At 48.7% G+C, this 57,671-nt stretch carries 48 protein-coding genes and 1 riboswitch (1 of these 49 running past the window's edge); of the genes, 41 read left to right on the top strand and 7 right to left on the bottom strand.

Annotation, left to right across the window (positions count from 1 at the left end; genetic code table 11):
• Positions 1-120: 120 nt before the first annotated feature.
• From L6H65_RS07340 to L6H65_RS07310, 7 genes are all read left to right on the top strand, one after another.
• Complete coding sequence (locus L6H65_RS07340; RefSeq protein ID WP_236339843.1) at positions 121-810, top strand: MBL fold metallo-hydrolase; 690 nt, start codon at positions 121-123, stop codon at positions 808-810.
• Between the two features lie 387 nt (positions 811-1,197).
• Positions 1,198-1,935 carry an S-layer homology domain-containing protein gene (locus tag L6H65_RS07335; RefSeq protein ID WP_236339842.1) on the top strand — a complete coding sequence of 246 codons (738 nt, stop codon included), beginning with the start codon at positions 1,198-1,200 and terminating at the stop codon, positions 1,933-1,935.
• An 851-nt stretch (positions 1,936-2,786) separates the two neighbouring features.
• Positions 2,787-3,416: a hypothetical protein gene (locus L6H65_RS07330; protein WP_236339841.1), complete on the top strand. Its 630-nt coding sequence runs from the start codon at positions 2,787-2,789 to the stop codon at positions 3,414-3,416.
• Positions 3,417-3,448: 32 nt separating this feature from the next.
• Positions 3,449-3,922, top strand: a complete 474-nt coding sequence (locus L6H65_RS07325) for a hypothetical protein (protein ID WP_307728311.1) — start codon at positions 3,449-3,451, stop codon at positions 3,920-3,922.
• A complete protein-coding gene (locus L6H65_RS07320) occupies positions 3,919-4,164 on the top strand; it encodes a tetratricopeptide repeat protein (protein ID WP_290370327.1) in 246 nt (81 codons plus the stop codon). Before L6H65_RS07325 ends, L6H65_RS07320 begins: the two co-directional genes overlap by 4 nt.
• Positions 4,165-4,384: 220 nt before the next feature.
• Complete coding sequence (locus L6H65_RS07315) at positions 4,385-4,672, top strand: hypothetical protein (RefSeq protein ID WP_236339839.1); 288 nt, start codon at positions 4,385-4,387, stop codon at positions 4,670-4,672.
• 14 nt (positions 4,673-4,686) lie between these two features.
• Positions 4,687-6,267 (top strand): hypothetical protein, encoded by a 1,581-nt coding sequence (locus tag L6H65_RS07310; protein WP_236339838.1) that lies wholly within the window; start codon positions 4,687-4,689, stop codon positions 6,265-6,267.
• A 149-nt stretch (positions 6,268-6,416) separates the two neighbouring features.
• On the opposite strand, the gene L6H65_RS07305 is transcribed toward L6H65_RS07310, so the two are convergent.
• Both L6H65_RS07305 and L6H65_RS07300 read right to left on the bottom strand, forming a co-directional pair.
• Positions 6,417-7,052 (bottom strand): response regulator, encoded by a 636-nt coding sequence (locus tag L6H65_RS07305; protein WP_236339837.1) that lies wholly within the window; start codon positions 7,050-7,052, stop codon positions 6,417-6,419.
• Entirely contained in the window at positions 7,049-8,215 is a 1,167-nt protein-coding gene (locus L6H65_RS07300) for a sensor histidine kinase (RefSeq protein WP_236339836.1), read from the bottom strand. Before L6H65_RS07300 ends, L6H65_RS07305 begins: the two co-directional genes overlap by 4 nt.
• 195 nt (positions 8,216-8,410) lie before the next feature.
• On the opposite strand from L6H65_RS07300, the gene L6H65_RS07295 reads away from it, so the two are divergent.
• The 3 genes from L6H65_RS07295 to L6H65_RS07285 are packed head-to-tail and all read left to right on the top strand — an operon-like array spanning position 8,411 to position 11,704.
• Complete coding sequence (locus L6H65_RS07295) at positions 8,411-9,346, top strand: ABC transporter ATP-binding protein (protein ID WP_236339835.1); 936 nt, start codon at positions 8,411-8,413, stop codon at positions 9,344-9,346.
• Positions 9,347-9,358: 12 nt separating this feature from the next.
• Entirely contained in the window at positions 9,359-10,534 is a 1,176-nt protein-coding gene (locus L6H65_RS07290) for an ABC transporter permease (protein WP_236339834.1), read from the top strand.
• A gap of 6 nt (positions 10,535-10,540) precedes the next feature.
• Positions 10,541-11,704 carry an ABC transporter permease gene (locus L6H65_RS07285; protein WP_236339833.1) on the top strand — a complete coding sequence of 388 codons (1,164 nt, stop codon included), beginning with the start codon at positions 10,541-10,543 and terminating at the stop codon, positions 11,702-11,704.
• Between the two features lie 168 nt (positions 11,705-11,872).
• On the opposite strand, the gene L6H65_RS07280 is transcribed toward L6H65_RS07285, so the two are convergent.
• Positions 11,873-12,520: a transmembrane-type terpene cyclase gene (locus tag L6H65_RS07280; RefSeq protein ID WP_236339832.1), complete on the bottom strand. Its 648-nt coding sequence runs from the start codon at positions 12,518-12,520 to the stop codon at positions 11,873-11,875.
• A gap of 1,081 nt (positions 12,521-13,601) precedes the next feature.
• Between L6H65_RS07280 and L6H65_RS07275 the strand changes: the two genes are divergently transcribed.
• On the top strand, positions 13,602-14,690 hold the full coding sequence (locus L6H65_RS07275) for a hypothetical protein (RefSeq protein ID WP_236339831.1): 1,089 nt from the start codon (positions 13,602-13,604) through the stop codon (positions 14,688-14,690).
• A gap of 491 nt (positions 14,691-15,181) precedes the next feature.
• On the opposite strand, the gene L6H65_RS07270 is transcribed toward L6H65_RS07275, so the two are convergent.
• Positions 15,182-15,493, bottom strand: coding sequence for a putative quinol monooxygenase (locus L6H65_RS07270; RefSeq protein WP_236339830.1), 312 nt, complete (start codon positions 15,491-15,493; stop codon positions 15,182-15,184).
• Positions 15,494-15,697: 204 nt separating this feature from the next.
• Positions 15,698-15,898: riboswitch (cobalamin riboswitch) on the top strand.
• 137 nt (positions 15,899-16,035) lie between these two features.
• Between L6H65_RS07270 and L6H65_RS07265 the strand changes: the two genes are divergently transcribed.
• The 11 genes from L6H65_RS07265 to L6H65_RS07215 all read left to right on the top strand — a co-directional run bounded on the left by L6H65_RS07265 (position 16,036) and on the right by L6H65_RS07215 (position 28,645).
• Positions 16,036-17,706 (top strand): S-layer homology domain-containing protein, encoded by a 1,671-nt coding sequence (locus tag L6H65_RS07265; protein ID WP_236339829.1) that lies wholly within the window; start codon positions 16,036-16,038, stop codon positions 17,704-17,706.
• 73 nt (positions 17,707-17,779) lie between these two features.
• Positions 17,780-19,150 carry a DUF4430 domain-containing protein gene (locus L6H65_RS07260; protein ID WP_236339828.1) on the top strand — a complete coding sequence of 457 codons (1,371 nt, stop codon included), beginning with the start codon at positions 17,780-17,782 and terminating at the stop codon, positions 19,148-19,150.
• Positions 19,151-20,041: an energy-coupling factor transporter transmembrane component T gene (locus L6H65_RS07255; protein WP_236339827.1), complete on the top strand. Its 891-nt coding sequence runs from the start codon at positions 19,151-19,153 to the stop codon at positions 20,039-20,041.
• Positions 20,014-21,741: an ABC transporter ATP-binding protein gene (locus L6H65_RS07250; RefSeq protein WP_236339826.1), complete on the top strand. Its 1,728-nt coding sequence runs from the start codon at positions 20,014-20,016 to the stop codon at positions 21,739-21,741. The genes L6H65_RS07255 and L6H65_RS07250 overlap by 28 nt, the downstream gene beginning before the upstream one ends.
• Positions 21,723-22,457 carry an ECF transporter S component gene (locus tag L6H65_RS07245; protein ID WP_236339825.1) on the top strand — a complete coding sequence of 245 codons (735 nt, stop codon included), beginning with the start codon at positions 21,723-21,725 and terminating at the stop codon, positions 22,455-22,457. Before L6H65_RS07250 ends, L6H65_RS07245 begins: the two co-directional genes overlap by 19 nt.
• 315 nt (positions 22,458-22,772) lie before the next feature.
• Entirely contained in the window at positions 22,773-23,807 is a 1,035-nt protein-coding gene (locus tag L6H65_RS07240) for a phosphotransferase enzyme family protein (protein ID WP_236339824.1), read from the top strand.
• Between the two features lie 108 nt (positions 23,808-23,915).
• Positions 23,916-24,827, top strand: coding sequence for a helix-turn-helix transcriptional regulator (locus tag L6H65_RS07235; RefSeq protein WP_307728310.1), 912 nt, complete (start codon positions 23,916-23,918; stop codon positions 24,825-24,827).
• Positions 24,828-24,829: 2 nt separating this feature from the next.
• A complete protein-coding gene (locus tag L6H65_RS07230; protein ID WP_236339823.1) occupies positions 24,830-25,651 on the top strand; it encodes an SDR family oxidoreductase in 822 nt (273 codons plus the stop codon).
• A 60-nt stretch (positions 25,652-25,711) separates the two neighbouring features.
• Positions 25,712-26,668, top strand: a complete 957-nt coding sequence (locus L6H65_RS07225) for an ATP-binding cassette domain-containing protein (RefSeq protein ID WP_236339822.1) — start codon at positions 25,712-25,714, stop codon at positions 26,666-26,668.
• Complete coding sequence (locus L6H65_RS07220) at positions 26,665-27,492, top strand: ABC transporter permease (RefSeq protein ID WP_236339821.1); 828 nt, start codon at positions 26,665-26,667, stop codon at positions 27,490-27,492. Before L6H65_RS07225 ends, L6H65_RS07220 begins: the two co-directional genes overlap by 4 nt.
• Before the next feature lie 169 nt (positions 27,493-27,661).
• Positions 27,662-28,645: a hypothetical protein gene (locus L6H65_RS07215; protein ID WP_236339820.1), complete on the top strand. Its 984-nt coding sequence runs from the start codon at positions 27,662-27,664 to the stop codon at positions 28,643-28,645.
• 574 nt (positions 28,646-29,219) lie between these two features.
• On the opposite strand, the gene L6H65_RS07210 is transcribed toward L6H65_RS07215, so the two are convergent.
• Both L6H65_RS07210 and L6H65_RS07205 read right to left on the bottom strand, forming a co-directional pair.
• Positions 29,220-29,714: a hypothetical protein gene (locus tag L6H65_RS07210; RefSeq protein ID WP_236339819.1), complete on the bottom strand. Its 495-nt coding sequence runs from the start codon at positions 29,712-29,714 to the stop codon at positions 29,220-29,222.
• A gap of 408 nt (positions 29,715-30,122) precedes the next feature.
• A complete protein-coding gene (locus L6H65_RS07205) occupies positions 30,123-36,344 on the bottom strand; it encodes an S-layer homology domain-containing protein (RefSeq protein WP_236339818.1) in 6,222 nt (2,073 codons plus the stop codon).
• 445 nt (positions 36,345-36,789) lie between these two features.
• Here L6H65_RS07205 and L6H65_RS07200 point away from each other — a divergent pair, with 445 nt between their 5' ends.
• From L6H65_RS07200 to L6H65_RS07160, 9 genes are all read left to right on the top strand, one after another.
• Positions 36,790-37,701, top strand: coding sequence for a dihydrodipicolinate synthase family protein (locus L6H65_RS07200; RefSeq protein ID WP_236339817.1), 912 nt, complete (start codon positions 36,790-36,792; stop codon positions 37,699-37,701).
• Positions 37,702-37,706: 5 nt separating this feature from the next.
• Positions 37,707-38,357: an SGNH/GDSL hydrolase family protein gene (locus tag L6H65_RS07195; protein ID WP_236339816.1), complete on the top strand. Its 651-nt coding sequence runs from the start codon at positions 37,707-37,709 to the stop codon at positions 38,355-38,357.
• A 7-nt stretch (positions 38,358-38,364) separates the two neighbouring features.
• Complete coding sequence (locus L6H65_RS07190; protein ID WP_236339815.1) at positions 38,365-39,774, top strand: ABC transporter substrate-binding protein; 1,410 nt, start codon at positions 38,365-38,367, stop codon at positions 39,772-39,774.
• 72 nt (positions 39,775-39,846) lie between these two features.
• Positions 39,847-40,722, top strand: coding sequence for a carbohydrate ABC transporter permease (locus L6H65_RS07185; protein ID WP_236339814.1), 876 nt, complete (start codon positions 39,847-39,849; stop codon positions 40,720-40,722).
• A gap of 12 nt (positions 40,723-40,734) precedes the next feature.
• Positions 40,735-41,577 (top strand): carbohydrate ABC transporter permease, encoded by an 843-nt coding sequence (locus L6H65_RS07180; RefSeq protein ID WP_236339813.1) that lies wholly within the window; start codon positions 40,735-40,737, stop codon positions 41,575-41,577.
• A gap of 27 nt (positions 41,578-41,604) precedes the next feature.
• Complete coding sequence (locus tag L6H65_RS07175) at positions 41,605-42,294, top strand: N-acetylmannosamine-6-phosphate 2-epimerase (protein ID WP_236339812.1); 690 nt, start codon at positions 41,605-41,607, stop codon at positions 42,292-42,294.
• 3 nt (positions 42,295-42,297) lie between these two features.
• Positions 42,298-43,185 carry an ROK family protein gene (locus tag L6H65_RS07170; protein WP_307728309.1) on the top strand — a complete coding sequence of 296 codons (888 nt, stop codon included), beginning with the start codon at positions 42,298-42,300 and terminating at the stop codon, positions 43,183-43,185.
• Positions 43,186-43,251: 66 nt separating this feature from the next.
• Positions 43,252-44,106: a MurR/RpiR family transcriptional regulator gene (locus L6H65_RS07165; RefSeq protein WP_236339811.1), complete on the top strand. Its 855-nt coding sequence runs from the start codon at positions 43,252-43,254 to the stop codon at positions 44,104-44,106.
• 105 nt (positions 44,107-44,211) lie between these two features.
• Complete coding sequence (locus tag L6H65_RS07160; protein WP_236339810.1) at positions 44,212-44,682, top strand: NanQ anomerase/TabA/YiaL family protein; 471 nt, start codon at positions 44,212-44,214, stop codon at positions 44,680-44,682.
• A gap of 577 nt (positions 44,683-45,259) precedes the next feature.
• On the opposite strand, the gene L6H65_RS07155 is transcribed toward L6H65_RS07160, so the two are convergent.
• The gene (locus L6H65_RS07155; protein ID WP_236339809.1) at positions 45,260-45,595 is read right to left on the bottom strand and encodes a hypothetical protein; all 336 of its coding nucleotides are present in this window, start codon (positions 45,593-45,595) and stop codon (positions 45,260-45,262) included.
• Between the two features lie 365 nt (positions 45,596-45,960).
• On the opposite strand from L6H65_RS07155, the gene L6H65_RS07150 reads away from it, so the two are divergent.
• The 10 genes from L6H65_RS07150 to L6H65_RS07105 form a co-directional block, all read left to right on the top strand.
• Entirely contained in the window at positions 45,961-46,836 is an 876-nt protein-coding gene (locus tag L6H65_RS07150) for a MurR/RpiR family transcriptional regulator (RefSeq protein ID WP_236339808.1), read from the top strand.
• Positions 46,837-46,842: 6 nt separating this feature from the next.
• Complete coding sequence (gene nagB / locus L6H65_RS07145; protein ID WP_236339807.1) at positions 46,843-47,607, top strand: glucosamine-6-phosphate deaminase; 765 nt, start codon at positions 46,843-46,845, stop codon at positions 47,605-47,607.
• Entirely contained in the window at positions 47,604-48,914 is a 1,311-nt protein-coding gene (gene nagA / locus L6H65_RS07140) for an N-acetylglucosamine-6-phosphate deacetylase (RefSeq protein ID WP_236339806.1), read from the top strand. The genes nagB and nagA overlap by 4 nt, the downstream gene beginning before the upstream one ends.
• A gap of 6 nt (positions 48,915-48,920) precedes the next feature.
• Positions 48,921-49,901, top strand: a complete 981-nt coding sequence (locus L6H65_RS07135; RefSeq protein ID WP_236339805.1) for an ROK family protein — start codon at positions 48,921-48,923, stop codon at positions 49,899-49,901.
• A gap of 291 nt (positions 49,902-50,192) precedes the next feature.
• Entirely contained in the window at positions 50,193-52,019 is a 1,827-nt protein-coding gene (locus tag L6H65_RS07130) for a sensor histidine kinase (protein WP_236339804.1), read from the top strand.
• A complete protein-coding gene (locus L6H65_RS07125) occupies positions 52,012-53,547 on the top strand; it encodes a response regulator transcription factor (RefSeq protein ID WP_236339803.1) in 1,536 nt (511 codons plus the stop codon). The genes L6H65_RS07130 and L6H65_RS07125 overlap by 8 nt, the downstream gene beginning before the upstream one ends.
• A 212-nt stretch (positions 53,548-53,759) precedes the next feature.
• Complete coding sequence (locus L6H65_RS07120; RefSeq protein ID WP_236339802.1) at positions 53,760-55,277, top strand: ABC transporter substrate-binding protein; 1,518 nt, start codon at positions 53,760-53,762, stop codon at positions 55,275-55,277.
• Positions 55,278-55,354: 77 nt separating this feature from the next.
• On the top strand, positions 55,355-56,293 hold the full coding sequence (locus tag L6H65_RS07115; RefSeq protein ID WP_236339801.1) for an ABC transporter permease: 939 nt from the start codon (positions 55,355-55,357) through the stop codon (positions 56,291-56,293).
• 19 nt (positions 56,294-56,312) lie between these two features.
• The gene (locus L6H65_RS07110; RefSeq protein WP_236339800.1) at positions 56,313-57,230 is read left to right on the top strand and encodes a carbohydrate ABC transporter permease; all 918 of its coding nucleotides are present in this window, start codon (positions 56,313-56,315) and stop codon (positions 57,228-57,230) included.
• Between the two features lie 30 nt (positions 57,231-57,260).
• Positions 57,261-57,671 carry the start of a glycoside hydrolase family 3 N-terminal domain-containing protein gene (locus tag L6H65_RS07105; protein WP_236339799.1) on the top strand. 1,905 nt of this gene lie beyond the right edge of the window, so the window shows 411 of its 2,316 coding nt (coding positions 1-411); its start codon is at positions 57,261-57,263; the stop codon falls past the right edge of the window.

Below are 57,671 nucleotides of genomic sequence, written 5' to 3'. Positions count from 1 at the left end.
GCAATGAGCTTGAGGCTCTGTTGGAGCAATAGGATACGTTATGGACAAGCAATGGGTCGGACAGTGCGCATAGGCAGCACAGCCGTGACTTAGAACAATAAGATCGGCGGAGGGACTGCTATGCAAGCTGCTGTCAACAATGCTCAATTTCAGGTTTATTCGCTGAGGACCTCTTCCCTCCGTTTTATCAATTACTGCTATCTCATTGTGGAGAAGGCATCCAATTATGCGATTCTTGTGGACCCCGCCTGGGAATGGGAAACGATCACGGGCAAGCTGGAAGAGCTGCAGGTACAGCTGAAGGCTATTCTGCTCACCCACTCCCATCAGGATCACGTTCATCTAGTTCAGCCGCTATTGGATGTCTATGATCCTCAGGTGTACATGTCGCGTTGTGAGATGGACGATTACCGCTACGATTGTAGAAATTTGAACGCACTGCAGGATTCTGACATCCTATCGGTAGGAGGACTTAAGATTGCAGCGCTGCTTACCCCAGGTCATACTTCGGGCAGCATGTGTTACCATATGCAGGGAGTGTTGTTTACAGGGGATACCTTATTTACTGAAGGCTGCGGCAACTGTAACACGAAAGGCGGATCTGCGGAGCAAATGTTTGAGTCCATTCAGAGATTACGGCTGCTACCGACTCATACGAGAATTTTCCCAGGGCATTCGTTTGGCCATCCGCCGGGTCAGACGCTCGGCTATTTGTTGAAAGAAAACATCTATATGCTGATTCACAATAAGGAGCAGTTCGTACATTTTCGCAATAGAAAAAATCAGTCCACCAACGCGCGCTTTCGATGATCCCCAGGCGGTTCACCTGATCGGCCATTGAGAATGAGAGATGGAGCGCTGCTGATGCATGAGAATCGCTGGACTATAGTCACCTACCTAGTACCTTGACCACTTCTGAATAAAGGTTTGGCACCGACAAGCAGGCCCGTGTGACCCATTATATATGAATAATCACATACATTTGGCCTTCAAGAAGTTAAATTCACGATTGTATACGATAAATCACATACAATTCGCAATATAGCAAACGTGGAGCCCGTTCTGTTCGAAAAATCACATAGAATGAATACGGGCGAGCTTGTTCATGGTCGCTCATGATCCGGTTGATTTTACCGCAAGAGGCGTTTACAAGGACAATGTTATTGAAGTGTCCAAATTCAACTTTATGTAGAGCGATTGATTGCAATACCGGACGGAGTGGATGCGGACAAAATCACAACAGGTATTGTCGTGGATCAGGATGGAACCGTACGCCATGTACCGACAAAAGTCATCATCATAGACGGCAAGCATTACGCAATAATCAGCAGTTTGACAAACAGCCTGTATTCCGTTGTGTGGCATCCGCTGGAATTCAGTGATGTAGCCAACCATTGGGCGAACAAAGCAGTCAACAATATGGGATCGCGTATGGTAATAGAGGGTACTGGCAGTGGCGTATTTAGCCCGAATCGTGATATTACCCGCACTGAATTCACTGCAATCGTCGTTCGAGGATTGGGACTTAAGCCGGAAGAGGCGGCAGCGCCTTATTCGGACGTGCATTCAACAGATTGGTACAGCAGCGCAGTTCATACAGCCTATGCCTACGATCTTATTAGCGGCTTCGAGGACGGGACGTTCCATCCTAGAGACAAAATTACACGGGAGCAGGCGATGGTCATTATCGACAGAGCGATGAAGCTCACCGGCTTGAAAGACAAGCTTCCAGAACCAGCGGCGGAGCAACTGCTGCGTCCGTATGCGGATCGTGCGGAAGTGTCTGTCTGGGCTGTAAGCAGCCTTGTCGATAGTGTTACAGCAGGCATCATAACGGGAAGAAGCGGCTCCGAGCTTGCCCCGAAAGCGTATATTACAAGAGCCGAGGTCGCTGCAATTATCGAGCGCTTGCTCCAAAAATCCGAACTGATATAATAACAGTTCAAAACATAAGGGGTTGTTCCGATTTTTTTCGGGGCAGCCCCTTTATACTCTGGATTGAAAACGAGTTTACATTTATTATATTCATATGGCTGTTGCTAATCTTGGTAACATAGTGTTGTTCATTTTGGAAAATGTATTCCGCAGGTGCGAATGTGAAGCTCACATAAAATCCCTGGGAGATTCGCACCTCGCTCCAGGCAAGGCTTTCGGGGTTTTTGTTAACATATATATCCAATTTTAAGTGTTAAAAAATGGGATTCGCACTAAAACGCTTCCAAAGCCTTGCCAGGCAAGGGCTCAAAATGCCCGCTGTCGCTCCCCACGCGGGAGCGTGGATTGAAATGAGAAAAGAGAATGGTCATGTGCGTTTTTATATGTCGCTCCCCACGCGGGAGCGTGGATTGAAATCCATAACACAATGTCCATGTCAAAGTGTGTCGAGTCGCTCCCCACGCGGGAGCGTGGATTGAAATCCATCAAAATTTCAGGGAGGTCTATATAAATGGAGTCGCTCCCCACGCGGGAGTGTGGATTGAAATGAAAAAGGATACAATAGTAATTAAATACAGCGTTAATTTTTGGCTTTTGTTTCTCCTTTCAGCGGCTTCATATGAATGTTGCGAACGTAACAACTCCAGCCATCTGGACTCGGATATATTGCTGGCATTCGAGCCAGCAGTAGCCGTTTGCTTCCTGCTCAGTTGGAGCGGAGTTCAGTGGAATCCGCCCTGCGTTTCCAGATTCTTTTCAAATCTTTGATTACGTATTTGGCTTGGCGATAGCTTACAGCCCACTAGACGGGTTGAACTGCCGAATGATATGATGGATAGTGGGTGAAGCAGATGATGAATAACGAGACAAAAAACGCAGAAGGCAACAGCAATCAAACGATCGATTCCGATGAGAAATATGTTGAATTGATCAAGGCTGTTTACCAAAACGGCCTCACTGCTTTGAAAATGCACTTCGACAATGTCGAAGGTCAGGTAACAAACAAGGAAATTTATGGTCCTGTTTTTGTGTATCAAGTGAAGGATGAATCCAATAATGGATATGTATGCGGTTTCTTTCTTCATGAACTGGTCACGAAGTTCCAGTCAGGCAGTGATCCGTCAGGATGGATGGCTTCTTTCTTCGTCGAGTTGATGAGGACTGAAGGTGGAAAATTGCTTCCTAAAGCTCCAGAAAGTGAAGACGAAGCAAAAGCGTTTATCGATAAGGTGTTGGTTCCGCAATGCATAGCGGCAGTTCGCGAAGAATTCGCCCCGCAGGACGTTCATGCGGATCTTGCTTGGAACGAAGAGCACAAGGGTATGGTCTTTGAAGCTGGATTTCCAGAGATAAAGGATGGCAATAACGTATGCGCTTTTCCACTCCATGCATTGTATACCCATTTCTTTCTGAATCGGGATCCTGCAGATTTGGTTATTTACGGCTTGTACAAAATACGTGAAGAACACGGCATACACTAACCTAGCAAAAAACACACCATCTGGTGTGTTTTTTGCTTTCGAAGATCGGGCTGGAAGCTCAGTTCGACCAAGGTTTCCTTATACTTCTCGCCGCAATTAGCCTGCGGTTGACGGTGGAAAGCGATGATCATTATAATTTATTTATGATCATGCCAATTTTAACCACCAAATTATATATTCCCCCGTCTCGGCCGAAAGCTGTCCTCCGTCCTCGCCTGATGGAGCGGCTGAACGAGGGGCTGCACGGCAAACTAACCCTCATCTCGGCATCAGCCGGATTCGGCAAAACAACACTGGTCAGCGAGTGGCTCGCCGGTTGCGGCCGATCAGCAGCATGGCTGTCTCTGGACGAAGGGGATAACGATTCCGCACGCTTTCTGACCTACCTCTCGGCTGCTTTGCAGACGATTGGGGCAAATATTGGAGAAGGCGTATTTGGCGCGCTCCAATCTCCCCACTCACCGCCAAACGAATCGATTCTGACGGTAAAGACGCCACAGGCTTGAGGTGGCCCCTGTACTGCGTTCGGACTTTCACTATTTGGATGCCAGGATATGCCTACCAGCTTCAGGGAGATTATGCTGCCGCTGCCCGATCCTATACCGAGGCCATCACAATCAGCGAGGCGATTGGGCATTACATCATCACCATAATGGCTGCAATCGGCCTTGGAAACTTGAAGAAAGCAGAAAATCAGCTTCATCTGGCGGACGAGACTTATCGGCGCGTCTTGGATTCTTGCAGGTGATCCTTGACAAAGCACTCTGACCATAATTTTTCATGCGATGAAAGCAGCCTGATAAAGGTTGTTTTTTTATTTGGCGAAATGGCTGGGGATCAACGTTGAATGATAACCATATTATTCGCCATAATGATTGTTGAGAGAAAAAATAAAGTGGATACTAACACTCTGCATGGTAATATATAACTATATTACAATTTAACTATAATAGAAGGTGATGATTAATTTGGCTAACAGCAGGAAGAATAAAATTGCTATTGCACTTATTTGGATCGGAGTTTTGAATATAGTAGTTGGATTCATTCTGGGAATCATGTTAGGAAGAGAGAATGTTGGGACATATACAGACAGGTATGAACAAATATGGCCATTAACATTTATTTATTGGATTTCGGGGTTTGTTTCAGGAATGTTTTTTGTCGGTTTATCGGAAATCATAGAACAATTACATAAGATTAATTTGAAATTGGGAAAAGAATCAGAAAATGACGAGTTGGAATTATTAAATGATTGATCCGGAGGATTAAAATGCTAGTAAATGTCGATTGTCCAGTAGAATGGCTTGATCATGAGCTCTATAAAAGTAAAAAAAACGGTAATGTTCACTGTTCATTAACGTTTAATAATTTGTCTCAACAAACGGTTAAAGGACTTAAAGTCATTATCTTCTGTTATGACCAATTTGGTGATCCTATTGACATGGGCAGGAATGACAATGGATTCGAATATGAAATTGAATTTAAAGAGGGGTTGCCTCCCAACTGTAAACGAGCTACGGACAATAAGATTGTACTGTCTGGATATCAAAACACCAGGAAAATCGAAGTTGATATTCTGAAAGTTTTATTTGATGATCAATCACTATGGGCTAAGGACACCACGGAATCGGAAAAGGTCGAATTAATCAAAATAGAAAATCGAGTTTTACTGAAATTTGTACAAGAGCGTGCTGGAGCGGATGCCGCATACTTTGCTAGGCAAACTCAACATAGGTGGACATGCGTTTGTGGAAGATTGAATCGTGACACGCAGCCCAATTGTAAAAGATGCAGCAGAGGAAAAGAAGATGTTCTAACTAGCTATAACGATGAGGCGACTATAAGTCATCATTTAAAAATTAGAAAACAGAAAATGAAAAAAATGATGAAGTATTCCTCTTACGCAGCAGTTGTACTGCTGGTCGTTGGAGGTGTATTTTACGGTTATAAGACCAAGTTTACATTCTCTACAGTGGAGGATCAGAAGGTAAGAGAGGTTTTAGCTGCGGACGGGATAATAGACACTTCATTTATAGCCTCTGAAGGAAGCGATGGACGAGGAGAATTCGTAATTAAATACAATAAAAACGGTGTTGTTAAAAATAAAGTGATCAGTGATACCACTGAACCCCGCATTATTGATATAGACAGCAATGGCGTGAATGAAATTGTATTTACATATACAGTCGCTCAATCGGATCAGAGCAAAGCTCAAACGTTTGGTTGGGATGATATATATGATTTCGACATCGTCAAAGAGGAACTTACATTTGCCAGCAGTGAGTACCCAGATTATTATCGGAATCATTATATGCCGGTTCTAAAAAAACGAAGCGCTGAAAGTAATGATCCTCTTGAAAAACAAGCGCTATCTGTGCTTTTACAGGCTGCTGAAGGTATCATTCAAGGCAATTTCATTCCTGATGCTAATCAGAAAGAAATTACTCTATTGATGAAAGCGAATGAATCGTCGGCCAATCCACTGAAGATCAGCAAGCAAGATAATACTTTCTATATTCAAGGCGTTACTTTGGGTATGAGTATAAAAGAAGCTATACAAATACTGGGAGAGCCCAACGAGACCTTCGAGATTAACTCAAAAGTGGCAATTTGGTATTTGGAGAATGATTTAAAGCTGACCGCCGAATATGCAGTAGCTGCTATTCATTATATTGATTTGGGCGAATTTGACCAGAAGACGCTTGAACAAAGCAGGAAATCTTTAGGCGAGCCAACAGAAAAGGGCCAGAAAAATTTCTCTTACATTACCACCACTCAGGCACTGAGATTCCATGAGATGGTAGAGCCAGGGGACTTTAGAGTACAGCTCATGGCTCCGGATTCACCTTAGGTGAGTCAAGCAGATATCATCCAAAGAGCGATAGCAGGAGCGAGTTAGAGCAGGGGAAACGTTAACGTATGCATTGCCATTAATTTCAGATCATACATGAAGAGCATCATCCGGTCGGGGGTGTTCTTTGTGGTGCGCAAGCGATGTCCTTATTGTTTCTTCAAATAGTGGATCGCGATTTGGGTCCGGTCTCTGAGATTCAGCTTGCTTAGAATGAAGCTGATGTAATTTTTGATCGTCCCTTCACGCATAAATAATTTCTGCGCGATTTCTTTATTGCTGAGACCTTGGGCGATTTCTTTTATAATGTTTAATTCGATTTCCGTGATTCCGTATTCGTCCCAGGAAATGTCGGGTTCCACCATGGATGGAAGCAGATCGGCTAGTTTCTTGGCAATATTCGGGTGAATTAAAATATCTCCGCGATGAACTGCCTTAATATTCTCGATGATCCGATAGTGGGGAATATTTTTTAGAATATAGCCGTTAGCGCCGTTCTTGATCGCTTCCACAATATAGTTCTCGTCTTCGAATGTGGTTAGAATCAGAATCGTGACCTCAGGGAACATTTTCTTGATTCGCTTCGTCGTTTCAACCCCGTCCCATATCGGCATACGAATATCCAGCAGCAAAATATCCACATTCCCATTGGATTGCACGAAGTTGTAGGCCTCTTCACCGTTCGCACAGGACCCGACAACTGTGATCTCTGGATCCAGCTCCAGGAGAAGCTTCAGGCTTTCGCGAATGAACGGGTCGTCGTCCGTAATAAGCAGTCGGATCACAGCAGTTTTCCCCCAGTTTCTTCTATTGATTGTTGCTCTCTCGGGAGCATCGTCGTGATCGTAAAGCGGTCGCTAGCTTCAATGCGGATTTCTCCTCCGAATAGAGCAACCCGCTCTTCCATTCCAAGTATCCCCATGCCCTTCTTGATATGGCGATTGTCCGGTTTATTCCCGTCATTGCTTACGGAAAGAGTGATGGCATCGGACTCGTAGTGCAGGTGAATCCATACGTTACGGGCATTCGCGTAACGGATAGCATTCGTGATGGCTTCCTGCACATTCCGGTAGAAGACAAATTCCTCGCTTGGATACAGCGGATAGGGAATTCCGGTTACTCGGTACTGAATGTCGATTCCGCTTGATTCGGCGGCTTCTTGAATGAGCTTCTTGAGGGAATACGCTTGGATGACCGATTCATTCGGCTTCAAATTGCGAACGGTTATCCGCAGCTCTTCCATGCCAAGGATGAGCTCATCGCGCACCTGATTGAGCAAGGAGGTGCTCTTAACCGGCTGGGTATGCATCAGCTCGATCCCTGCTTCCATCATCATTTTCACCCGAACCAGCCGATGACCCAGATTATCATGGATCTCCATGGAGATCCGGTTGCGTTCTTCCGTTTGTGCAAAGCCTTCTGCTTTATTGACGTACTCCAAAATGGAGAGGCGTGCGTCCTTCAGCTCGTTGTGCTTCACCCGAAGCTGGTCGTACAACTGCTCGCTCTCCATACGGCTGGAGGCCGAATCGTTCAGCTGATATAGCAACACGCCCATAATAATAAAAACCATGCCGCCGAACAGCCAGAAGGCCGTAGAAGGCATCCAAGGGCCCAAAGCATTAAACAGCACGAACAAGATCACGGTATAGGGGAGACTTCTATCGCTGGCTTGAGGAGACTGGTGAATCAAGAGAAGCAGAGAATAGAACAGAATAAACAAATATCCTTGAAAGGCATAAGTAAGCAGACTTATACAAACAGCTTCAATGATAAATCGATAAATGATACTGCTTCGGCTCGTGTACCGATCGAGAAAGCGCTGCAGTCCAAGCAAGCCAAGGGTGCTCAGCATGTAGATGTCGATATTCGGGATCGGCGTTGTGATCAGTGTACTGACGATAGCGGCAATGACGACACCATAACGAAGCGACAGAATGATAGGCATGGAATGCTCCTCTAAATGGAATGGGCTCAAGATCCAAATGACTAAAGTCATTACAATTCATGACCAGACTACTTGAAGGTTCATGACTTCATACCAGTTATCTAAAGTACAGAATCTACTATAATTACTATAAAGCAAGTTGAGGGCAAAGAAAATCCCTTCATTTATAATAAATGGAATAAGGAGGCGCAACTGATGAGTTTAGTTCACATTGATCAAGCATTGAAGAAGTACGGAAATAAAACGGTGGTCGACCATCTTAATCTTACGGTGGGATCCGGAGAAATCTTCGGCCTGCTGGGCCCCAACGGGGCAGGTAAGACAACGACAATCAAAATGATGTGCGGACTCGTCAGTCCGAATTCTGGAGATATACGAATTGCTGATAAATCTATCATCAAGCAGCCCGATGAGGTGAAGCGGTTGATCGGGGTTGTCCCTCAAGATATTGCCATCTTCTCTAATTTAACCGCAAAGGAGAATGTCACGTTTTTCGGCAAGCTGTATGGTCTTAAAGGGGACTTGCTTCGCAAGCGTGTGGAAGAAGCGTTGGAATTCGTCAGCCTGCATGACCGTCAGAACGATCGGCCGGGTGCCTTCTCGGGCGGGATGAAGCGAAGGCTTAACATCGCATGCGCCATAACGCATCGTCCCTTGCTGATTATTATGGATGAGCCAACGGTAGGGATTGATCCTCATTCCCGCAATCATATTCTGGAGTCGGTGAAGCAGTTGAATCGGGAAGGGGCTTCCATCATTTATACAAGCCACTATATGGAGGAAATATCGGCAATTTGCAGCAAGATCGCGATTATGGATTACGGCCGTCTGGTCGCCATGGGGACGAAGGAGGAGCTGCGTCAAAAAATTGCAGGAACGGAAAAGATCGTGCTGGAGATCAAATCCATGAATTCGGAGGCGACCTTGGAGCTTGCAAAACACCCTCACATCAAGAATGTCGAAGCGAAGGACGATAAACTGGAGATAACGGTCCCTTCCGCCCAATCCTACATTCAGGATATCATCTTTATTTTGACGAAGCATCAAGTGGCCATTAAGGGACTTTCCATTGAGGAGCCTGATTTGGAAAAAATGTTTCTGTCCCTGACCGGACAGGAATTAAGGGATTAGGGAGGAACCGGAATGCAGCTATGGATTGGGATAAAATACGAGTGGATCAAGATGTGGAGGAGCTATACGATGCTGATTTCCACTTTTCTGGCTCCGATTTGTTTAATCGTTATTTTAGGGGTGGCCCTATCAGGAGAATTCGGGGGCAATGATGAAGAGATTAATCCTGCGCAGGTGTCCATCTTCAGCTCAGACCAAGGCTTGGTATACGATAAGCTGCGTCAATATTTGGCCGATGCCGATGTGTCGCGTTATGCAACCACGATATATCCCAAGACGATAAGTGAATTTGAGGAAGGACTGCGAAGCGGTCAAACACATCTCGGCATTGTCATCAGGGAAGGAGCCTTCGCATCTTTATTGGAGGGGAATCCAGGAGCGCCGCTTGAGATCATTCACGGGACGGGTCTGAATAAAAATATGATCTCAGAAGCATTTATTCAAATATTTGAAAACCGGCTGGAGTGGCTCAACGGCAAGCTTGCCTCTGCCGGCAGCGAGTCGGACAAGATAGGGGTCATTTCGAATATGTCCACGGCTTGGGATTCGGAAGGCGACGCTGTGAAAATGACAAAACTGACACCGTTAACATCGGTCGAATACTTTTCCGTCTATGTGCTTATCATGTGCGTTTCCTTGAGCGGGCTGTTCTTTGCCATTAACTATTATTCGGAGAAGCAGCAGCATACGCTGGAACGCATGCTGACCTTGCCTATTTCCCACGGAACCATCATTTTGGCCAAAATGATTGCATATGCGGCACTCGGCATTGTGCAGTCTGTCGTAATACTCTTATTCTCCCGCTTGTTTTTCCAGGTGGGGTGGGGCAGCTCGTTCACAGTGATCGCATCTATTATCCTTCTTACTATAGCGATCTCGATAAGCGTCGTTTTTCTGCTGATGCAGTTCATCGGCCATATCGGCGGAGTTGCGACGGCCTTTAATGCGCTGGTATTCGTCAGTGCTTTCCTGACCGGTGGATTTTATCCAACTCCTGGCGGAACGGTTGAACGAATCATTCCGTTTACCTGGAACCACTGGGCAGCGAGCGGGCTATTCAGTACTATGCTTCAAAGTGATTCTTCAGTCATTCAGGAATATTTGCTTATCCTGCTTGCGTATGCAATTGCAGCGGCTTTGGCCGCGCTGCTTTCGTACCGCTTCATCCTGAGAACAAAGGAGCTGTGATGAAAAGTGACCATATGGACGATAAGCTCCAACCTGCTTCATCGGACAATCGGGACCGTTCGAGGCTTCAGTTCATGGATTCTCCTCCCGACCTTGATCATCTCCCTCTTTATTATATTATTTGGAGGAGACTTCAAGGATACCGTTCATCGCGTGTACTATATGAACATGGATCAGGGGAAGTTGGGACAAGGGCTAATTCAGCAGCTCTCAACACAAGCCAACTACCGTCTGTTTCCCGTTAGCCACCCCGACCACATAAGAGTGAAGACCGCTACACGGAAAGCCAATGAGGCGTTTATCATTCCGGAAGACTTCACAAGCAATATTCTATTGGGCAACCGTGCATATGCGGAGGTGGTGTATTCGAATGTGGAGTCGACGAATTTTGCACTGAAGGTACTTTTGGATAGTATGGTCGAGGAGGTGGTTCTTGCTGCGCAGCCCTTCCGTGCGAACAAGGACAGCTTAATTGACGAAGATGCCGTCGCAGACCGGATTCTGGCTCAGAAGAATGAACAGCTAGTCGTCATGAGTGAAAGCGACAAGAAGCTGTGGAGCACCCCCAATGTCAACAGTATCGCGGAAGTCAACAGAGTCATGCTCATTTTTATAATGGGAATTATCAGCTATGTGATCGTGTTAGTTGTGCATGATCGGAAACAGCATATCCTAAGCAGAATGTTTACGGCACCTGTTAAATCGCATCATATCGTGCTGGCCAACTCCTTGGGTGCGTTTATCGTGGGAACGCTGCAAATCGCGACCATGCTGTTTACAACCAGAGTATTGTTTCAATATGACTATGGCGGCATGCCTGTAATACAACAATTCGTGGTTCTCATTATGTTTCTTCTGGCTTCGCTAGGCATCGCCAGCCTGGTGGGGGCACTGTCCAAAGAATCCAACCAGATCGGTTTGGTCCATCTGCTGGTCGTTCTACCGACGAGCATGCTCGGAGGGTGCTTTTGGTCCATCTCGGATATGCCTCCCTTACTTCAAAAGATTTCAAACCTTGTCCCACAATCGTGGGCATTGAAGGCTCTCAACAAAGTAGAGGACGGAGCGGGATGGATGGATCTTTCAACCAATCTATCGATATTGGCTGCTTTCGCTGTCGTTCTGCTTCTTTTTGGCAGCTATCTCTTTGTGCCGAAAGAGGCTGACTGAGCTATGCTCAAAGACAGTCATAAACAGCACTAACAGCACAAACAGCACAAACAGCACATAAAAAGCGGCAACGCGGGACTTATTTCTAATTCCCAAGTTGCCGCTTTTATTTTGGTACAAGCAGTTCATTCACAAGCTCGGAGACCGGGCATTCGCTAGAATCTTGGATCACATTGATTTTTTATTAATAGCCGACTTGTGAACAATTTTAATTGATTTGCTGTAGATGAGCAGGATGTACAGCATATCCAGTATAAAGATCAGAATGGACATAAGCGTCAATAAAATAGATTGCGGAAAGAACGAATAGCAGAGGATGGAGGCGCACAGTGTGCCTATCATTTTGAAGTAAGCGATAGATAGTGATTGGCCTTGGAGCTCTTTGACCAGCAGCATTCTTATGAAGAGAATGGACATCATCAGATTGATGCCAAAGGCCGAATAAAAGCCCATTTTATCGTGAAATTCAACGCTCACTGCATACTGCAGCAGAAACGCTATAACAAGCAAGGAGAAGACAGAGGCTTGAACGGTGCGTTTTGGAAGAAGACCTTTGGAATAGTAAAGAAATTGGAGCAGAATGATGCAATCTAATAGAAACCAAATCAAGGTTATGATTTGCTGAAGCGGGTGGAATGGTATGATAAATGTAAATAAAAATTCCCAAGTGATATTTGCACATATAGAGGCAAGGGGCATTCCGCAAGACTGATCCTTGAACCCTTTTACAATAACGAGAATGTAGACGATCGTCCAAAATAGGGCTACTCCAAACAGCAGTAAATACACAGCTTTTATCGGTAATAAGTGCTCCATATGGCTGTAATCGCATCCTCTCAAACAAATTATCCATCAAAAATTTGCTTTGCTTTTAAGCTTGTCTATGTATATGAAACAAACATTCTCTATAGACCGCACACGGTTATGCATTTACTGGAAGAGCTCGTGACCCGGACACAGTAAAAGTGGTCTTATGGACATGGGCCAATGGACTTGCTTGTCCTTGAAACTGCCTGGGGCGATATTTTTAAGAACTGTGCAATCTCGTTGTCCCGATAACACAGTGCATAACAAAAGGTGACGATTAACTTTTGTTTTTATTTGGGGAATAATGGAAAAGTTCAGTTCAAGCGATTCGTTTCTCATCGAGGTTTGGAATGTATCAGGATCTGAGGAGTAAATACGATGGGATCTTTTTTCATACTTTGAAGATATAATTCGCCGAGCGTAGAGGCCTCACTATCTTGTGATACTGGGCGATCAAATACGAGGACATTTCGTTCGTTATACTTTTGATACCTTCTCATTTGATCGATGGAGTAAACCTTAATGATAGAAACAATGTATTTAATAAAACGAATTCGGAAGAAATAATTTCTGAACGCTTCCTCCAGCTCAAAATTGCACCCTTGATTATCCTCAAGCGTTAACGCCAGAAGCATTATACGATGTTCGTCATTAAAAAATTCCCTTACCACGGGTTCTGCAAAAACGGAAGAGTTCTGATTGCAGAAATCGCTAACCACTTGCTGTTGACACTCCTTTATCTTGGATACAATCCTACAAATGTTCTAATTTTGTCGAAATTGCACCATATTCTTCTCTCCTTTAGAGAAGAATCAGAAGAATCATATATGGAGTGTATCCTGGCATTACGCCAGGAAATCTGCAGGGTTATCGTAACGGATATCAAATTGTCATCCAAAGGATCGCGATCAACTTCTCCACTTCTTATGAATGGTCATTTTTAACTTTAAATGTAAGATAGTTAAAAAATCTTTTGGCTGGGTTGTTTTTTGCTTTCCACTGTCCACTTTAGATATCAGCAAATCATTCGGACAACGGTGCACAGTTGTATGAATCGATTTGACTAACAATTTAAAGTGAGGTAATTATTATGCCTTGTACTCAAACCGTACTTGTAAAAAACACTGATACTCCAAGTGTCGTACCTTTAATTAAACTTTATGGTAGTGGAACGGGTACACGTCGGATGTTTATCTCGGATAATCCGGAGTCTATCTTCCCAAGTGATTTTACAAATGCCGGCACGTCATACTTGACCCTTTGGCATGATTCCGTATCGCAAACATCGGTGAAGTATCGGTTATTTTTTTGGCACTTGAACAGTACACTTTCACCGATCAAAATAGGCGTGACGCTAGGTAACGCTTCAACTACTGATACCATTAGCGTGTCGAACGTGAAAACCTCTGTTTATAACGGCCCTTATTTCCAAGCCGGTGGTCGATGTGCTGCTCAAGCACTTGTAGGCTCTACACTCGATTCAGGAAGTTCTGTATCGGCTGCTTCTAACTCCATAACTGTAATTAGGGAATGGGTTGTAGCTCCAAAGCAACTCGTAGGTGGAATTATCGAATTCGACCTTTCAAACGCCACTAATGCATCAAGTGCGCTGAAGTATAAGCTTCGTACGATTGCATCCAAAACCTCAACAGGTAACCTGACATTACATCAAGGAGCACCTTGTGCTCCTCACGATCAGCACCCACGCGGAGCATGGGGTTACAGCGACTTGACGGAGTTTAGCGACGCGGCTAAAACCCAGCCGGTGAGCTATGCCGCAGGATCGGGGAATTATAGTGTTGCTTTAGGGAATGGGGTGAACGATCTCGTCTTCCCAGCCGGTTCGAGCTATGATGCTTCCAACGCTTTCGCAAACAAAGCCTTGTATGGCGCAATCTATAGCACTACGTTGAAACTGACAAACAACACCGGGGCGTCGAAAACAATCCGGATTTCTGTAGTTGGACGAGGCGGATCCTTCGCTGGTGCGGCTTCAGTCAACGGCGTTACTGTTGGTATCCCGACAATCCTTGCACAAACCAGCGGTGCAACCACGCAGGATGGTGTAATTATTCACGAAGTGACGGTTAGCCAAGGAGCTATCGTTAACGTTCCATTGAAAATGACTACCGCTGGTGGTGGAAGCACAGTAGTTGCAATTCTATTTCAAACGGTGTAAACCAAGAAACAAAAAAGAAGCGTGAGTACCCGCTAGTAGGGTATTCCGCTTCTTGTTCTTAATTTAGCCACTCTAAGTTAAACGAGAAAATTAAAGGAAATTGATCAGAACCCTTGTGGTTCGAGCTTGGTCAAGCCTGCCCCGTCCTGCTCGGGCTTTCGCCAAAAGCTGTAGAAGAGAGGATATTCCAAGCCATTTCGCAGTACAGCTTGAAGCACGACGACAATGAAAAGCGACTAAGCGTGTACTGAGCCAACTTTCAGGATTTTACAAACATATATTCGATTTTCAACCACGAAAATTGGGGTTCGAACTAAAACGCTTCCAAAACCTTACCGTACAAGGGCTAAAAACTACCGCTGTGCCTCCCTACATGGGAGCGTAGATTGAAAAATGTATAAGTATATACAAGGCGTAGGCAACAGTACTGTCGCTCCCCACACAGGAGCGCGAATTAAAAAAATCGCCGACATACTGCGGCGATCCCTCTTTTAAAACCCTTTCCCGCCAAGTGCCTTCAAACGAATCGGACTTACGCCGGCGATCAGTGGACGTCCGCGCTGCAGCAGCGCCAAGGCGCTCTCATCAGTCAAGGAGGCGGCATGCGCTGCGGCATCCTTCCACAGCTCTGTCGCCCAAACACTATCCGCATCCTCATCCGAAATGCTGACAATGTATAGATAGCAGTCCTCATTGTCTTCTAGCTGCTGGACCGCTTCGAGCAGAATTGCCACAAGCTCGCCCCGTTTACCTGATAATGCGGTTAATTTGCCGTACATCATGAATTTGCTCACGGGTTGCATTCCCTTTTTTTTGTCCAAGCTTATGAACAGTATACAGCCGAATCACTGACAGATACGGTCAGTGAAGCTGCCCTTTTGCGCTTTGCGCCAAGTATATCAAATGTGATGATTCTGTACTCTCCTGCATGACACAAATTCTCTATAACTTCTATTTAACTATAACATGACAAAAAAATTGATATCAGCTATGATGGACAAGATCATTAATTTAATAGTCAAACAGGTGCCAAATATACGGTTCGTTGAACGGAGCCTTGTCATTTGGTTAAAAGGGAAGCGGGTGAGAATCCCGCGCGGTCCCGCCGCTGTAAAGAAGAGTCCATGCAAGTTGCCACTGGGAAACTGGGAAGGCTGCATGGGTGATGAGACTTGAGCCAGAATACCTGCCTGTTTAGCTGCACCATCAACTCTACGAAGGATAGGGAGGTGTTTATTTAGCGTATGCCAAATCTAGCTGCATGCTCTATTAAACCTCGCCGTCATTTGTGATGGGAGGTTTTTTTGTTTTAACATCATCATGTGAATTGAGAGGGAATGATCAAATGAGAAAAAATAAATACATAGCCTGCCTGCTCATAATCACTATCATTTTCTCGATGTTCTCAACCGGCTTGACAAGGGCATATGCAGCAGAGCCGATCGGCTCAGTCATGCCTGCAGCAGAGAAGCCTGATTTGGCGGTTGATTTGAAGGAAGTATACAAGGATGCAGGAGATATCTCTTCATGGGCGTATCAAGCGATTGGCGAGGCAACGCAGCACGGAATTGTGCAGGGCAGCGACGGCAGATTCAATCCGAAGACGACCCTTACCAGAGCGGAATTCACCAAAATACTGGTCGCATTGCTTGGACTCGATATTAACGCAGGCAAGTCGGTCAGCTTTGCGGATATAGCGGGAGATGACTGGTTCTACCCGTATGTGAATGCCGCTTACGGAGCGAAGCTGATAACAGGCTACAATAATCAATTCCGTCCGAACGATAAAATCACCCGTGAACAGATGGCGGCAACTATTGCAAGAGCGCTGGAGCTGAAGCCTACCAGCCCGACGGCAGCCATTAAAGATCTGGATACGGCTGCGACTTGGGCTAGAGCAGATATTGGGACCGTTGTTGAGCTCGAATTGATGCTTGGGGATAATGGCCGCTTCAAGCCGAAGGATGCTGTAACGCGAGAGATGGCAGCGGTTGTCGCCATAAGAGCGTATGGGTTAAAGAACAGCGCCGTGGCTGAGGCTGGCGATGACAGCCAAACGGACAATCAAGATAGTAAGGACAACAAGGATGTTGGGAAGCATATTGCAGCAACAGCGGCTTTTCTGCAGCAATCCGTAACTGATCCTGTCATAGCCAGTGTCGGTGGGGAGTGGACTGTAATAGGGCTGGCGCGCTCGGGGCTCGACGTACCTGAGCAATATTACGACACCTATTATGCCAATGCAGAAAAAACGTTGAAGGAAAAATCCGGCAAGCTGCATCATGTGAAATATACAGAATATGATCGGGTTATTCTGGCCTTGACGGCAATCGGAAAACGTATTGACAATGTGGCTGGCTATGATTTGAGAGAGCCGCTTGCTGATTTCAATACTTTGATTAAGCAGGGCATTAACGGGCCGATCTTTGCGCTCATTGCGCTGGACAGCAGCAATTATGACATTCCTGTTGTGCCAACGGTCAAGACGCAGACGACGAGGGAACTGCTGATTAATTTTATTCTGGACAGAGAAATAAACGGAGGGGGCTGGGCATTAGGCAGCAATGCGGCTGAACCGGACCCAGATATTACTTCCATGGCTATACAAGGGCTGACGCCTTATTATTCAACTGATTCTGAGGTTAAAGCGGCTGTGGACCGCGGTGTGGAATGGCTGTCCAAAGCTCAGAAGGCGGATGGAGGCTATGCGAGCTGGGAGTCGGTCAACTCGGAGAGCATCGCTCAAGTCGTCGTCGCCCTGTCAGGGCTTGGCATCAATCCGCATCAGGATGCAAGATTTATTAAAGGAGGCCAATCGGCAGTCGAGGCCTTATTAAGCTTTGCTGCTTCGAGCGGAGGATTTTATCATGTGAAGCAGGGCGGTACGGATAATGGCGGCGCAAAGCCTGGGGAAGTCGATCTGATGGCGACTGATCAGGCGATGTACGCGCTTGTTGCATACGACAGGTTAGTTCATGGACATGCTCGTCTCTACGACATGACTGATGTTGAATAGCCATTCATAAGGAGAACGAAGCAGGGGAGAGAATGATGCCCTTGCTTTAGTTATTTAAGGTGGGATAGGCATTATGAATAAGAAAAAATGGCTGGCAGCCATATTAATTGCAGGTATATTGGCAATCGCCTTCTTTTGGAACGGAGATTTCGGTAAAAGCAAGGTAACCGTTGATGATAGCAGTGCTCAGTCTCATGCTGGGGACGCGACTGCTTCCTCTGGAATTGCAGAGGAGCAGCCGGAGCAAGCGTACAACGAGGACGGTGACGTTTCGGTCCCGTCTGAATCGGCTGACAATCCTGTTGGGAACACGGATGCCGCCAAACAAGCGGAAGCAGCAGGGCAATCGCTGGACTCGGCAGGAACAACTGGTCCAACAGGCACAGATGGAGCAACGGGCACAGATGTAACGAAGGGAACATCAGCCGGAGTGACGGGTTCGGATGGAGCGCCGGGACCATCAGTCGGTGCGACAGGTGCAGACGGAGCAACGGGAATATCAGCGGGTGCAACGGGCACAGTTGGAGCGACAGGAGCATCATCAGGTGCGTCGAGTTCGGATGGAGCAACGGGAACAACAGCCGGAGCGATAGGCACAGATGAAGCAACGGGAACATCAGCCGGAGCGACAGGCACAGATGTAACGAAGGGAACATCCGTAGGGGCGACAGGCACAGATGGATCAGCAGGATCGTCAGGTTCAAAAGCAGCGGCTGAGCAATCTCAGCCGTCTGGCTTGGATAAGCCGGCCGCTCAGACAGGCAAAGGGCCGGAGAAGGTTGCCTCTTCAGGGAACGGCAAGAGCAGCACTGCGTCACAGCCGCCTGGCAAAGGGGCTCCGTCGAAACCTCCAACTCCAGCTTCGGCTCCGAAACCGGCGGCCTCGGCCCCGAAGCCGGACAAATCGGCTGCACAACAAGCGAAACCGGAAACAAAAAAGGATAAATATTTGACCGATCCAGTGCCAGAGGGCAAGCCGAAGCCTGTCGAGTGGCAGGACACAGAGGTCGACAAGAAAAAGGAGTTCACCGTTACTTTGTCTGTGACAGCGGCCACAATACTGGATAATCTCGATCAATTCAACGAGGATAAGCTGGAAGTGCTGCCTAAGGACGGCATCATATTTAAAGCTCGCACTGTCACCTTCTATGAAGGAGAATCGGTGTTTGATGTGCTGCTGCGGGAAATGAGGAAGCACAAAATCCATATGGAATTCGAAATGACGCCCATCTACAACAGCAATTATATTGAGGGGATCAACAATATTTATGAATTTGACTGCGGAGAGCTGAGCGGCTGGATGTACAAGGTGAACGGCTGGTTTCCCAATTATGGCAGCAGCCGCTATGCCTTGAAGGACGGCGATGTGATCGAATGGGTGTACACCTGCGATCTGGGACGGGACATAGGGGGAGACATGGCCGCTTCGGGAGGCAAGGAATAAATGAAGGATCATTTCTCTACCTTTCATCCGATTGTCAACTTTGGTTATTTTGCCGCTATATTGATTTTCAGCATGGTGTTCATGCATCCTGTGTTCCAGTGTATTGCGCTCGTCAGCGCCGTTGTTTATTCCATTATGCTCAAGGGAAGGGGAGCAGTCAGGTTCAATCTGCTCTATATGGTCCCGCTGCTGCTGCTGACGGCTGCTATGAATCCCGCATTCAATCATGAGGGTGTGACGATTCTGTTCTATCTGAGTAATGGAAACCCGATTACGCTCGAATCCATCCTGTTCGGTGCGGCGGCGGCCTGCATGTTTGTGACGATTATTATTTGGTTCTCCTGCTACAACGCTGTCATGACCTCGGATAAATTTATCTATATTTTCGGTAAAATATGGCCTGCGCTGTCGTTGATTTTCTCAATGGCGCTCCGGTTCGTACCGCGATATCTGACCCAGATCCGAATCATCTCTGGCGCCCAGAAGTGCATTGGAAGAGATGTAACGCAAGGGAATATATGGAGAAGAGCCCGCAACGGCATTGCGATTGTCTCCATTATGACCACCTGGGCGCTGGAAAATGCGATTGAAACGGCTGATTCCATGAAGTCCAGAGGCTATGGATTGCCAAACCGCAGCAGCTTCTCGATCTTCCGGTTCGACAGCCGGGACATGATCGTATCGGCAGCGATGCTGGGATGCATGAGTGTCGTTCTGATCGGCGCGGCGATGGGAGAGAACACGATTCGCTTCTTCCCATCTGTGAAAATGATAGAGCTGACGCCGTTCAGTGTGGTGGTGTACGGCTCTTATCTTATGCTGTGCATGATGCCTGTAATCATTACGATGGTGGAGGAAATCAAATGGAAACGTATCGAATCGAGGAGCTAAATTTCACCTTCCCACTGCAAGAGTCAAAGACTCTTTCTCATATTAATCTGACGATACAGAGCGGTGAATTTGTTGCGATATGCGGGAAGTCAGGCAGTGGCAAGAGCACGTTGCTCAGACAATTAAAGTCCATTCTCGCCCCGCACGGCGAGCCCAGCGGGCGCATCCTCTTTTGCGGTCAGCCTCTGGAGGAGGTTGATCCGCGTACCCAGGCGGCACAGATTGGCTTCGTGCTGCAAAATCCCGACAATCAGATTGTGACGGACAAGGTATGGCATGAGCTGGCATTCGGGCTCGAAAATCTCGGCTTCGATCAGCGCACCATCCGGCTGCGCGTGGCTGAGATGGCCAGCTTTTTTGGCATTCAATCGTGGTTTCATCGCGATGTGTCAGAGCTGTCGGGAGGCCAGAAGCAGCTACTGAATCTGGCATCCATAATGGCGATGCATCCTGCTGTATTGATCCTGGATGAGCCGACCTCTCAGCTCGACCCGATTGCAGCCGCAGAGTTCTTGGCAGCATTGACCAAGATAAACCGCGAGCTCGGCACAACGATTATAATGACGGAGCATCGTCTTGAAGAGGTGCTCCCGATCACGGACCGCCTCATTTTGATGGACGAGGGCGCGGTCCTTGCAGATGCGCCGCCCGCGCAAGCAGGAGAAGCCTTGTTCAGAATGCAGCATCCGATGTCTGCGTCCATGCCTTCCCCTATGCAGATCTATGCGGAGGTGGACGGCGCATCAGCATCGGCGTATCCGGTGACGGTGAAGGAAGGCCGCCAGTGGCTGAATGACTTCCTGAGCAGCCGAACGGCTGCGCCTGACACGATGGCAGGAGATTGTCCACAACTGAGCAGCCGAACGGCTGCGCCTGACACGGCGGCAGGGGAGCCTCCGCAATCATCGAAGCAGGTCGCGATAACGTTCAAGGATGTCTGGTTCAAATACGACAAGCACGGACCGGATGTGCTAAAGGATTTGTCCCTTGAAATAAGAGAAGGGCAGTTTTATTGTGTGGTCGGCGGCAATGGGACGGGGAAGACGACAGCGCTGTCGCTGATTAGCGGCATCCGGCAGCCCTATAGAGGAAAAGTGCTGATCGGCGGCAAGAATCCGGCCAAAATGAAGGCAAACGAGCTTTTCATCAATCATCTGGGCGTGCTTCCGCAAAATCCGCAAACGTTGTTCGTCAAGAAAACAGTCGAGCAGGATCTGCATGATATGCTGGCCGATACCGCTCTGTCCAAGGAAGAGAAGAGCGCGAAGGTTGCGGCTATCGTACAGTTTGCCGAGCTGGAGCATCTGCTCTCGATGCATCCCTATGACTTGAGCGGAGGTGAGCAGCAGCGGGCAGCGCTTGCAAAGGTGCTGCTGCTGGAGCCTCGCATATTGCTGCTCGATGAGCCGACCAAAGGGCTGGACGGATTCTTCAAGGAGAAGCTCGCCGCATTTCTGAAGAAGCTGAATGATAGCGGCGTCACGATTGTAATGATCTCGCATGACATTGAATTTTGCGCCAGACATGGGGAAGTATGCGCCTTGTTCTTCGATGGCGGTATCATCGCCTCCGACTCGGCAGGCCGATTTTTCTCGGGAAACAGCTTTTACACAACAGCGGCCAACCGTATGGTGCGCCATGTATGGAGCGGGGGAATAACGATAGAGGATGTGATTGAACGATGCCAGACAAGCAGCTGACGGAACGCCATTGGAGCAAGCGGATGCTACTAGCTTCCGTATTGATCCTCCTCGTCATCCCGGCTACGATCATGCTCGGAGTATTCGTGTTGAACGATCGGAAATATTATTTTATCAGTCTATTAATTGTTCTCTATACGATGATTCCCTTTGCCTTGGTATTCGAGAAGCGAAAGCCGCAGGCGCGGGAGCTGATTGTTATCGCTGTAATGGCTTCCATCGCGGTCGCAGGGCGGGCTGCCTTTTTTATGCTGCCGCAGTTTAAGCCGGTTGTCGCCATCGTCATTATCGCAGGTGTGAGCTTAGGGGCAGAGGCAGGCTTTCTTGTTGGCGCTGTTGCAGGCTTTGTGTCCAACTTCTTCTTTGGTCAAGGGCCTTGGACGCCCTGGCAAATGTTCTGCTTCGGCATTATTGGTTATTTGGCGGGCATTTTATTCCACAAGGGGGCGCTGGGCAGGAGGAGGCTCACCCTGTGTCTGTTTGGCGGTTTGGCGACCTTTGTTATCTATGGCGGCATTATTAATATCGGCTCGCTGCTCATGTTCACGTCCCATTTTTCTTGGGAGGCGCTGCTCGCCACGTATGCTTCGGGCTTCTGGTTTGATATGGTGCACGCAATCGCCACAGTTGTCTTCCTGTTCTTCCTCTCACGGCCGATGCTGGAGAAGCTGGATCGGATAAAAATAAAGTACGGCCTTATTCGGGCGCAGGACTAGCGTCGTGTCTTTCTATATTTCTAATAGCTGCTCTAATTTCGGAAAATAAAGTATTTTCTTAGCGCTTCGATTAAGGTGGAGCTCCTAATTGGCTTTTTACATATAAAGTTTCCTTATAATAACTTTTTAAGGTAAAATGTGTCCAAAGGAGTGATGGATCAATGTTAAACAAGGTGAATATCATTTAAGTCCACAGAAGGACTTTTCATTGTTGGTTTTTCCTGTCGTAATTTCAGTGCGGGAAGTGTTGCAACAATTTTAACTGGAGGAGATATTATAAATTATAACGAGGTTGTTACTATCAGTGATGCATATTTGCTACCATTAGTATCAGAGTTGTACGAATTAGAAGGCTATGAAATCAAGCCGGTTAAGGCACATGATGGAGGACGTAATGTCGTTTATACATGTGAGAAAGAGGGCGCCGATGCCAAAATACTCAGAATCGCCTTCTTAGATGACAGAAGCCGGGAAGATTTTCTGGGTGAGCTTGAGTATGTCAGGTATTTATTCGAGCATGGCGGAAGTGTTTCGAATGTAGTCAACTCCCTGAAGGGGAATCTGCTGGAAGAGATATCTTATAATCATCATACCTTTTTTATCTGCCTGTTCAATAAGGCCACGGGAAAAATGCTTGTGGAAAATCATTATCAGTACCGTGAAGGTGCTCCAATTACCGAATACTATTATAATTGCGGTAAAGTACTGGGGAAGCTGCACCAAATATCGAAAGGATATACGCCTGTCCATCGCCGGTACAGTTTTTTTGATAAATACAATGCTGCATATATCGAAAAACGGATACCCGGTTCGTTGCCTCTGCTGAAGGAGAAGCTGCTAGATCTTCTTAAAACCTTAGAAGGATTGAACAAGGACCGTGCGTCTTTCGGTATGGTCCATTTTGATTACAATGATGGGAACTATTCGATAGATTTCGATACTGGGCAAATAACCGTATATGATTTCGATAATTCATGTTACGGCTGGTATATGTTTGACCTAGCGAGTCTCTGGACTAACGGAGTGGGCTGGATACAATTTGAACCAGATGCCGGTAAACGAAAAAAGTTCATGGATGATTATTTTGAAGCAGTTCTCGCAGGATACAGATCCGAGACCGATATCGAACATTCGATGTTGGATAAATTGCCCTTATTTATCCAAGCAACACTCATGGAAAGCATTGTAGATGCATTCGAGGTCATGCAAAGCAACGGCGAAGAGCCGGAGTGTGATGAGGAGTTGTCGTATCGCATCAAATGTCTGGAAGACGATATCCCGTATATGGGGTTTTACCATGACATTTACTCCTGTGAAGAACCCTTTGAGTATGTGAAACGAAATATGTAGTCTTTTCATTGAATATTAATTAATAACCCTGACACACATGCTGTCAGGGTTATTGCGTTATGCTAGCTCTAATAGATGGGCGATAAGCATGACGAAGAGGGGAGTGACATGATGAGGCTGGATCGCATGCTCGGCATTACGTTGGAGCTGATGACGAAGAGAAGAGTGACCGCGACTGAATTGGCGGCGAGGTTCGAGGTGTCTGTCCGGACGGTCTATCGCGATATCGAACTGATCAATCAAGCGGGGATACCTGTTGCTTCGTTTACGGGCGCAGAAGGCGGCTTTGAGCTGATGGACGGTTTCTTCTTAACGAAGCAGCACTTCTCTGTGGATGACTTCTCGCTAATCTATAATCTGTTGAAAAGCATGGAAGGAGCGATCGGGAGCAAATTCACCACCTTATTGCATAAGCTTGGCAGCCTGCATCCGGCTCTGCTGAACGGGGAACGCGATGACAAACTCATTATTGATTTAAGCACGGCCGAGAACGAGAAGCCAATTATTCATCCTCTCTTCAATGCAATCCATGAGACTAAAGTGGTTGCTTTCTCCTACACAAGCGCATCCGGCACGTCCTCGGAAAGAAACGTCGAACCGAACCGGCTCTATTGGGAGAAGGGAGCTTGGTATTTGGAAGGGTATTGCTTATTGCGCCGGGCGAAGCGGTTTTTCCGCATTACAAGAATGGCAGCTCTCCAAATTTCGGAGGCAACCTTCCGGCCAAGAGACCAGCCAATAGAAGTGTCCGCAGCTCCGGTGGAAGAGGCGTTTCAAGGGACGGAGGTCCATCTACGGTTTGATCCTGCTGCCCGGCAGCGTGTGCTGGAGCAGTTCCCGAGCGAGTGTATTCATCAAGAAACGCATATTGATGTGAAGACGATTTTTTATGTCAGAGAGTACGCGCTTTCCGTTGTTTTAAGCTATGGCTCGAAGGTGGAGATTATGAAGCCGGATGACTTGAAGCAGGATTTATTGAAGGCGATTGAAGATATTCAACAACTTTATAGGGGGAAATGATGATGACGATTTTAGTAACGGGCGCTACAGGTACGGTAGGACGGCATGTTGTCAATCAGCTTGTTCAAAAAGGAGTGCAGGTCAGAGCAGTGTCGCGCAGCCCGGAAAAAGCGGGTTTGCCGAATGGTGTAGAGGTTGTTCCGGGTGATCTTAATGCGCCGGAGACGCTGCGGGCTGCTTGTCAGGGAATGACTGCGCTCTATCTAATTCTGTCCAGCGACAATGCGGACGCTGCTTTGCAGACCGATCACCGAATAATTGAATTTGCCCGGGAAGCCGGGATACAACGAGTTACGGTGCTGATGGATTATGAAGGGAATCCTGTCGAGCAGGCTGTTCTAGAGAGCGGCATGGAATGGACATTGCTGAAGCCTGTTGAATTTATGGCTAATGCCCTCGCAGATTGGGCGGAATCGATTCGTACAGAGGGCGTTGTCCGCGAGTCGTTCGGTCATGCTCTTAGCGCCAGAGTGCATGAAGGGGATATTGCCGCCGTTGCTGTTGAAGCGCTGATGAATGACGGTCATCACGGTCAAAGCTACTATATTACAGGGCCCGAGGCTATGTCCCGCATTGAGGCGGTTCGGAAAATCAGTGAAGCTGTCGGGAAGGAGATCCGGTTTGAAGAGTTGACGGAAGAGCAGGCGCGGCAGAGATGGATGGAGCAGGGATATGAGGAGGGCGATATCGAGTTTTTCGTCCAAATGGGCAAAAATACGCCCAAAGTCGGATATACGGTGCTGCCGACAATAGAGCAAGTTACGGGGAAGCGGGCAAGAACGTTTGACGAATGGGTCGATGAGCATAAACATCTGTTCCAGTAAAGTTCCAGTAAACCAGCATGAATTCTCATCCGTTATTTCATTACGAAGGGGGCTGTCACAATGTCCTATGCCATTGAAACCAATGATCTCCGCAAATCGTTCCATGGGAACGAGGTCGTTAAAGGCATCCGGCTGCGCGTCAGAAAAGGAGAGCTGTTCGCCCTGCTAGGCCCCAACGGCGCCGGAAAAACAACAACGATTCATATGCTTACCACACTGCTGAAGCCGGACGGGGGTACAGCGGTCGTTGCTGGCTACGATGTGGCTGGCAATGCTGGGGAAGTACGCAAAAAAATCAGTGTGACCGGGCAGTTTGCCGCGCTGGATGAAGGATTGTCGGGGCTGCAAAATTTGCTGCTGATCGCCAGATTGTATGGCTACTCCAAGAAGGAAGCGCGTTCTATCGCGGAGGAGCTTATTCAGTCCTTCGGGCTATCGGAGGGCAAGGATCGCACAGTTGAGAGCTATTCCGGTGGAATGCGAAGGCGGCTCGATATTGCCGCAGGCATCATTACCCGGCCGGAGCTTATTTTTCTGGATGAGCCTACAACTGGTCTGGACCCCCAGAGCCGCAAGCAGGTGTGGGAGGTGGTTCGCATGCTTCTGAAGCTCGGCACTACGGTGCTGTTGACGACGCAATATCTGGAGGAGGCCGATCAATTGGCGGATCGGATCGCCGTGATTGATAAAGGGAGGATCATTGCGGAAGGGACGCCGCATGAGCTGAAAGCTTCCATTGGCGGGAAAACGTTGACGCTCCGATTGAGCGAGGGAGCGGACCGGGAGGGGATTGGCAGGCTTATAATGGAGCGTTGTCAATTGAAGGTCATTCAAGACGAGGCGGACCCGCTCCTGATCCGAATAGCGGTGAAGGAAGCCAAGCAGGCTAGTGGAGCGATTCATACACTGGCGGCTAACGATGTTTCTATTGAACATTTTTCACTTAGCGAACCAACGATGGACGAGGTTTTCTTGGCGCTGACGGGCTCAGTGGAGAGAAGGGAGATTGTTCAATGATTCATAGGACGAACCCTGATATTCCATCCGTACTGCTGAGGAAATCCGTTCCCCGAAATCCCGGCGCATTCGCAGTAATCCGAACGTTCATGTGGCGATCTCTGCAAACGACGAGAAATCATTTGTTCGGCTATGCTATGGAGGCTATTTTGGCTCCTGCCATGATGCTGCTTATTTTCAATTACCTGTTTGGAGGAGCCATTGCCGGTTCAACCGGGGCCTACATTCAATTTCTTCTGCCGGGGATTCTCATCATGACGGTTGTTCCCATGACAGTCTATAGCGGGACTACGATAAGTTTGGATATTGCCAAAGGGGTATATAACCGGTTTCGAACGATGCCGTTCTGGCAGCCTGCCTCTGTGCTGGGGCTGAATATAATGGATGGATTGCGGTATACGGCGGCGATGCTTGCTGCGCTCGGTACAGGAATGCTAATTGGCTTCCGCCCGGAGGGTGGAGCGGCAGGCGCAATAGCGGGTGTGCTGTATATCATTCTGTTTGCTTTTAGCGTAAGCTGGATTTTCTCGATGATCGGCGTGTTGGCCAAACGTCCGGAGACGGTTTCGGGGACGAGTATGGTTTTCGTCTATCCGCTCTTGTTTGCAAGCAATATTCTGGTGGATTCAGCGACGATGCCGCGGTGGATTCAAATTATTGTAGATCTGAATCCGATCAGTATCGCGGCCTCCACTGTGAGGGGGCTTATGTTCGGTACGGCCGGCACAGCCGATATTGCGGCGGGTATCGGCATTTGTCTGTTGTTCATTATTATTTTTGCTCCACTTACGTTTTATTTATATTTGACAAAAAATAATCGTTAATCGACGGTTCAATACGGATAGACAGTGTCCTTGAAGGATGCTGTCTTTTTTCTGTTTTCTTGTTTATTCCATGTTTATTATGTTCTAGTACAATGAATATGTTTTTAAGTTCAATTTTGGAGGAGAAGCAATGATTTTTGCCTACACTACTAATCAGGGGGAATTGGCTATGGGATTCGGTTCACTGGATAACCAGATTCACGTTGCGAATAATTCGGGGGAGAACATATATGTTATTGTAACGCCAAACAAGAATTGGGTATGGGGTGATGTTGGTTTTGCGGTGGCCACTGCACTGTTCAGCGGCGGCGGAACTGCTGTTACCGCTGTAAATTCACTTTCCAAGCTGCAGAAGCTTATTACTATGGTAAAGCTGGTGCTTAACAATCCTATCGTGAAGGGGATTAAATACGGCTCGCTCATCTATAAGGTTGGAAAAAATATCGGGCGGGAAATTGATCATGCCACGGAGGCCAAGGCGCAGGCAGCACGCAAGGAGATTATGGATTTTCTGAAAAGAGAGGGCGTCGTCATTAAACCGGGCGATTTCAAGCAGGTCAATAACGAGAAAAACTATAATCCGTTTCGGATGATTTCGCCCAGTGGCTGGGGCGGGCTATTGGGGGCATCTAACTGTACCTTGTTCATCGCAACTGAGTCATTGTCGCGCACGGCTCTATTCAACACGAACAGCGACTGGTCATGGATCGTGCAGCCTGATATGGTTTCCAGATCCCGGTACGGGCATCTTTGGCAGGAGGATTTGGGTGAAGGGTTTTACCGATTCTCGGCATCCGACAGGCTGGGGACCGGTCAGTTTCTGAAGCCGAATGAATCGATCAGCTCACCGGACCGATGCTACGATTTTGTCTATCAGGAGGATGGGAACGCGGTTGTGTACGAGCGCGACAAGCCGGATGGGGAGAAGCCGATCTGGAGCTCCAATACGTATAAAAGACCGGCATGGAGAACCTGCATCCAGGAGGACGGGAATTTTGTCGTTTATGAGAATGAGGAGAAAGCCTCATGGGCCTCCAATGTGTACGGCAGCGGTCCCAAATACGAGGGCTGCAGTCTTGTTATGCAGGATGACGGACGGCTGGTTGTCTATAACAAAGATAATGAGGAGATATGGGCGAGTAAGAAAAAGTAATCGGCTGTTCAGCGCGGGGAAGACGGCTCTTCTCCGCGCCTGGCCGACAATTTGCGTCAGTGGTGTTCTGTCTGACGATTTGCGTCACGGCGTTCTGACTGGCACTATGCGTCACGGGCGATCTGTCCGGGCAGTATGCTGCCAGATGGGCGCCTTCGTCTCTTAAGTGCTGGGCGGCCTCTGTTCTTTTGAACGCCCCAAGCTCCAAGAAAGCCAAATAGACGTATATGAAGCGGCTGAAAAGTGGAAAAGTTGCTCTAACGTCTCAAGAGGAATGAGCCTAGTGCCTTGAACACTACTTACTAAAGGTTTGGCAGCGACAAGTAGACATGCGTGATGCGTGATCTATTGTATATGAATAATCAAACACATTCTGCTCCCAAGAAGCTAAATTCGCGATTGTATACGAAAAATCATATATAATTCGCAATATAGCAAGCATCAAACCCATTCTATATGAAAAATCATACAGAATGAACATGTGCAAAGCTTGTGCATAATCGCTCGCTCATGATTGGATGTCTGACGGGTGTCGTCTGTACTTCTAAACTATAAATTTGATGTGATAAAAATACTAGCTTGTGAGCATCGTTAATGGCTGGATTATGATCCAGTTGTCAGCACCCATATGCTGCAGAATCTCTGCTTTGGCTTGATCGTCATATTTGTCATAATGGTATTCGCTTGTCATTTCAAACTTTTTAATATAATAGCGACCGTCGTTATCCCACACCATAATATATTGATCTTTCGAAGTGGTCATACCTTCCTTCTCGTAGACCAATTCGAGAACATATATCCTGCTTATTTCATCAATCGCAGGCAGAGCTGCAGGGGCCGTTCCCGCCTCTTCAATCTCGCGAACAGTCGCGCTTAGGAGAGAGTCTTCATATTCCACATCGATTAGTTCAGGTTGCGGTTTAATCGAAGCATCACTGTACATATGAAGATAAATGGATGACAATACTTCTTCCGGTTCATTGCTTTGAGCTGTTTGCTCCAAATTCGAGCACGATACCATAACCAGGCACAATAGAAGCATAAGAATAAAAACTCTGTATACATACATTGTGGCGATCCCCTTTGAATTTTAAGTGAGCAATCCGATTTCTATCAAAATATGATGAACACAACATTCCAGCAAATATACTATATTTTGGGTGATATTGTATATATCCGATTTGAAAAATTGACGGAGGAGCAGGCAACTGCAGAGATGGAGGGAGCAAGGGATTAGTGGATTAGGGGATCAGGGAATTAGTGGATTAGGAAATCAGGAGATCAGGAGGGATGGTCAGTTGAAACGGACCGTCACCGAAAATGTAATGAAGATCGCCGCAAATCCGGCCGTATAGAGCGGATGCGGTGATCTTCATTGATCTTCATTATCGTGTTGCATTGTGAAGCAAGCAGTTTTGTTAACAGTTATGATGAAACAAGGAGGGCTGCCCCCTTGTAGCTCAACTGACTAGTCCGACTATTCTCGGACCTTAATGAGGTAATCCAGCATTCTTACGATTACAGCCGCCGCTTGAGCTCTGGATGCATTGTTCTGAGGCTGGAAGCTTCCGTCCGGATATCCGCCCATGATGCCCGCTTCTGCAAGCGTGGCAATCGCGTCACTAGCCCATCCGGAGATGCTGCCGCCGTCTTTAAACGGACTGTTGCTTGAAACGGCTGCCATATTGGCGACTCGGGCCAGTATGACGGCCATTTCCTCTCTCGTAATGACGGCATCCGGCGCAAACGTATTATCGCTTTTGCCTCTTACGACTCCAAGCGCTCCTGCAATGGACACATATTGCTGCGCCCAATGACCTTCCGTATCGGCAAACACCTTGCTGCCTTCCGTTTGCAGCCCCAGCGAAAGCACGATCATCTTCAGAAACTCCGCTCTTGTTACGGATGCGTTAGGCTTGAAGGTTCCATCCCCGTATCCTGAGATGGCTCCCAGCTCTACCAGGCGTCTAATTTCCTTGCTCGCCCAGTTCGTCTCAGGCACATCCGCAAACTTAGTCACCGGCTGTTCCGGTTGCTCCGGCTCTACCGGCTCTACCGGCTCTTCGGGTGTTTCCGGCTCCGGCACAACAGGCTGCTCGCTCCATTTCGCGGTCAGCGTTCGGCTGGAATAGATGGCTGCTGAAGCGGAGAATGCTGTTCCGTCCGCATTGTACCATCCTTCGAAAACATAGCCATTTCGTTCAGTCCCAGGCAAACTGCCTACTGCCGAACCGGCGATTACCGTCAGGCTCGATACCGGCGTTCCGCCGTTGGTGTCAAAGCTGACGACATAAGTTGTCGGCGGAACAACTACGACCGGTCTGGCAGCAACGTTGATCGAATAGGTTGCTGTGCGGCCTTCATATGCAACAGTCAATGGCTGGCTCGACACCGCATTGCTGCTGTCGAACCCGCTTACCATATCCGGTGTTGCCGCCACTTCCGTCGTAGTATTGTCGCTCCAGCGCACTTCTAGCGTCAAGCCCGTTACATCGAGCGTATCGCCGACCTGATATTGCGTTTTGTGTCCTGTCGATTTGATCGCGATGCTGTCTACTATAACCGGGATAGACACATCCACAATGTTGATCGTATAGGCTGCCGTACGACCTTCATAAGTAACGGTCAATGGCTGGTTCGTCACCGCACTGCTGCTGTCGAACCCGCTCACCATATCCGGCGTTGCCGCCACTTCGGTCGTTGTTTCGTCGCTCCAACGAACTTCAAGCATCAAGCCCGTTACGTCGAGCGTATCGCCGACCTCGTAATGCGTCTTATGATCGGTCGATTTGATCGCGATGCTGTCTACAACCGGGACAGTCGCATCCACAACAGTGATCGCATAGGTTGCTGTTCGTCCTTCGTAAGCAACAGTCAGCTGCTGGCTGTCTGCTGGCGCACTGCTATCGAACCCGCTTACCATATCCGTTGTTACCGCCACTTCAGTAGAAGTATTATTGCTCCAGTTAACATGAATAGCAAGACCCGTGACATCGAGCGTATCGCCGACCTGATATTGCGTTTTGTGTCCTGACGATTTGACCGTGATTCCTTCGATTGTCGGCGCTTCCATAATGGCCACATTATACGTAGTTGTTGCTCCCTGGTAAGCAATCGTCAGCGTCTGGCTCTCAACAGCAGCGCTGCTGTTGAAACCTTCTACCATTTCGGATGTAACCGGCACCGTTGTTTTGGTTCCGTTGCTCCAGCTTACTTCCAGCGTCAAATCTGCAACGCTGAGCTCATCTCCCGCCACATACTGCGTCTTATGCGTCGTCGAGTTGACAGCAATACTCTCGACTTCCGCTTCCGGTTCTGCCAATTCGCCGTAAAGCTTAAGCTCGGCCAAGTTGCCGAACCAATTGCCCGGGTTCGTTACCTTCAAATATCTGTAAGCCGTTTGATCTGTTGCGCTGAACGCTTGCCAAGGCTGTATGCCTTGCGCGCCCGTAATCAGATCCGTCCAGCTCACATTGTCATTGGAGCCTTGTATCACTGTTCCAGCCGCCCGTGCAAGCTGATCCTGTCTCGCAATCAATTTAACTTTGGACAGCTTGATCATCCGGTCCTTGAAATCCATAACGAACCAGCCTGCCCCGTTGTTGCCGGGACCGCGGAAATCCGAATTCGTTCTTATATCTCCATCGAACAGATAACCTACTTGTGCCAGAGTAGCCTCTGCCGCTCGGTTAGGCGTTGAGTCAATGAAGCTGGCGATATCCATTACATGATGAATGTATCCCGGCTCCTCAAGCACCGTTACGGATGAGCCGTCCGTTGTCTGTTCCACGGGCCATCCATTCTTATAATTAATGACAAATTTGATGTCTCCCGGCGTATCAAGCTCGCTGACAACGAATTCCGCCTTCCAGTTCAAACCATCCTGGGATACCGGCACTACAGGTTTGCCATAAAGGACAACATTTACATCTTCAATAACATTGTCCGCCTTAAATGAGAGCGACACCGTATCTCCGACATTTGCAACCGTTGGGTTTTCGTTGCTCGATGCAAGCGATACCTCGCTAATTTCTTCAAGCAAGTTCAGATCTGTAAATGTACCGTACAATTTAAGTTCCGCCAAATTAGCATACCAGCTTCCGTTATTAAACACTCGGATATAACGGAAGGCCGTCGCGGCATCTTTGCTGAAAAACTTCTGCAGGACATCCGTATTCGCGGCGGGGTCCGTTAACTGCGTCCAGTTCGTGCCATTGTTGGACCCTTCAATGCGAACGCCGGAAATTCTGGACCCCCATTGCGCTCTGGCCAATATTTTCGCCCGGTCCAGCGTGAAGGTTGTAGCCGGCCCGAAATCAAACATCGCCCATTGGTTGCTTCCTGCCCATTCCGTAAAAGTGTTGGGCTTGCCGTCAAACCAGATCGACACGATGTTTCGAGCTGTTCCGCCCGTGTTGCCATTGTTAAGTGTAATGTTAAAGCTTTTGCCGAATATATCGGCCTCCTGTATTGGGAGAGCCGTCTCCAGCGCATGCTTCAGACCATAATAGGCCGTCTCCGCATCCTCTCTGGATGGAGAGACCTGGGCCGTAATGGCCTTGGCATTGCTCAGTGCGGAAACAATAATCTGCCAATTCTCCGGCGTATAATCGTCTTCTGCAAGCGCTTCGGCGATCGGATACAAGTTGATCGCATCGGCGATCAGCTTGGCGATATAGTTCTCGCTTTGGAGAACGTTGTATTGCACCATAAATACCGATGTGCTGACGCCATCGCCGCCAGTTGAGGTCAATGTGATGTATCCTTTTCCTTCGGGCTCATCCACTGGCACCTGCCAGATCAAATTGCCGCTTTGCGCATCATAAGCAGCGGATTCGGGCTTGGATGTCGCGACAACGGCAGCCTGATTGCCGTTTACGTCATGGGCCAGCACATGATTGGTATAACTGGCTCCAGGGTACAACAAAATCTCATTGACATTGGAAGCCATCGACAGCGCAGTGTAATCCCGCGTCTCATTGAACAGAAAATCTTTCAATTCCACGGTCCCGGAGCTCTCGCTGGAAGCTGTGACGCGCAAAAAGTTTGATTTGCCGATCTGGGATTCGTACCCGGTGGCCGCGAGATTGAAATTTAGCGTGATCCAGCCATCGGCGCCAAGTCCATCCGTTTTGGGCACATTGAATGTCGCCACTCTGCCGACCGGATCGCCCAGCATGTCGACATGCAGGACGGCGTCTGTATCGCTTTTTACTTTAACCCGCAAAGTTGGACTTCCTGTTAGAAAATCAACATCTGTGTAAGACACGGAAGTTTTTGCTCCCGGTGCTACTGCAAGCTTGACAGATCCTTGTTTTCCTTCCGCTCTTGCTGCCTCTCCTTCAATCTGGAAAGCATAACTTCCGCCGCTGACGGGTTGAAAGGTTGAGGCATTAACAGCCGGCTTGGCAACCATGCTGTCAATTGTAATGCTGCCGGCGCCCTCATACACGAGATAGACATCATTATTGCCGCCGTTGCGGCCGTACAATTGCTCATTGTCGCCATGCTCGAAGGTGAGCGTCCGCATCAATTCGCCTGTGCTTGTCAGCGCGTATTCTTTGAAGGGGGCGCTGCCGGGCGATCCCAATACGAGCTTTAATGTTCCGCCGGTTGTTTTGCCATTGAGATTAAACGTGTGGATTCCTTTATCGAAATCCATGTTTTTAAACCCTATATATCCGCCGTCTGACAATGTAACGGTTTGATCCGGATTTTTGACGGAGGCCGCAGAACTGAATAGATCGGCATCCGCCGCTTTCGTATTCGTGGCCAGCGTTGACTTCGTAAATTTGAACCAAAGCGTATTTCCGTGAAAATTGTAGCCGTTGCCTGAGCCGTAGAAGTAGAAATAAACCGTTTTTTGACCGGTCAGAAGGTCAGGTCTGTTCTTGAGCTTGTGCGAATTGGTCTTGAAAATGTTGTACCAGCTCGTATTCTCAACTTGTATAGTGCCGGCAAGCGTCGAATTGTTGAAATGGTTCACTGTAGGATTCGCTGTATGCTCGCCAATTCGCACATCTATACTGCCGCCAATATTCGAATTCATGCCGAAACTGATCGCCAGCATGTCCGCAATGCTGCTGGGAGTGGAGCCGAATTGGTCAAAGTCCACGCTATAGGCTGTCCAGGCGCCGTTCTTCACATTGCTGGTAGCAAATCGCATGATGCCATCCTCATCCGGGAACGGTTCGGTTATAACGCCGCCTTCCGTACCGCCTGTAGCTGTGTACTGATAGCCTGGTAGCCGGTTATATACCTTATAAGAGTCATCTACCGGATCAGGATCTGCGGGAAGCCCCGCTCCTGTCTGCCCTATGCCCACCGTCCAAGGTGTAGTTACCATCTCTTCGACGCCAAGAGTATCAGCGCTTTCATAAGCGGCATCGACATATTTATACAGACTTCCGTAGGTGCTGTCTCCATACAAATCCAGATAGAAACCGTCCTCGTCGCTTATGTAGGGATCGGTTCTGACATCCTCATCGGCATATCCCTTTTCATGCTTATAATAGTTCAGCAGCGTGCCAAAGGAATTGAAAATCCGTCCTCTGCCATCCGTCGTAATTTTACCGAACGGGGCTTGATCTCCGGTTCCGTTGATGCTGGGCTGCCAGAAGACATCGCCGCCAAGATTATATTTGGAGAAATAGGCGGCATATTTCAATAGCTTTTGTCCGTATAACTCGAACAGATTGACTCCGCCTTCTTCGGCGGTTTTGAACGCTCCCGTCTCATCTACCAATGTGCCTTGAATATAGGTTGTGCGCGCCATCGCAGACATCGGAAACATGCTCTCCTGGGCATGCGGAATATCGCGTCCCATCTCAACCTGCTGGCCGGAGTCCAGAATCATCGAATCAATCGAGAAATTATGCGATATCCCGGATAAGCCAACCCGAGCCTGATTGCGCACAATACGCTCGACGGCATCCTTATACATGTCCAGATCGTCCAGATAGATCGCTATGGCCATATAGGCTTGCGCGCCGAAATTTCCTTGATTGAAGTAGCCGTCCTTCCGGTCGACGCCGGGGAGGAGAAGCCTCAGCATACTTTCGAATTTCTGGAGCTCCTCATCGCTCCCCCAGCCGGAGCTCGGTGTATATCTGAGAATTTCGGCTGCCATCACCAGCATGGGAACGGCTATTCCGCTGCGAATAATATCCCGCTTCGAATCCGTCGCCAGCGTATTGGACCAGACGTTCAGAATATCCTTGGCCTTATCCACATAATCGTCATTGCCTGTAATGTACCACATTAAGGATAAGTAGTAGGCCGCGTTCGCATCGCGAATCAGCGCGTAGGTTTCCCTGTCGCTGGTCAACGTAGTAAATGGTCCGCTGTTGATATAAGTCAAATTGGAGTAGGCGCTTTTTCTAAAAGATTCAAACGATTCTTTCCACGGCGACTTTCCTTGCCAGATCATATCGCGCATGACGTTCAAATCTTCACGACTGATAAAATAACCCGGATGAACAATACCGGCGCTTGATTGTACGATCATGTTGTCATAATCCCTGTTGTAACCGGGATTGATCAGATTGCTGTTCTGTGGCGTAGGGATTGTGGATACATACGGTTCATCAGGCGCAACCGGATTAGCCCAAGCTGTATTGAAACCATCTAATGCCATTGCCTGCATAAGAACAAGCAAAGCTAAAACATAGACTCCTGCTTTTTTTAAATGCTTCCCCATGTTCTACGATCTCCTCTTCGGGTTTGATTGCCTTGCAAGAATTGAGGTCGAATGCGTGGAGCTCGCTGAATGAATTCGTCTACCGTCTCCTCTCATACGCAAAGTGATGAAGTTCAAAACATATAAAGCGCTTTCAATCGCGAGCCTCACATAAAACCATATCATTCTCTTTTCTGCTGCTGAATGAAGTTTTTAAAGCTTGATGTCTACTTTTTTAACATGATTGCGCTGTTTTTCAGAAGATCGTGAACGATCAGATTGATGCTAATGGCAATCATAATGAAGAGGATAATGAACCATACTAAAATGCAGAAGGGCAATTCAACGATCAAATAAATGTAGGAAATAATTTTCATAGCAATAAAATTGGTGAAATTAATTTACAATATCGAAATTTAGTGTTATCTTGTTCTTGTCAGACATTACGGATAGAGGAGGCAGCGCAGTGCAATTTGACAAGTTCCACGGAATCATTCCCGCTTTCTATGCTTGCTATGATGATGAAGGAAATATCTCAGAGGCTCGAACGAAGGACTTAGGCCAGTATTTGTATGAGAAGGGAGTCCAGGGTGTATATGTCGGAGGCAGCTCCGGAGAGTGCATCTACCACAGTCTGGACGAGCGCAAAGCGGCACTGAGCTATGCAGCGAACCATTTGAAGGGTAAAATGACGCTCATTGCCCATGTGGGAGCGCCTTCCACAAGAGACAGTATTGCATTAGCGAAGCATGCGGCAGAATTGGGTTACGATGCTCTATCTGCGATTCCGCCTATTTATTTCAAGCTGCCGGACAGCGCGGTTCTTAAATATTGGAGCGAAATTATCGATGCCACTCCTCTTGATTTCATTATTTATAACATTCCTCAGACGACAGGATATACGCTCACGACTTCGCTGTTCGAGAGGCTGCTGAAGAACGATAAGGTCATCGGCGTCAAAAACTCATCGATGCCAACGATGGATATTGAGCGCTTCAAAAAAACCGGCGGAGACAATGTCATCGTCTTCAACGGTCCGGACGAACAGTTCGTCGCCGGCAGAATCATGGGCGCTGACGCCGGAATAGGCGGAACCTATGGCGCAATGCCGGAGCTGTTCCTGCAGGCGAACCGCTTTGTTCAGGAAGGCAAGTTTCAAGAGGCGAAGCTCCTGCAGAGCGAGATTAACGACATCATCATCGCGCTATGCTCGCTGAACGGGTCCATGTACGCAGGGATCAAAGAGGTTCTGAGAAGAAGAGGCGTCAACATCGGCAGCGTAAGGGGGCCTCTCGAAGGAATTTCCAGCGAGGATGGCGGCCGAATCGACAACATTATCGTCATGATCGATCAGGCCATTCAACGTTACTGCAGGTGATTGGGGTGAAGAGAAAAACGATTGTATGCTTTGGAGACTCCAACACTTGGGGCTATAACGCAGAAACAGGTTCGAGGTTCGATGAGGAGACAAGGTGGACAGGACTGCTGGCTTCCAGCCTCGGCAGCGAATACCGGGTTATAGAAGAAGGTCTCAGCGGCAGAACGAGCGTATGCGAAGATCCCTTGTTCGAAGGGCTGTCGGGGTTATCCTATCTCCAACCGTGTCTGCTGTCGCACTCGCCTTTGAACCTCGTTATCATTATGCTCGGTACGAACGACACGAAGGAACGGTTCGGTCTCACTTCTTATAACATCGCTCAAGGTATCGTCAGACTCGCAAGGAAAGCGCGGGCGTCTGCAGCAGGAATCAGCGGACAGGCTCCGGAGGTTCTCGTCGTTTCTCCGCCTGCTATAGGAGAACAATATGCACAAACCTCAATCGGCAAGGCGATGGGCAGCCAATGCAGCGGCAAATCGTTGGAGCTGGCGGAGCATCTGGGCAGCTTGCTTGCAGGAGAGGATATTCACTTTGCGGATTCGAAATTGCATGTCTCGATGAATGAAATTGACTACATGCATCTGGATGCCGAAGGGCATCGACTAATGACGGAATTTATGCGGGGTCAGGTCGCAAGTATATTAAACGGGAGGTAATGTTTATATGAAAAGGAAGCGGTTACTTGTTGCTGCTGTCGCTCTGATGATGTTGACTTCGATTATTGCTGGCTGCGCAAGCGGCAATAATGAAGCTGGTAATAATAAAGGAACGGATACATCCTCCGGCAAGGAAAAAGTGGAGATCAAGGTATGGCTGACGCCGCAGTGGAAAGGTGTTCTGGACGCTTCGGAGCAAGGGGCCGACTATGACAGCTTCATGAAATACGCAGCCGACAAATTCACGAAGCAATATGAGAAGTATGATGCGAAGGTCAATGTGGAAGTTATCGCAGGGGATCAGCGCGACCAGCTTCTCAATGTTAACCTGAGCGGTGGAACGCCACCGGATGTGTTTTTTGAAAGCGTTTTTGCAATGGGGGACTATGTTCACCGCGGGGCGCTAGTACCGTTGACCGATATCGTGGATGACAGCGCGAAGGGCGATATTGCACAGAACTATTGGGATGCGGTGACCTTCGGAGACGATGTTTATTTCTATCCGTTCCAGCATAATCCGGGCACACTGGTATACAACGCGGACATGTTCAGAGCAGCGGGTCTGGATAAATTCGTAGGCGAAGAAAATGAAATTAAAACATGGACACTTGCGGAATACGAAGAGGTTCTGAAAGGTCTTAAAGACAAGCTGCCGAAGGACAAATATTCCAATGCTTACCCGATGGCACAGTATGCTGTGAACAACCAAGGGGACACATGGAATCTGGCTTACCTGAGAATGTTCGGCAACCCATTTTTTGACGAGCAAGGCAATATCGTTGCGAATGATGAGAAGGGCGTTAAGGCAATGGAGTGGCTGAAGAAAATCAAGGACGCAGGCTACACGAACCCAGGTGCGGAATCGGTATCGTCCAATGATGCCAACGGCATGTTCCAGAACCAGCAGCTCGCGATCAGCTTCACGAACCCGATCCTGTTCAGCAACACGAAAGCGGATATGGAAAGCGGCAAAGCGAAGAAGTTTGATATGCGTCTTGCCAATATCCCATCCGAAAGCGGAGATCCGCTGTCCTTCACCTATGTGGTGGGAGCAAGCGTCTTCCAGACCAATGACGAGAAAAGAATCGAAGTGGCCAAAGATTTCGTGAAATTTTTCTCCACGGATCCTGAATTGGTGAAGTCATCCAAGAACGGCATTCCAGTAAGATCTTCCGTTTCCGAGGAGTTCAAGAGCGAGAAGCCTCTATTTGCCGCTTATGATGCGAATTCCAAATATCTGTTCAACTTCACGGGCAACATTCCGGGCTACAGCCAGCTAAGAGAGGTTCTCTATCCAGAGCTTCAAGCGCTCTATATCGGAGCCAAGACGCCTCAGCAGGCCATTGCGGATTATCAGACGAACGGCAACAAGATCATTGAAACGAACAAAGCAAGCTCCGTCATCTACCAGAAGTAAATGGATAAATAAACGATTAACAGCCTTGGGGTCAAGCGGTCTCAAGGCTGCTAATTAGAAAGGTAAAACGATATGAGACTACGTAATCAATCCATCAAAGAGAATTTTACCGGATATTTGTTTATCTTCCCTCAGATCCTGATTTTCTTGATTTTTCTGGTATATCCGATTATTGAAGGGATAAGGCTCAGCTTCTATCAGATTAATTATCAGAACGAGAAGTTTGTTGGACTGGATAATTACGCGTCTCTGTTTGGCGATCCTGTATTCTTTAAAGCGCTTATCAACACCGTTGTATTCGTTGTTTTTATCGTCATTCTAACAGTAGGCTTCGCGCTGTTCGTAGCATCTGCTGTATTCGACAAGAACGCCAAGTATGTCTCCTTTATTAGAGGAAGCTACTACATCCCTGTGATGGTCTCGATGGTCGTCATGAGTATGGTATGGAGCTTTCTGCTCAACCCTGCCAACGGACTGATTTCTTATTTTTCTCAGGAAATGGGTCTCGGTACGGTTAATTTACTGGGAAAATCACAGACGGTGCTGCCGGTTATTATATTCGTAACTTTCGCGACCAATGTTGGGCAAGCCATTATCCTGTATATCGCGGCGATGATCGGGGTTCCCAAGGATCTGTTTGAAGCAGCGGAGGTGGACGGGGCGAGCAGATGGCAGGTCATTCTTAAGATTCTGATTCCTTCTGTCAAGTCGTCCACAATTTATATTACGATCATCAACATCATTGCCGTCTTGAAAATATTCGTCGTGATCCAGCTCTTGACCGGGGGCGGACCGAACAATGCCTCTGTGACACTGATGTACTATCTATACAATAACGCCTTTAAATACAATCAGCTCGGCATGGCTTCTGCGGTTGGGGTTATTATGTTCCTCATTACGCTGCTGCTGTCGGTGCCTCAGCTAAGAAGCTTGATTAAGGAGAAGTGAGGGGTAATCAGCATGTCGCAGACGAAAAATAAGAAGAAGATGGAGCGGTTTGATGTTATAACAAACGCGATCGTCATCCTCTTCGCGATTGTTAACCTGTTTCCTTTATATTGGCTGTTTACAAGCTCGCTTAAGAACAGCTCGGATGTTGTGAAGATGCCGCCTGACTGGTGGCCGACCACGATCACGTTCTCCAATTATGCGGATGTGTTCCAAAGCCAGCCGGCGCTAAGATGGGCCTTCAACAGCCTGTTCGTATCGGGCGTTGCCACGATTCTTGTCATCATGGTAGGGGCAATGGCAGCTTACGGCTTCTCGAAGCTCAGGTTCAAAGGCAGAAACATTATTTTCATCATTTTTATTTCGAGCTTGATGATTCCTAAAGAAATTATGATTGTGCCGTTATTTCGCATTACGCAGGATTTCGGGATGGTCAACAGCTACGGCGGCATGATATGGCCTAACGTTGCTACCGCATTTGGCGTATTCCTGTTGAAGGGCTTTTTCGATTCGACGCCCGATGCATTAAGAGAAGCATCCCGAATTGATGGGGCAGGCGAGTGGAGAACCTTCTTCCAAATCATGCTGCCAATCATTAAGCCCGGTATTGGTGCTTTGTTCATATTGAACTTCGTGCAAGTGTGGAACGATTACCTGTGGCAGCTAGTCATCGGTCAAGAGAAGACAATGAAAACATTGATGGTAGGAACTGCGACCTTGATGCAGGATCTTAATCCAAATTTCGCCTATAAGATGGCAGGAGCAACCGTTGCTGCAATTCCGATGCTGTTGATCTTCTTATTATTCCAACGGTACTTTACACAAGGCATGACGGCTGGAGCAGTGAAGGAGTAAAACTAACAGGTGTGGAGTTGGAAACTAATGCAAACGCAAAAAACTATACTCGAATTGATAAAACATAAGCTGATCGTTTCTTGCCAGGCATTGCCTGAGGAACCGCTGCACAGTCCATTTATTATGGGCAGAATGGCATACGCGGCTTTCTTGGGCGGGGCATCGGGCATTCGGGCCAACAGCGTGGAGGATATACGGGAAATTAAGAAGCAGGTGAATTTGCCGATCATCGGGATCATCAAGAACGTGTATGAGGGCTCGGACGTATTCATCACGCCTACGATGAAGGAAGTGGATGAGCTTTGCCGCGAAGGGGTAGATATGATTGCGCTGGACGCGACGGATCGGGTAAGACCAGACGGCTCGACGCTAGCGGAGCTGTTCCCGGCAATAAGAGAGAAGTACAAGGACCAGCTCTTCATGGCTGATTGCTCCACGTACGAGGAGGGGGTCTTGGCTGCCGGGCTCGGGTTCGACATTGTGGGAACGACTTTGAGCGGTTATACGGAAGGGACGAGGGACAGGCCCTTGCCTGATTTTGATTTGGTGGAGCGGCTTGTGAATACGGTATCTGTTCCGGTCATAGCAGAAGGGGGCATCTCGACGCCCGAGGAATTGAGAAGATTGTTCGATCTCGGTATTTATTCGGCAGTGGTAGGGTCTGCAATTACGAGACCGATGGAAATTACGAAGAAATTCATGAAGGCTGTCGAATAGCCCATGAACATGAGAATTTTGGCGGCGGATATCGGGGGCACGAATACGAAGATCGGCATTTGCGATGAACAAGGCAATATGGGGCAGTTTAAAGAATACGCCACCGAAAGCCATAAGGGTGGTCGGCATGTAGTGAGCAGATTGCTGGATCAGCTCGCAGAGTACGATTACGATTATGATGCGATCGCGATCAGTACGGCGGGACAAGTGAATGCCGAGGAAGGCAGCATTGTATACGCCAACGAGAACATACCGAATTACACAGGAACGAAGCTTAGGGAGATGATCGAGGGCAGGTTCCATAAGCCGGTCAAGGTGGAGAATGACGTTAATGCTGCTGCGCTTGGTGAAGCAGCCTTTGGCGCGGCCCGATCGTTCGGTGATTTCCTGTGTCTGACTTTTGGCACGGGCATTGGCGGAGCGATTATCATCAATCGCCAGATCTATCGAGGAGCGAATGGAGTAGCGGCGGAATTCGGCCATATCTTTACCCGTCCTTTGGCGGGAATGAGCGGTGGCGCGGGGCGGCCCCATTATGAGTCGCATGCTTCAACGACAGCTTTAATACGAAAGGCGCGGGAGGCGGACCCGGAATGTGTGGACGGAAAGGTATTTTTTGATAAAATAAGTAAAGGGAACGTTGGATTGCAGCACATTTTACATGACTGGACTGCTGAAGTATCTCTTGGCTTGGCCTCCCTGATCCATGTGTTCAACCCTTCGGCAATTATTGTAGGAGGCGGAGTGATGGAGCAGGAGAGCCTCGTTCGTCTCGTGGCGGAAGGGACCAAGGCTATGGTGATGCCAAGCTTCGCTGATGTGTCGATCGTTAAGGCTTCCCTGGGCAATAAAGCCGGTTTATTAGGCGCTGCCTCCCTCTTTCTACGCTGAACGCGCCGCTAGCTGGAGCTGCTGTGATCGAACGGACCCAATCCTGAGCATTCAAGAGGTGATAGATTGCGCACAATTAATATTTTTACAACGATTCATTCCAAGTACAACAATCTGACGAACACGGAGAAGAAGGTAGCGGATCATGTACTGGAGAATGCCAAAAGTGTTGTATATATGTCGATTACGGACCTCGCGGATGCTTGCGGTGTAGGCGAATCCAGTATATTCAGGTTTTGCAGGTCGCTCAGCTATAAGGGATACCAGGATTTCAAAATTGCGCTTGCGCACAGCATTACGGTAGAGAATGAAATTCCGCAGCTCACAGACAAGGTGCTGATGAACGATTCGATCGAGCAGGTCGCATCCAAGGTGCTGTCAACCAATATAAGCGCGTTGAACGAAACGTTTAATCTGATTGACAACTCGAAGATCGATCAAGCGATCGGGCATTTGCTGGGGGCAGAGCGGATCATTTTCTTTGGCGTCGGTTCTTCATTAATGACTGCGATGGAAGCGAAAATTAAATTTATGCGCATCACGAACAAGACAGAATGCTCCATCGATTCGCATCTGCAGATGATGTCGGCAGCTTTAATGACCCCGCGGGATGTCGCGGTTATCATTTCTTATTCCGGCTCAACCAAGGATACGATTGAGGTGGCGAAGAAGGCTAAGGAATGCGGCGCTACCGTCATTTCCATTACCAGATTCGTGAAGTCTCCGCTGACCTCGTATTCTGATCTTACGTTGCTTTGCGGTGCGAATGAGGGGCCTCTGCAGGGCGGTTCGTTGTCCGCTAAGATTTCGCAGCTCTACCTGCTGGATGTCCTGTATGTTGAATATTTTAAAAGAGATTATGAGGAATCGATACGGAATAAAGAGCATACAGCGGCTTCGGTGGCCGTGAAATTGCTTTAAGATATATGGCTGTGCGGACGGGCTGATCGCAAGGATTAACCGCGCGGGCTTGCGCCCTACGAGGGCTGCGCCGTATTCAGAAATCCATTGCTGGGGGAATGAATTATGATTCTAGGTTCTATGACATCATGGCAAGACCACTCTACATTTGAACATAGAGTCATCGTAGAAGCATTGGAGAAGCTGAATGAACTTCTTCTGAATAATCCCGCCGAAGGACGGATCGAGATGGATGGCGACAAGCTGTACGCTTCGATTATGGAGTTCGATGCCAAGCCGATGACGGAGCTGCTAGCCGAGAAGCATGAGCAGTATATCGATGTCCATTATCTGATTGAAGGTGAAGAGACGATAGGCTGGTTTTCCTTGCAGGAAGACAGCGCGGCTGCTAAGTCTTATGACAGCGAGCAGGATTATGCGCTGTACGAGCCTTCGCCTGAGGAGCTGCTGATTCGGCTCAAGCCGGGCATGTTCGCAGTCTTTTTCCCACACGATATTCATAGACCGGGCATGGGAGAGAGCGGAAGAATCAAGAAGGCGGTCATTAAAGTTCATGTGGGGCTGATGAATGACTAGCGCGGATTTATGCGGGATAGGATGGTAAGACAAACCTCAGCTTCTATGCGTTGCTGAGGTTTGTTAGTTTTCCAGCGCAGCCATCCTAATATCATTCCACGGAGGCTGCTGAAAAAGTTAATCTAGAAAAGATGAAGAGTCGTCACAAAATGTCCATCGTGGCTATGGTCGTAATGCGTTTTCATTTGCAAGAAGTCGCTCATAGCTGCAAAAATACATCTCCTACATCAAATAGAGCTGCTCACAGACGGAGTAACTGCAAAAATACATCAAATATCGCCAAAACCCAGCGTATTCAATACTTTTCTGGTTTTTTGATGTATTTTTGCAGGTGAATGGCTTGAAATGGTCCATACGGGGCATGTTACCTGTATTTTTGCTGCAATGGAGGTGAATGCAACGGCTGGATCAGCAATACGGTGGGAAATAACGTATGGACTTTTTCAGTGGCCTCATTCCACGCTGCCAGTACTTTTTTTCGAACTTATTTGCCGGAACGATTGAACAGTCAGCATGAAGCTAATACCAATTAGAAACGTGTAATAATTAATGTAAATTGTATTTGTATACTGGTTGATTACACCGTACTTGAATTAGCAATCAATCCGTTGATATTTGTAGCATAATCGAACTGTAAAATGATAGCTGCAACGAATATAACAAAGAAGCATATGGGAAAGATGATTGTCCTATTAGCAAAATACTTTTCTCTATGAACGAAGTAGAAAATGCCGGCAAGCAGCAATATGTAAGCTGGGATTTCAATGAACCACAATAGTAGTGCTGGATTTCCATTTCCTGAAATCGCTTTGCCAGGAAGCATTTTGATCGTAAATATATCTACTAGGAGAATGAAAGTAAGGTTGAGGATAATCAAAACGATGGTAACTATTATACCGATTTTTGTTTTCACCTAAACAATCCTTCCAGCACAATTTTAGTAGGACCAAGTTAAATGGATAGAAATTGCAGAAGGTCTATTCGAATCAATGTAGCGCTAAAAGGTGTCATAGTCAATACTGCTATACGGTCAGTAAGAGAGAGTGAACGAGGTTTTAACGCCGACGTGTGACTGAGCACCGCGTGCCGCGATGGCACCGCATGCGGGTACGCGGTGTGGAAGAAACAATGGCCCTGTAACGGGTTTGGGTGACAGTATACCAGTGCAAGGAGTTGGTACATTGCTGCTTGCGATGTAACAATATTTCTAATATGATGTATACAATGAGTAATATAGTTACATTGTGATTTGCATTCAATCGCACAGGAGTTGAACCTATGCATACAACAGGATCTTCGCTCACACGTCTCGCGGGCATGCTTTCGGCGTTGCAGCCTGCGGAACAGCGGGTTGCCCAGTTCATCCTTGCGCAGCCAGAGGCGGTATGCCGCATGTCGGTGCAGAAACTGGCAGAGAGCGCGGCGACAAGTGTCGCGACAATTGCCCGCTTGTCGCAAAAGCTGGGAATTGGCGGCTTTCAGCAGCTCAAGCTTGACATCGCCGCACGGCTGGGACAAGAAGAAGCCGCAGAGCACGCACAGCGGAGCATGTACGATGATATTCGCCCGTTTATGGATGCGTCCGAGGTAGTCGCCCAATTGTCCAATTGGGCGCTGAAGTGTATCGAGGATACGGCGGCGGTGCTGTCGCCCGAGCTGCTGCAGCAAGCGGTGAATGCGCTGATCGCCGCGCGCAAAACGCTGTTCTTCGGCGTTGCCAGCTCGTCGTTTGTAGCCTTCGAAGCCGCTCACAAGTGGATGAGGCTGGACAGGTGGAGCCACGGCTACAGCGATCTGCAGCTCATGCTGACCTCAGCGGCGCTGCTGCGTGAGGGAGATGTCTGTGTCGTGCTCTCGTATTCAGGCAAAACTAAAGAGGTGCTGCAGGCGGCCAAGGTCGCGCAGGAAAACGGGGCGACTGTCATTGCGATTACTCAGGTTGGGCATAACCCGCTTCATAAGCTCGCTGATATCGGGCTGTGGGTTACGGCAACGGAAGCGGGGATGAAGCGGGGCAACATCGGTTCCCGCGTCGCGTTGTCGCATGTCATTGATATTTTATACATGTCGATGGTCAGCCATTCATTCGAATCGACGGTCAGCCGGCTGGAAGAGACACACACAAAGGTTCAGCAGAAAAAAGAGGAGGCCTGATTCTGAATGGAAATTCTTGTCGCACAAACAGCTGCAATCGGGCAGTTGGGTGGAGAATTGATCGCACGGCAATTACGGTCGAAGCCGGACAGTATTCTGGGATTGGCTACAGGTTCAACGCCGATTCCGTTCTATAAGGAGTGGATCTCACTGGTTGGGAGGGGCGAGCTGAGCTTTGCGCGCGCACGCTCGTTCAATCTGGACGAGTATGCGGGCTTGCCGCGCGCCCATTCTCAAAGCTATTGGACGTTCATGCAAGAGAACCTGCTTCGACATATTGATCTACGGGTATCCGCAACAGAGATTCCAAATGGAGAAGCAGCTGACCTGCAAGCCGAATGCGTCCGCTACGACCGCACGCTGGAGAGCGCCGGGGGTATCGACTGGCAATTGCTGGGCATCGGGCATAATGGTCATATTGGCTTTAATGAGCCGGGACCTTCGCTGACTGCGGGCACGCATGTCGTTGAGCTGGCTGAGGAGACGCGCCAAGCGAACAGCCGGTTTTTCGACTCGCTGGATGACGTGCCGCGGCAGGCGATCACGGTCGGCATGGGCACGATATTGAAGGCGCGCGAAATCGTACTTGTCGCTCAGGGAGAGGGCAAAGCTGAGATCGTCGCTCAAGCGCTGACCGGACCTGTAATGACGGAGCTGCCGGCATCGTTTCTGCAGCTGCATGCCAAGGTCACGGTCGTATTGGACGAAGCTGCTGCCTCCAAGCTTCCCGCATCGCTGCTAGGTTCGACGAGAGAGGCGGAGCTTCTATGAGCAAAGAAGACAAGCAAGCTGTCGCGGGATTGATCGCAGACGGACTGGGGGGCGAGCCGTATTACGGCATCGTAGTCATCGAGGATGGTGTGATCGAACGAATGATTAAGACGGGTACTTCTCAGCACGATCTGGAGACTATGGCGATAGATATCGAATTAGCGCAGGCAGAACTCGAATCAGCGCAGGCAGAACTCGAATCAGCGCATGCTGAACTCGAATCAGCACTGGCCGATCTTCAGTCGGCAGTGTCTGATAAGGGTGGAGCGCTGCATATTACCCGGGCCGAGAAGGCCATAATCGCACCGGGCTTCGTCGACCTGCATGTGCATGGCGGCGGCGGAGCGGATGTAATGGACGCCGACAAGGAGCAGCTGGCAGTTATGATTGGACATCATCTGCGCCACGGCTCGACCTCGATCGTAGCGACAACGATGACAGCGCCCAAGGCTGATATTGAGAAGGCACTGGCGACAGTTGAGACTTTTCGATGCACGTCGCCGCTTGGCGGGGCCATTATCGGCGTTCATCTGGAAGGGCCGTTCATAAGCCCCGTATATCCTGGTGCGCAGAATCCGTCGCATATAGCGGCTGCCCACGCGGATTGGATTGAAGACTGGAATGCCCGCCATCCGGGGCTGCTCCGCATTCTTACACTTGCTCCCGAGACGGAAGGCGCGGAGAAGACGATACGGACTGCTGTTTCACACGGAATCGTTGCCGCTTGCGGACACAGCAACGCGACATATGATATGATGCAAAGCGCTATTGGGTGGGGTGTCACGCATTCGGTGCATTGCTGCAACGGTATGCGGCCCTTCCATCATCGCGAGCCGGGCGTTGTCGGAGCTATTCTGCTGCATGCGGAGCTGTCGACAGAACTCATAATGGATGGACACCATCTGCATCCGGCTTCATCTGATCTTGTGCGCCGGGTCAAAGGCAATCGCGTCTGTGTCGTAACAGACGCGATGCGCGCCAGCGGCATGCCGGATGGCGAGTATACGCTTGGCGATCTTGATGTCAACGTGCGGGAAGGCATTGCCAGGTTGAAAGAGGACGGAAGCCTGGCTGGAAGCACGCTGACGATGCAATCGGCGCTGGCGGAGCTTATCCGCCAGCATGGACTAGCGCTGCATGAGGCGCTGCCGCATGCAACGTCTATTCCGGCGGGGATTATCGGAGCCGCCGACAAGGGTCGAATTGAAGCCGGAGCAGCAGCGGATCTGCTGCTGCTCGACCCAGCCGCTTACACCGTGCAGGAAGTGATGCTCGGCGGGAGCTGGATCGGCGTCGAAGGGAGCTGATCTGAGATGAGTGTTCGTACATGCATCAGTGTCGACTTAGGCGGCACCAAGCTGCTTGCAGCGGTCATAGACGAGCGCGGCTCGGTGCTGCGCCGTGAGGTGAAGCCGACTCCCGTTGGCGAAGGAGCAGCGGTCGTATTGGAAACAATCGCGGCAAGTGTTCTCAGCTTGACGCGGGAGTCCAAGGAAGGCGAGCTGCCGCCTGAGGGCATCGCCATCGTGGCGGCGGGTACGATCGACATAGCTAGAAGCATCATCCGCTATGCGGCGAACTTGAAGTTCCGCGACGTGGCGATCGGCGATGAATTGAGGCGTCTGACAGGATTGCCCGTGCTGCTTGAGAACGACGCGAACGGCGCAGCATACGGTGAATGGAAGCACGGAGCCGGAGTCGGTTCTGACGACTGTCTATTCATCACCGTATCGACAGGGATCGGCGGCGGCTTCGTCAGCGGGGGGCGACTGGTTCGCGGCGCGACCGGAAGCGCGGGAGAGATCGGCCACATCTCGATTGACCGCAGCGGCCCGCTGTGCCCGTGCGGCAATCGGGGCTGTGTCGAACTGTACGCTTCAGGTACGGCAATTGCCCGTACTGCGGCAAGGGATATGATCTCCGGCGCAAGGCCGGCAGGCCGTGTCGGCGAACTGTCCGGGGGCGAGGCGGCGAATGTGACGAGCAGGCATGTCGCCCAAGCGGCAGCCGAAGGCGACCCGTACGCTTTGGCAGTTGCAGCCGAAGCGGGGAGGGCGCTCGGCTTCGCGTTAATTAGCGGCGTTCATCTGTTGAACCCGCAGGTAGTAGTCATAGGCGGGGGAGCCTCGCATATCGGCGACCCGCTGCTCGGTCCGATGCGAGAGACATTCGTCCGATACGGAATCAGGTCGATGACGGAACCGGTGCGTATCGATCGTGCGAAACTTGGCGGAGATGCAGGCATCATAGGGGCTGCGGCGCTATGGTTCGATTCGGATTCCGCATGCAGATAGGTTAGTGAGAGAGGCCGTTTTTGCAGTTTTTGCAGACGGTCTTTTTTTTATACAAAAATGGTCCGCTCAACAATTACCTTTATTTTCTACATCATTTCTTTGATTTGAACTCTTTTCTATTCAGGTTATCGAGAGTAAGATAAGATAATATCTCGCTATGGAGAAACGTGTGCAGTGGCAAATTTAACTTCAGCTATGATGCCATCCTGTATGATCGACAAAAATGAACGCGCTTCCATTTGAGCTGTGAGGCTCGTCCGTCTGACTGAAACCATACAGAGGGGGATGGCGATGGGGCTCAGAAGAGCGTACCAAAACTATATAAGCAATAACTTTTTCGTCAAATTGATTCTTATCTTCTCCATAATTACAGTACTGACGATTGTGACCCTTTCTTATTTCACCTTCCAAACAATGTCGGAATCAATGATCCAGAATGAGCTGAATAAGCAAAGGGACGCGATGGAAAGTGTCAATCGTTATGTGAACAACAAATATGAATCGGTGCAGCTCATGCTCCAAGATGTATATCGGAACCCCAAACTTTCCGAGAATGTGACCTATCTGTTGAAATATTCCTTTCAGGAGTATGTGATGCATCGATTGGATCAATTCTCAAGCAGCAGCAGTACCCTCACGGGACTGGATTATTTCAAAAATTTGATTGCGGATGATCCGGATATTGCGAACATTATCTTCTACAGCTCGGAGAAGCAGTTTCTGTATGTCAACAGCCAGCAAGGCTTGACGAAGCTGATCTATACGAATGCCTCCCGATCATTCGTCCCGGACGCAATGGCGCTGCAAAACCCGGGAGTGTCGCTTCCGAATTACTGGGTGCGGCAGTCGATAAATCAATGGGAGCCCAAGCTTTATTCCGTTCAGAGCACGATTAACGATATGGGAACCTTGAAGTCTGTCGGGCAGCTGATCGTTTATTTCAACTCCGAAAGGATCAAGAGCGTAATCTCCGGCAATGTTGGCAATTATCACGGCTATATTCTTGTGCTGGCATCGGACGGGAAGGTCGTCTTCGATTCCTCTGATCAATATTATGGCAGTATCTACCCGTATGCCGACAAGCTGAATACGTTAACAGGATCAGGTGTGCTGCAGGAGGATTCTTATATTACGACACTGGCATCCCCTGGCAATTCGGGCTATCTCGTGGTGGGGATTGCACCTAAGTCGGAGGTGGCTAAGACCTACAAAAGCTTGCAAAGGCTGATCATTCTGATCAGCACGGCTTGTATTCTGGTGGCGGTTATTATTCCGTCCTTGTTCGTTATTAATTTCGCCAAGCGCACGAACAAAATCATCCGGTCTATGCGCAAGGTAGAGACGGGCGATATGACGGTACGCATTCAGGACACGAAGGGTGATGAGCTGGGGCAAATCTCTCGGGGCTTTAACGAGATGCTGGGCGAATTAACGCGCTATATTGAACGGGTCTACAAAGCGGAGATCAAGCAGAAGCATACAGAGATGACCGCGATGCAGGCCCGTATCAACCCGCATTTTCTATACAATACGCTGGAGGTTATCCGCATGAGAGCGATCTCGCAGGGGATAACCGACGTGAGTGAAATGATCTACAGTCTGGCCATGCTGTTCAAGAGCTTTGTACAGCAGCAGACCGTTGTCACCCTGCGGGAGGAAATGGAGAATTGCAGCCGCTATCTGGAGCTGTTCCGTATCCGCTACAAGGACAAGTTCAGCTACAGCTTGCACTATGACCGCGAATTGGCCGAACGGAAGATGATCAAAATGTCGCTTCAGCCGCTCGTCGAGAATTATATTGTGCATGGCATGCGGACGGATGGTACGGACAATGAAATTACGGTATGTGCTGTAGGGGAAGCCGATGTCATACGAGTTACGATACAGGACAACGGCATCGGCATTCCTCAGGGGAGGCTGGAGGAGATCAAGCGGTCGCTTGACCTTCCCGAGACCGAGGAAGAAGAGAGCTCGCTTGGGCTGCGCAGTGTGAACGAAAGGTTGAAGCTGATGTACGGCAAAGAATACGGCGTAGAGATCACGAGCCAGCCGGCGATCGGAACGACTGTTACCCTCTGGTTCCCATACTCGGAAGGGAGTGGCGGCGACAATGTATAAAGTATTTCTTGTTGATGATGAACCGTTCATTCTGGAAGGTCTATGTGACGCGGTTGACTGGTCCTCCTACGGACTAGAACTGACCGGACATGCGGGGAACGGAAGGGAGGCGCTGGAGAGACTGAAGGAAGTGCCGGCAGATATTCTGATTACGGATATTACGATGCCTCTTATGAACGGCTTGGAATTGATCCGCAGCGTCCGTGAATTCCGTCCGGACCTCAAGATTATCATTCTGAGCGGCTATAATGAATTCAATTATTTGAAGGAAGGCATGGCGCTGGGCATTGAGAATTATTTGCTCAAGCCTATTAATTTCACAGAGCTGACGGAGACGCTGCAAAATACGGTAGAGCGGCTGAACGCCATTCAGGAGACACGCCGGGGATATACGGAAGATGAGATCAGCATCTTGAAGGATAATATTCTCTATCGCTGGATAACGGGGCGAATCTCTCCAGCGGAACTGGCGGAGAGGATCAGCTTTCTTGATCTGCAGTTGTCGGGAGCCTATATGCTTGCGGTGATTTTGCGGGCGGATGACAACACCGATGAATCTCGGCATAAGGAAATCAAGCGAAGAATAGATGCCATGCCGAACGTTATCAGCTTCACCGATATTGAAGGAGATATCGTTGCTGTAGTTATGGCCGGTAGTCCTTCCCAGTGCAAGGACAGGGCTGCTGAACTGTTGACGCATCTGCGGCAGGAGCTGCCGGAATCCGCCCAGTATCGTATCTCTCTTGGCACAGCCGAGTCAATGGGAGAGGGAGAACGGCTGAGCTATGAGCGGGCGCGGAGAGCACAGGAATATTTTCTGCTGATTGGCCGTTTGGACATTGCTGAATATGAAGCGCTTCTTCCTGAACAGAAGGATGAGCTGCCGCAAATTCAGGTGGACTGGTCCGAATTCGGCAGGCTTATTATTGCGAAGGATACGGAAGGGCTGTTTGCCCGAATTGACCAGGATTTCGATCAGGCGCAGACACAGGAGGGCATTACGCCTGAGCTTCTTCGTGGTCTGGCCATGGAAATGACGATCAGGCTGAAAATGGAGCTTGATGCTATCAAACAACAATCGGAAGCGCCTGCCGAAGGGTTGTTCAAGGCCGTGTTCGGCAAGGTTGCCAACGCCTCTGATCGGGATGCGCTGGTTGCAGCCGTTAAGGAAACTGCCGTCATGATAACCGATTCGCTCATCCGCGATGATAAGAGTCCGGTCATCAAGCAAGTTTTGCACCATATACACGAATGCTACATGGAGGATATGTCGCTGAAATCATTGGGGCTTCAATACAAGATTCATCCAGGCTATCTGGGCAAGCTGTTCCACAAGGAAACGAACGACACCTTCACCGAATATATTAACAAATATCGCATTGAAAAGGCGAAGGCGCTGCTGAAGGATACCGTGCTGAAAATTCACGAAATCGCCAAGCAGGTCGGCTATTGGGAAACAGGCTACTTCCACAAGCAGTTTAAAAAATATATAGGTATATCGCCTACTGATTATAGAGGCTTGCTGTAGATAAATCTGCAGCAAGCTTTTTTGTGGAACCGTTGGGACAGCCGTCGTGATCAAGGTGGAGGGCTGTTTCACAAACAGCCTCACTTTCTTTATTTTGAACAGTATTTCGCTAGTTTGTTCACTACATGAAAGTGTTTTCATAAGTTAAGGTTAATACAAGCCTTTAAGAAATAAAGCGAAGGTTAACAACAACAAACAGGGAGGGTTATGGAATGACACAAACGAAGAAACGCTTCACCCTTGCGCTCACACTGCTCATTGCTTTGACGATGGTGCTTAGCGCTTGCGGCGGCGGAAACAACAACAAGAATAACACTGCTGGCAGCGACAAGACCAATGAGAACAAGGGATCGGACAACAGCGGCAAGACGGAAGAGCCTGTTGAACTGATCTGGTACACAATTGGCACACCGCAAAAAGATGTGGATAAAGTAATGGCTGAAGTAAGCAAATATACGGCCGAGAAAATCGGCGCAACCATTAAGATGACTATGCTTGACTGGGGCGACTACGACCAGAAGATGAAAGTATTGACGGCTTCCGGTACGCCGATGGACATTCTCTTCTCAAGCTCATGGGCACTGGATTATGTGCAAAATGCGAGAAAAGGCGCATTCCTGCCGATCGACGAGCTGCTCACTACTCACGGTCAGGACATTGTAAAAACGCTCGATCCCGCTTTCCTGGAAGGCTCAAAGGTTGACGGACACAACTACGGCATCCCGGCAAACAAAGAGCTTCCTGCACAAGAGGTATGGCGCTTCAATAAAAATCTGCTGGACAAGTACAAGCTGAGCCTTGACGGCGTCACTTCCCTTGAGAGCCTGGAGCCGCTGCTCAAAGCAATCAAGGAAAAAGAAGCAAAAGTAGTTCCGTTCGCAATGAACAAAGACTACCTGCCAGTCGTGCCTTATGACTACATCATTCAAAACCTGCCGATGGCCATCAGCATCGATTCAGGAGACTACAAAGTCATCAACGTGCTTGAAACGCCGGAAATGAAGAAAGCGCTGACAATGATGCACAAGTACTACATGGCTGGCTACATTTCGCCGGAAGCATCCACGACGACGTCACTGGATGACCTGCAAAAATCGGGCAACTGGTTCCTTGACCGCGCAGCGACTCAACCGCTTGCCGACAACCTGTGGTCCATCAACTACGGCTATCCAGTTGTATCTACAGCAGCTAGCGATTCCATCGTTTACAACTGGTCTGTAATGGGCTCCCTGCAAGCGATCTCGGCGAATTCGAAATACCCTGAGAAAGCAATGGAATTCCTGAACCTGTTGAATACCGATCCGGTTCTGCGCAACATGATCGACTCCGGCATCGAAGGCGTGCACTACAAGAAAGTCGGCGAGAACCGCATGGAGAACCTTCCTGAAGCTGACAACTACAACATGCCTACCTTCTCGCTTGGCAACATCATGCTGACTTACCTGAATGAAGGCGACCCGGACGATAAGTGGGAGCAATTCAAAACGTTCAACGCTGCAGGCAAGCCTGCTCCAACGCTCGGCTTCAACTTCGACAGCTCCAAAGTAACGAGCGAGCTTGCTGCTGTACAGAACGTTAAAGGCGAGTTCTGGTCCGCATTGATGACAGGAACGGTTAATCCTGACGAGTACCTGCCGAAAGCGATTGAGAAATTCAATGCTGCCGGTCTGGACAAGCTTATTGCAGAAGCACAGCGTCAAATCGACGAGTGGAGAGCTGCAGCGAAATAAGTCATTGCGATTGGAATGTAGGGCGGATGCGTGCGTCCGTCCTTTTATATACCGCAATTTTGGAGAAGGAGGATGAGATGAACATGCTGGGACGATTTTTCAGAGACATAATCAAAAACAAAGCCATGCTCCTGATGGTGCTTCCCGGAACGATATGGTTTTTCTTCTTCTCATATTTGCCGATGGCGGGTACGATCATCTCTTTCAAAGAGTATCGGTACAGCCGAGATGGATTCTTAGCAAGCATACTGGAAAGCAAATGGGTCGGTTTGGACAACTTCAAGTTTCTGTTCAGCACGAACGATGCTTACATCATTACGCGCAACACCGTTTTATACAACGGCGCTTTTATTATTCTTGGTCTGATTTTTTCCGTAGGGTTGGCTATTATTCTCTCTGAGATTATTAATAAACGGTTGTCAAAAAGCTACCAGACAGCAATCTTCATGCCATATTTCTTATCATGGGTCATTGTAGGCTATTTCGTATTTAGCTTCCTTAGTCTGGACAAGGGGCTGCTGAACCAAATTCTCAGCTATGTCGGTATTGACCCGATCAACTGGTACTCGGAGTCGAAGTACTGGCCTTATATTCTGGTCATGATCAATATGTGGAAGCTGATCGGCTACAACAGCGTTATCTATCTGGCGGCCGTCATCGGCATTGACAAGTCGCTGTACGAGGCTGCGATGATCGACGGTGCGAACAAATGGCGCCAAATCCGCCATATTACCATTCCGATGCTGATCCCGCTGATGACCATTCTGACCCTGCTTGCCGTCGGTCGTATTTTCTATGCGGACTTTGGTCTATTCTATCAGGTGCCGCGCGATTCCGGAATGCTCTACTCCGTCACCAATGTTATCGATACCTATGTATACCGGGGCTTGAAAACAAGCGGAGAGATTGGCATGAGCACCGCAGCCGGATTATACCAATCGGTCGTAGGCTTTACGCTCGTTATCCTCTCCAACTATATCGTCCGCAAATTCAACAAAGACAATGCTTTATTCTAACAGGAAAGGAGCAACCGCCATGTCCAAGAATAAAACAAAAACTCGCGATTTCCAGCGATTATCTCCTGCGTGGAATATTGTCTTCAATATCATTGCAGCAGTTGTCGCTTTCGTGTGCGTGTTCCCTTTTCTATTCGTATTGATCATATCCTTTACGGACGAAAACACGCTGGCCAAGAACGGCTATCAGCTCATTCCCGAGAAGTGGAGCGTTGAAGCCTACAGATATATTATCGAAACGGGAGAATCTCTGATGCGCGCTTACAGCGTGACGATCTTCATCACCGTGGTGGGGACGATTGTCAGTCTGATTTTCATCACGCTGTATGCGTACGCGATATCCCGGAAGAGCTTCAAATACCGTCATTTCTTCAGCTTTGTCGCATTGTTCACGATGCTGTTCAACGGCGGTCTTGTACCGACCTATATTGTCGTTACGCAGGTTCTCCATCTGAAGGACAACATATGGGCGCTCATTCTGCCGATGACGGTCAATGCCTTCTACATCATGATTATGCGGACCTTCTTCAGCACGATGATTCCCGATGCGATTATAGAATCGGGGAGAATCGACGGCGCGAGCGAATTGCAGACCTTCGTTAGGCTTGTCCTGCCGCTCTCGCTGCCCGGTATTGCCACAATAGCGCTGTTCAATACGCTCGGTTACTGGAACGACTGGTTCAATGCGCTGTTGTATATCGACAAGCCGGGTCTGGTGCCGCTGCAGGCGATGCTGATGCGAATTGAGAGCAGCATGCAGTTTATTATGCAGAATTCCACCAACGCTTCACTGAACACCGGCATTCTGCAGACGATGCCGCAGGATACGTCGCGGATGGCGATGGTCGTGCTGGCGACAGGTCCAATCATACTGGCTTATCCGTTCTTCCAGCGCTATTTTGTCCAAGGATTGACCGTTGGCGCAGTGAAGGAATAGATTATGGCGGCAAAAGGAGACGAGTGAGAGATGAGAGAAAACCAGACACTGTTTGCGATTGAGGAGCGGGCAGCTCAATTGCTGGAACAGATGACGATAGAAGAGAAGATCGGGCAGCTCCGGCAGCCCTTCGGCTGGAAAATGTATACGAAGGATAACAGCGGCGGCGTGATCGTAACCGAATCGTTCAAGCAGGAAATGGCAAGCGGCGGAATCGGTTCCCTGTACGGGACGCTCAGAGCGGACCCGTGGACAGAGGTGACGCTGGAAACAGGGCTGTCGCCCAAGGAAGGGGCGATAGCAGTCAATGAGCTTCAGCGCTACGCCATTGAGAATTCGCGGCTTGGTATTCCGATCCTGTTCGGCGAGGAATGCTCGCACGGCCATATGGCCATTGGCGCTACGGTGTTTCCGGTTCCGCTCTCCATTGGGAGCACATGG

Origin of the sequence: Paenibacillus plantiphilus, assembly GCF_927798095.1 — a bacterium.
In the GTDB taxonomy this organism is placed as follows: domain Bacteria; phylum Bacillota; class Bacilli; order Paenibacillales; family Paenibacillaceae; genus Paenibacillus_Z; species Paenibacillus_Z plantiphilus.
This window is presented reverse-complemented; position numbering and strand designations above follow the sequence as displayed.

Excerpts from the sequence above, each read along its gene's own strand:
- L6H65_RS07340 (WP_236339843.1), top strand. The coding sequence starts at position 121 with ATGCAAGCTGCTGTCAACAATGCTCAATTTCAGGTTTATTCGCTGAGG.
- L6H65_RS07330 (WP_236339841.1), top strand. The coding sequence starts at position 2,787 with ATGATGAATAACGAGACAAAAAACGCAGAAGGCAACAGCAATCAAACG.
- L6H65_RS07310 (WP_236339838.1), top strand. The coding sequence starts at position 4,687 with ATGCTAGTAAATGTCGATTGTCCAGTAGAATGGCTTGATCATGAGCTC.
- L6H65_RS07300 (WP_236339836.1), bottom strand. The coding sequence starts at position 8,215 with ATGCCTATCATTCTGTCGCTTCGTTATGGTGTCGTCATTGCCGCTATC.
- L6H65_RS07295 (WP_236339835.1), top strand. The coding sequence starts at position 8,411 with ATGAGTTTAGTTCACATTGATCAAGCATTGAAGAAGTACGGAAATAAA.
- L6H65_RS07290 (WP_236339834.1), top strand. The coding sequence starts at position 9,359 with ATGCAGCTATGGATTGGGATAAAATACGAGTGGATCAAGATGTGGAGG.
- L6H65_RS07280 (WP_236339832.1), bottom strand. The coding sequence starts at position 12,520 with ATGGAGCACTTATTACCGATAAAAGCTGTGTATTTACTGCTGTTTGGA.
- L6H65_RS07275 (WP_236339831.1), top strand. The coding sequence starts at position 13,602 with ATGCCTTGTACTCAAACCGTACTTGTAAAAAACACTGATACTCCAAGT.
- L6H65_RS07270 (WP_236339830.1), bottom strand. The coding sequence starts at position 15,493 with ATGCAACCCGTGAGCAAATTCATGATGTACGGCAAATTAACCGCATTA.
- L6H65_RS07265 (WP_236339829.1), top strand. The coding sequence starts at position 16,036 with ATGAGAAAAAATAAATACATAGCCTGCCTGCTCATAATCACTATCATT.
- L6H65_RS07260 (WP_236339828.1), top strand. The coding sequence starts at position 17,780 with ATGAATAAGAAAAAATGGCTGGCAGCCATATTAATTGCAGGTATATTG.
- L6H65_RS07255 (WP_236339827.1), top strand. The coding sequence starts at position 19,151 with ATGAAGGATCATTTCTCTACCTTTCATCCGATTGTCAACTTTGGTTAT.
- L6H65_RS07250 (WP_236339826.1), top strand. The coding sequence starts at position 20,014 with ATGGAAACGTATCGAATCGAGGAGCTAAATTTCACCTTCCCACTGCAA.
- L6H65_RS07245 (WP_236339825.1), top strand. The coding sequence starts at position 21,723 with ATGCCAGACAAGCAGCTGACGGAACGCCATTGGAGCAAGCGGATGCTA.
- L6H65_RS07235 (WP_307728310.1), top strand. The coding sequence starts at position 23,916 with ATGATGAGGCTGGATCGCATGCTCGGCATTACGTTGGAGCTGATGACG.
- L6H65_RS07230 (WP_236339823.1), top strand. The coding sequence starts at position 24,830 with ATGACGATTTTAGTAACGGGCGCTACAGGTACGGTAGGACGGCATGTT.
- L6H65_RS07225 (WP_236339822.1), top strand. The coding sequence starts at position 25,712 with ATGTCCTATGCCATTGAAACCAATGATCTCCGCAAATCGTTCCATGGG.
- L6H65_RS07220 (WP_236339821.1), top strand. The coding sequence starts at position 26,665 with ATGATTCATAGGACGAACCCTGATATTCCATCCGTACTGCTGAGGAAA.
- L6H65_RS07215 (WP_236339820.1), top strand. The coding sequence starts at position 27,662 with ATGGGATTCGGTTCACTGGATAACCAGATTCACGTTGCGAATAATTCG.
- L6H65_RS07210 (WP_236339819.1), bottom strand. The coding sequence starts at position 29,714 with ATGTATGTATACAGAGTTTTTATTCTTATGCTTCTATTGTGCCTGGTT.
- L6H65_RS07205 (WP_236339818.1), bottom strand. The coding sequence starts at position 36,344 with ATGGGGAAGCATTTAAAAAAAGCAGGAGTCTATGTTTTAGCTTTGCTT.
- L6H65_RS07190 (WP_236339815.1), top strand. The coding sequence starts at position 38,365 with ATGAAAAGGAAGCGGTTACTTGTTGCTGCTGTCGCTCTGATGATGTTG.
- L6H65_RS07185 (WP_236339814.1), top strand. The coding sequence starts at position 39,847 with ATGAGACTACGTAATCAATCCATCAAAGAGAATTTTACCGGATATTTG.
- L6H65_RS07180 (WP_236339813.1), top strand. The coding sequence starts at position 40,735 with ATGTCGCAGACGAAAAATAAGAAGAAGATGGAGCGGTTTGATGTTATA.
- L6H65_RS07175 (WP_236339812.1), top strand. The coding sequence starts at position 41,605 with ATGCAAACGCAAAAAACTATACTCGAATTGATAAAACATAAGCTGATC.
- L6H65_RS07170 (WP_307728309.1), top strand. The coding sequence starts at position 42,298 with ATGAACATGAGAATTTTGGCGGCGGATATCGGGGGCACGAATACGAAG.
- L6H65_RS07160 (WP_236339810.1), top strand. The coding sequence starts at position 44,212 with ATGATTCTAGGTTCTATGACATCATGGCAAGACCACTCTACATTTGAA.
- L6H65_RS07150 (WP_236339808.1), top strand. The coding sequence starts at position 45,961 with ATGCATACAACAGGATCTTCGCTCACACGTCTCGCGGGCATGCTTTCG.
- nagB (WP_236339807.1), top strand. The coding sequence starts at position 46,843 with ATGGAAATTCTTGTCGCACAAACAGCTGCAATCGGGCAGTTGGGTGGA.
- nagA (WP_236339806.1), top strand. The coding sequence starts at position 47,604 with ATGAGCAAAGAAGACAAGCAAGCTGTCGCGGGATTGATCGCAGACGGA.
- L6H65_RS07135 (WP_236339805.1), top strand. The coding sequence starts at position 48,921 with ATGAGTGTTCGTACATGCATCAGTGTCGACTTAGGCGGCACCAAGCTG.
- L6H65_RS07130 (WP_236339804.1), top strand. The coding sequence starts at position 50,193 with ATGGGGCTCAGAAGAGCGTACCAAAACTATATAAGCAATAACTTTTTC.
- L6H65_RS07125 (WP_236339803.1), top strand. The coding sequence starts at position 52,012 with ATGTATAAAGTATTTCTTGTTGATGATGAACCGTTCATTCTGGAAGGT.
- L6H65_RS07120 (WP_236339802.1), top strand. The coding sequence starts at position 53,760 with ATGACACAAACGAAGAAACGCTTCACCCTTGCGCTCACACTGCTCATT.
- L6H65_RS07115 (WP_236339801.1), top strand. The coding sequence starts at position 55,355 with ATGAACATGCTGGGACGATTTTTCAGAGACATAATCAAAAACAAAGCC.
- L6H65_RS07110 (WP_236339800.1), top strand. The coding sequence starts at position 56,313 with ATGTCCAAGAATAAAACAAAAACTCGCGATTTCCAGCGATTATCTCCT.